The sequence below is a fragment of the Streptomyces cacaoi genome (genome assembly GCF_006539165.1).
GTDB lineage: Bacteria > Actinomycetota > Actinomycetes > Streptomycetales > Streptomycetaceae > Streptomyces > Streptomyces cacaoi.
On sequence record NZ_BJMM01000009.1, the window covers coordinates 171,254 to 228,924 of the forward strand.

Consider the following 57,671-nt stretch of genomic DNA (forward strand, 5'->3'; position numbering starts at 1 on the left):
TGACGAAGGCCGGGCCGATCCGCCCGCAGCCGCTCCCGAACCGAAGGAGGCCCGATGCCTCGCAGCGCCCCCGCCCCCCTCGTCGTCGTCGGCGACACGCTCCTGGACACCGACGTCGAGGGCCGGGCGAGCCGGCTCGCGCCCGACGCCCCCGCGCCCGTCCTCGACGTGACGGACGAACACCACCGGCCGGGCGGGGCCGGACTGGCCGCCGTCCTGGCCGCCCGCGCCCGGCCGGACGGCGCCACGCACCGGGAGATCGTGCTCGTCACGGCGCTCGGCGAGGACCCGGCCGACGCCCGCGTCCGGGAACTCCTCGCCCCCCACCTGACCCTGGTGGAGCTGCCGTTGCACGGCACCGTCCCCGTCAAGACCCGGATGTGCGCCGAAGGACGGCCGCTGCTGCGCGTCGACCGGGGCGGCGGTGTCGTGGGCGAACCGACCGAAGCGGTCCACGAGGCGCTGGCGGGAGCGCACGCCGTCCTCGTCGCCGACTACGGCCGCGGCGTCGCCGAACGGCTGCGCGGCCACCTCGCCGACCTGGCCGGGCACACCCCGCTGGTCTGGGACCCGCATCCGCACGGCGCGCCCCCGGTGCCGGGTGCCCGGCTGGTCACCCCGAGCGCCGCCGAGGCCGCCGCGCTGAGCCCGCCGGACCCCGCCGACCCGTCCGCCCACCGGGACGGCGAGACCGGCAGCCTGCACGGGCACGGCCGCCGGGGCGCCGCCCTCGCCACGGCATGGCGCAGCGCGGCCGTGGCCGTGACGCTCGGCAGGCGCGGCGCGGTCCTGGCCCGCCCCGGCGACGCGGCACCGCTCTACTTCCCCGCCGAACAGGAGGCCGAGGGCGACCCCTGCGGCGCCGGCGACTGCTTCGCCTCCGCCGCCGCCCTCGCCCTGGCGGACGGCGCCCTCCCCGAGGAGGCCACCCACGAGGCCGTGCGCCGCGCCGGTGTGTTCGTCGCCACGGGCGGCGTACGCAACCCCGATCTGTGGCAGGGCACACCGGGCACGCCCGGTCGGCCGCCGCAGCCGGACCGGGGGCTGCGGGACGCCCGGGCGCTGGCCGCCGCCGTCCGCGGCCGGGGCGGCACGGTCGTCGCCACCGGCGGCTGCTTCGACCTGCTGCACGCCGGGCACGTCGGCATGCTCCAGAACGCCCGCAGAACCGGCGACTGCCTCATCGTCTGCCTCAACTCCGATGTGTCCGTACGCCGGTTGAAGGGCGACGGCCGTCCCATCACCCCGCAGGCCGACCGCATCTCGGTGCTCGCCGGGCTGGACTGCGTCGACGCCGTGGCCGTCTTCGACGAGAACACCCCCGAGCGGCTGCTGCGCGAACTGCGGCCCGACGTCTGGGTCAAGGGCGGCGACTACGGCACCTCCCGGCTGCCGGAGGCCGCGGCCCTGGAGGAGTGGGGCGGCCGCACCCTCCTGCTGCCCTACCTCGACGGCCGCTCCACGACGGCACTGGCCCGCCGCGCCGCCGTCACCCGCCGCAGCGACCCGCACGGCGCGGAGCAGTCCCCGTGACCCCCCGCAACCACCGCCTGCCCCACCCTGCCCGGGCCGCCGCGGAAGAGCCGTCGGCGGGGGAGCCGCCGTCGGCGGGGGATGTGCCGTCGGTGTACGGGGTGTCCCGGGCGGGGGACGTGCCGTCTGGGGAGGAAGGGCCGTCGGCGTGCGAGGCGCTTTCCGGGAGGGGGCAACAAGGGGCGGGGAGGGGGTTCTTGGCGGGGGAAGCGCCCTCGGCGCAGGAGCCGCACCCGGCGGGGGATGCGTCGTCGGCGGAGGTGGGGCCTTCGGGGAGGAGCGTGCCGTCGGGGCAGACGGCGGCTGCGGGGCGGCAGGGGCCCCCGGCGCACGAGGCGTCCCGGGGGCGGGCGGTGGCCGCGAGGAACGAGAAGGCGGAAGCGCGGGCGCAGGCGGAGGCGCCGCGGGTGCTGGTGCTGCGGGCGCTCGGGCTGGGCGATCTGCTCACCGCCGTCCCCGCGCTGCGCGCCCTGCGCCGTGCGCACCCCGGGCACGAACTCGTCCTCGCCGCCCCGGCCTGGCTCGCCGACGCCGTGCGCGCGACGGGCTGCGCGGACCGCCATCTGCACCTCGGCGGCCCGGGCCGCGACGTGCCCGCGCACATCCCGTGGCCGTGGCCCGCGCCCCGGCTGGCCGTCGACCTGCACGGCGACGGTCCGCTCAGCCGCGCCCCGCTCGCTGCCCTCGCGCCGGCCCGGCTGATCGCCTGTGCGCCCGGCCCCGACGCACCGCCCGGCACCGGCGCACCGGACCCGGAACACGCCCGCACCCACGAACGGGTGCGCTGGTGCCGCCTGTTGGCCCGGCACGGCATCCCCGCGGACCCCGGCGACCTGCGTATCCGAGCGCCCGTACGCCCCTCGCCCGCGCCCGGAGCCGTCGTCGTGCACCCCGGCGCCGACGCCGCCGCCCGCCGCTGGCCCGCCGACCGGTTCGCCGAGGTCGCCCGCGCGCTCACGGCCCGGCACGAGCGCGTCGTGCTCACCCACGGGCCGGGCGAGCGGGCGCTCGCCGCCCGCGTCGCCGCACGGGCGGGGCTGCCCGACGACGCGCTCCCCGCCGACCCCGCGGGGCTGCCGTTCGACGACCTGGCGGCGCTCGTGGCCGGGGCCCGCGCCGTGCTCGTGGGCGACACCGGGATCGCCCACCTCGCCTCGGCCCTCGGAACGCCGTCCGTCGTCCTGTTCGGGCCGGTCGCGCCCGCCCTGTGGGGGCCGCCGCCGCACGCCCGGCACCGCGCGCTGTGGCGGCCCGGGCCCGGCGACGGCCTCCGCCCCGGCGACCCGCACGGAACCCGGCCCGACGCGCGTCTGCTCCGCCTCACCGTCGCCGACGTGCTGGACGCCTGCGCCGCGCTGCCGCCGCCCACGCACCGGCCCGGGCCGGGCGGCGCCGCCCCCGCCCCGGCACCCGTGCCGACGCCCGTCCCCGAGCCACCCGGGCCCGGCTGACCCGGTCCCGCCCCGCCGGACGCGGCGAGGCCCTCCGCGCGCCCCATCCGGCCGGCCCCGAGCCGAGACGACGGGAGAGTCGATGCCCCCACGCTCCGGCCCCGAGCGCGCCCCCGCCCGACGGGCGCTGCTGACCGGCTGGTTCAGCTTCCGGGACGGCGAGGCGACCGCGGGCGACGTGCTGGCGCTGCGCCGCGTTGAGGATCTGCTGCGGGAGCTGGGGCTGCCGTACGACATCGCCTGGAGCCCCGGATTCCGGCCCGCCGGGCCCTCGTTGGAGACGGTACGGCCCGAGCGGTACGACCTCCTGCTGTTCATCTGCGGACCGCTGCACGGTCCGCAGCCGGCCGCGCTGCACGACCGGTTCGCGGGCTGCCGCCGTATCGCCGTCGGCGTGTCCGTCGTCGACCCGGAGGACCCGGCCGTACGCGGATTCGACCGGGTCGTTCCGCGCGACGGGTCCGGCTCCCCGCCCCGGGCCGACCTGTCGCTGGCCGCACGGCAGCGCGAACTGCCGCCCGTCGTGGCCACGATCCTCACCGCCGGCCAGCACGAGTACACGGGCCGCCGCCGGCACGAGGAGACCATCCGCCGGGTGACGGACTGGCTCGCGTCCCGCGACTGCGCCCGGCTCCCGCTGGAGACCCGGCTCGACACCCGCGACTGGCGGCTGTGCGCCACCCCGGAACAGCTGGACGCCGTGCTCGCCCGCGTCGATCTGGTGGTGACCAACCGGCTGCACGGGCTGGTGCTCGCGCTGCGCTGCGGCGTCCCGGTGCTCGCGGTCGACCCGGTGGCCGGCGGAGCGAAGGTCGGCGCCCAGGCCCGGGCGCTGGACTGGCCCGCCGTCATCCCCGCCGAACGGCTGGACGAGGACACGCTGCGAAGCTGGTGGGACTGGGCACTGGGGGAGGGCCGCAGCCGGGCAGCGGCCTTCCGGACCCGAACCCGAACCGGAACCGGAACCCGGACCGCAGCTCGGACCCCGCCCGGAGCCCCGGCACGGCCCCCGCAGCAGGACGACGGACTGGCCGAGGAACTGCGGACGGTCCTGCACACCGTCCTGCACGAGGCCCCGGACGGGAGCGACGGCGGCCCCGGCCGAGCGGTGTCCTGAACCTGCGGGCGTGCGGGGGCGTGCGGGCGTGCGGGCGTGCGGTGCCGGAGGAGACCGGTGGGGCGTGCGGGGTTTCAGGGCGCCGCAGCGAGGGACTGCGGGAGGGAGAACCAGCAGTCTCGCCCGGATGGAGTGACCATGCCCGCCGGATCGAACGCCAAGCGTGAGCGTCAGTACGAGCACATCAAGAAGGGCCAGGAGGACCGCGGCGCGCCCGAGGGCCGGGCCAAGGAGATCGCGGCGCGCACCGTCAACAAGGAGCGGGCGCAGTCCGGCGAGTCCCGCCGCGCCAGCCGCACCTCCGTCAAGGACAAGCCGGCGCCGAAGCGCGGTGGCCAGCGCTCGGGCAGGCGTGCGGGGCCGGGCGGCCCGACCCGCGACCAGCTGTACAACGAGGCGCGGCAGAAGGGCGTCGACGGCCGCTCGAAGATGACCAAGGACCAGCTGGCCCGCGCCGTGGGCAGGTAGCGGCCGGCCGGTCCGGACTCCGGACCGGACAGGGAACCGGGGCGGCCGGCCCGGACGGCGGGCCGGAGGCGCCCGGCACCGCCGTTCTCCCGGTAGCGCGCCGCGGACCTCTTCGCTTTCGTGGAGAGGAGCCGCTCACCCCAGCTCCGGGCCCGAGGAGACCTCATGATCATGCATCCCGACACCCTGCGCGGGCTCGTCGCCCAGTACGAGACGCTCCGGCACTACGCCGGGGACGGCGACGAGCAGCGCCGCCGGGACCTCGCCGACGTGACCTACACGCTGTGCGTGTCCACCGGCACCCGGGATGTGAACGACGCCCTGGCCGCCGCGCGCGCCCACATCCGCGCACACCGCGCGCCCGCCTGAGCCGCCGACCGCTGCTCCGTCCTCGACCACGGCCGCGCCCCGGCCACGGCGGGCCCGCGGCCACGGCGCGGTCCGGGCCGGTCAGTCCCAGACCATGGTGAGCTGCCGCTCGAAGACGCGGTACCCGGCCCGGGCGAAGGCGGCGGCCATCGGTGTGTTGCCGACGTCCGTCGACGCGCGGACGCGCGGCACGCCCTCGGCGGCGAGCACCCGCGTGCCCTCGGCCAACAGGGCGTCGACGAGGCCCCGGCCCCGGTGGGCGGGCAGCACGCCGATGTAGGCGATGATCGCGTTGTAGGCGTTCCGCGCGGGGAGCACGAACCCGGCCGGCTCGCCGTCGGGCAGCGTCGCGATCCGCCACCAGCCGCGCGGGCTCGTGTACCGCGCGAGTTCGTCCCGGTAGTGCCGCGCGGCGACCTCGTGCGCCGGCATCCGGGACAGGCCGGCCCGGTCGTGCGCGTCCAGCGTGCCCTCCAGCACCCGGGTCATCAGCGGCACCAGCTCCGCGCCACCGTCGCGCACCGGCCGGAACACCAGCCGGCCCTCGGGCGCGGGCACCGGAGCCGGTGGCCGCCACTCCAGCCGCAGCCGCTCGACGAGCGGGCGCGCACCGGTCCGCTCCAGCGCCGCCGTGCGGTCCTCGACGCCGCGCCGCACATCCGGCCGCTCGCGCCAGTCGCGCGGCAGGAAGCAGCTGAACTCCGGCCGCCCGCCGTCGGGGAAGAGCGCCGACGAGGCGGCGGTCAGCAGCCGGTGGCCGGTCTCCACCCGCGCGGGACGGGCCGCGGCACCGGGCCCCTCGTCGAGGTCGAACACGTCCAGCACCCGCGGCAGTTCGTCCCCCGGCAGGCCCCACCACGCAGCCCGTGCCACCGGGCGCGCACCGCGCAGGGCGAGCCACATCCACGCCAGCCGCCGTCTCCCGGCGGCGAGATCGTCCGCCAACTCGTGATCGAGCGGGCCCGGCAGTCGCCGGAAGAGGGGCAGTTCCTCTGGGCCGCGGAGCGGACGCACACACAGGCGGTCCGGGCCCGCGTCCGCCCCGCGGCCGTCGCGGTCGTAGTGGTCTCCGTCGTCGTGGTCGTCGTCGTGGCCGTCGTGGTCGTGGTCGGACAGGGACATCGCAGGCTCCTTCCGCGGCGCCCGGTTCCGTGTCGCGGACGCGTCCGCACCGGGGCCGGGACGCGGGGATCGTGCCGGGCAAGGGCGACGTCCGTCCTTTCCGGGCCGCCCCGTCGGCGGGCGGACGCGCGCGGCGGCCGAGTACAGCCGGTACGGCACGGAGCGGCAACTCCTTTTCCCCGGCGGGCGCTTCGGGCCCGCGCCGCGCCGTACCCATGGCCCCCGGGACGGTGCCACTACGGGACGGCTCAGGGACATCCCCGCCCCGTTTTTCCTCCGCCGCGACGACGGCCCGGCCCCGCCCGCGGCGGGACGCTGGAACGGTCGTCCGGCGGGCAGCGACGGCGGCAGGGCCCGCGCCCCGGGCGCCCGCACCGTGAAGGAGACCCATGACGGCTCACAGACCGCGCCCCGCTCCCGTACCCGAGGAGGTGCTCGGCCGGCCCCGCAACCGTGCCGCACTCCACCGCACCGCGCTGCTCACCGGCGGCTATCTGCTGCTCAGCGCCCTCACCCTGGCCGCGGTCGTCGTGCTGCGCGACGACTCCGCCCTCGTCGACGACGCCGTGTGGGTCCGCTCGTGTGCCGTGCTGCTCAGCGCCCTCGTGACGTTCGTCTGCGCCCGCCGTGCCGCCCGTGGCTCCCGCCCGGCCTTCCGCCGGCTGCGGATCCTCTCCACGGCGATGACCGTCGCCATCGTGGTGATCCTCGCCGTGCCCGGCTCGTTCCCGCTGTGGATGAAGCTCGACCAGGCCGCCTGCGGGCTCCTGCTGGCCGGCGTGGTCCTCGCCGTCAACGGCAGACATCTGCGCACGGTCTTCGCCACGGACAGGCCGTAGCCGGCCGCACCTTCCGGCGGCCGGCCCGGGCCCGTCCGTGGCCCGTCACACGGTCAGCAGCACGTTGACGGCCACGCCGACGGCCAGCACCGTCAGGACCACCCACAGCCACGCCGGGCGCTCCGGCGCGGGCTCCCCCTTCGACTCCGGCACGACCGACCTCCTTCCTCGCCCTTTCCCGGGCTTCTCGTCGAGGCGTTCGGGACGTGACCATCGTCGCCACCGGGACGGCGCCTGCCATCGGCACGGGCTGCCGGACCCCCGGTGCAGTTCTCTGCACCATCGACGGCAGCGCAGTTCTCTGCACCGTCAACCGCAGTGCAGTTCTCCGCACCGTCATCGGCCGCCGGAGAGCCGGGAGTTCAGGACCGCAGATAGGTCAGCACCGCGAGCACCCGCCGGTGGCCGCTGTCCGGTGCGGGGATGCCGAGCTTGCTGAAGATGTTGCCGATGTGCTTGTTGACCGAGCTCTCCACGAGGAACAGCAGCCGGGCGATGGTCGCGTTGTTGTGCCCCTCCGCCATGAGGGAGAGCACCTCGCGTTCGCGCGGCGTCAGCGCGGCCAGCGGATCGTCGTCCGGCTTGCGCACCATCAGCTGGGAGATCACCTCGGGGTCCATGGCCGTCCCGCCGGCGGCGACCCGCTCCAGGGCGTCGAGGAACTCATCGGTGCGCGCGACACGGTCCTTGAGCAGATAGCCGACGCCGAAGGCGCTGTGCGCGAGGAGTTCGGCGGCGTACGCGCGTTCCACGTACTGCGAGAGCACCAGCACCGGCAGCCGCGGCACCTGCCGGCGGGCCTCGACCACGGCGCGCAGCCCCTCGTCCCGGTAGCCGGGCGGCAGCCGCACATCGACGACGGCCACGTCGGGACGGTGGTCGAGGAGCGCGGGTAGCAGGCCGTCGCCGTCCTCGACGGTGGCGCACACCTCGTGGCCCTCGCCGGCCAGCAGCAGCGCCAGCCCGTCGCGCAGGAGCGCGTTGTCCTCCGCGAGCAGGACCCGCATGACACCCCCTCCGTCCGCCCGCGCCGGGGCGGTCCGTCCGGACCGGTCCGGCACCCCGCCGGGCAGGGGCGTTCCGTGCGCCGGAAGCCCGATGCGCGGTCACGGTAGCACCGGTCACCGCGGCCGGACGCGGCAGCGGACTGCACCCCGCGGTCTCCAGCGGACACCGTGTCCCTGGCCCGCGCACCCGCCCTACCGTCCCGGCACAGCGCACGAGGCGCACACCGGTGCGCCGCCGAACGGGAAGGCGGGGGCGCGAGTTGAGGCGAGGCGGCAGGCGGGAACGGCACAACGAACCGGACGGGCGGAGGGCGTCGGTGGGCGGCGCGGCAGCGGACCGCGCCGGTGCGGGCGCCGGGGGAGCGGTGTTCTCCCTGGCGCTGTGGACGCTGCGGCGGCGCAAGGCCGGGTCCGCCGGTGCCTTCGTCGCGCTGTGCGGCGCCTCGGTGCTGCTCACCGCCTTCGGGATCGTCCTCCGGTCCGGCATCGGCGGCGGGGTACCGGCACAGCGGTACGCGGCGGCGGACGTGCTCGTCGCGGGCCCACGGTCGTTCTCCGTCACCGAGGGCGACAGCACCAAGACGGAACAGCTGACGGGCCCGGCTCCGGTGCCCGCCGGTCTGGTGCGGCGGGTCGACGGCGTCGAGGGAGTCCGGCGGGCCGTCGGCGCCGTACGGTTCCCGGCCGAGCTGGTGGACGGAGACGGCCACCGGGTGCGCGGCGCCGGGGACCGCCGGTCCGAGGGCGCCAACTGGGCGTCCGCCGCGCTCGGTTCCTACGAGCGCTCCGGGCGGGCCCCCGCGGCGCCGGACGAGGTCGTCGTCGAGGAGTCGCTCGCGCGGGCGGCGGGCGTACGCGTCGGCGACACCGTCCGGATCGCGGCCACGGACGACGTGGCGCGGCGCACGGTCGTGGGCACGGTACGCCGCACCGGATCCGACGGAACGCTGCGCAGCCCCCCGGTGTTCTTCGCGGACGCCACGGCCCGGGCGCTGTCCGGCCGGGAAGGCCGGTTCGACGCCGTCGGCGTGCTCGCGGCGCGTGGCGTGCCGCCCGGCGAGCTGGCCGCGCGGATCGCGGACCGGCTCGACGGCGAGCGGGCCGAGGTGCACACCGGAGGTGGGCGCGGCACGGTCGAGCACCGGGACGTGACCGCTGCCCGCCACCAACTGCGGGAGCTGGCCGGTTCGTTGGGCGGCACCGTCGTGCTGATCACCATGCTGGTGGTGGGCGGCACCCTCGCGCTCGGTGTCCAGCAGCGCCGCCGGGAGCTGGCGCTGCTGCGGGCCGTCGGCGCCACGCCCCGGCAGATCCACCGGCTGATCGCGGGTGAGGCGCTGATCCTCGCGGTGACGGCCTCCGCGCTCGGCTGGCTACCGGGTATCGCCGCGGCACAGGTGCTGCGCCGCGCCCTCGCGGCGACCGGGACGCTGCCCTCCGACTTCGCCTTCTCCGCCGGGCCGTTGCCGATGGTCGCCGCGCTCCTCGTCGGAGTGCTGACGGCGCAGGTGCCCGCGTTCGCCGTCGCCCGGCGCGCGGCCGCGGTGCCGCCGGTGGAGGCGCTGGGCACCGCGGAGAGCCCCGAGCCGGGCACCGGGCGGGCCCGGACGTGCTGGGGGCTGCTGCTGTTCGTGCTCGGCGCGGCGGCCTCGCTGCTGCCGCTCTTCTCCGGCAGCGTCTTCGCGGTCGCGGGCGCCGGGAGCGGCGGCCTGGTCATGGTCGTCTCCGTGCTCGTCCTGGCGCCGTCCCTCGTCGGCGGGGTGATCCGGGTGGCGGGCCTTCCGCTGCGCCGGCTGCTGGGGACGCCGGGCCTGCTGGCGCTGGCCAACAGCCGCTACCACGCACGCCGTACGGCGGCCGGTGCGGGACCGCTCGTCCTCGCCCTCGGGTTCGCCGCGCTCCAGCTGTTCATCCCGGCGACCGTCTCGGCGGCGGCCGCCGCACAGGCACGGGCGGGCGGCCTCGCCGACTGGACGGTGACCGTTCCCGGCGCGGGTGTGCCGCGCGATGTGCTCCGCCGGGCCGAACGGCTGCCGGGCGTCACGGCCGTGGCCGGCACGGTACGGGCCGAGGTGTTCGGCTCCCGCGAACTCCTGGATTCCGCCGAGGTGTTCCCGTACCAGGCGCAGGGCGTCACCCGCGGTGCCCTCGGCCGGCTCCTCGACCCGGGCACCGTGCACGGCGCCCCGGAGCGGCTGCGGCCGGGCACCGTCGTGTTGAGCGGTCAGGCCGCCGCCACCCTGGGCGTGCACACCGGCGACCGCGCCCGGCTGCACCTGCCGGACGGCACCCGCGCCCGGCCGCGGGTCGTCGCCGTCCACCGGCGCGGCGCGGGCTTCGGCGACGTGCTGCTGCCGGCCGCCACCCTCCTGCGGCACGGGGCAGGACCGCTGTACGACTCGGTCCTGGTACGCGGCACATCCCACGGCGGTACATCCCACGGCGGCACGGCGCACACCCGCGCGGAGCTGGAGCGGCTCGCGGCCCGGTATCCGGGGGCCGAGGTCCGGGAGGGCGGCGCCGCGCCGGCCGGACAGGAACACACGGCCCTCGCCTCGCTCCTGGACAGCGCCCTGCCGCTCGTACCCGTCCTCGGCTACATCGCCGTGTCCGTCGGCAACACCCTGGTGATGTCCACCCTGGCGCGCGGCCGCGAGTTCGCCCTGCTGCGGCTGCTCGGCGCGACCCGGCGCCAGGTGCGGCGCATGCTGCTCACCGAGGTCGCGCTGCTCGCCCTGGCCGCGGTGGTGCTCGGCACGCTCGTACCGCTGCTGCCCCTGTCGACGGTCGCGCTCGGACTGACCGGCACCCCCGTGCCGTACATCCCGCCCCTGCTCCACCTGGGACTCGCCGCCCTCGCCTCGGCGCCGGCCGCCGCAGCGGTCCTCCTCCCGGCCGGCCACACCCTCCGCGGCCCGCTCCGGCCCGGCTCGGCCCTCCGCTGACACCGACGGCCACCCGGGACCGGCACAGCGGACGCGGCACCAACGCCCGTAACGACACGGGGTGTTGAGCCGTTCCGGTCGTCGGCGCGGGCATGAACGCACACTCCGGCACGCACACCCGCAACGGAACGCGCGGGGCCGCGGGCAGTTCGCCGACGGCCCGCTCAGCCGACCCCGCTCAGCCGACCCCGCTCAGCCGGTCCCGCTCAGCCGGTCCCGCTCAGCCGACCCCGCTCAGCCGACCCGGGCCGTCCCGCGTACCAGCAGGTTCTCGACCGCCAGGGCCGCGTCCGAGCGGAAGGCGGCCCGGCCCGCGGCGATCTGGCGGGTGCGGGCCGGGCCCGGTGCGGCGAGGGCGCGTGCCGTGCGGGTGGGCTCGCCGGGGCCCGCGACGTGCCGGCAGCAGCCGGACCTGGCCATCTCGTGCACGCCCTGAGCGCCGTGCCCGGTCAGCGGGCGGTGGGCGACGACGGGCAGACCGGCGGCCAGCGCCTGGACCGCGGTCTGCCCGGCCGCGTTGTCGAGCAGCACGTCGGACGCCGCCATCAGCCCCGGCAGGTCCTCGACCCAGCCCAGCGGCAGCAGGCCGGGGAGGCGGGCGGCGGTGCGCCGGAGCTGTTCGTCGTGGCCGCACAGCATCACCGGCAGCAGCCCGCCGTCCGCCAACTGCCGTGCAGTCTCCAGCAGTCCGCTGCCCACGCCCCACGCCCCGGTGGACACCAGGACCACGGGACGGCGGCCGGGGCCGTCCGTGTGCCGCGCCAGCAGCCGGGCCCATCGGCCGTCCACGTCCACGGGTGCGCGGAACCGCTCGGGCACCACAGGACCGGTGACCGCGGCGGGCCGTCCCGTGGCAGCCTGCACGGCCCGCGCCCCGGCGGCGGAGACACACAGATGGGCGTCGTTGCCCGCGTGGAGCCAGCCGCGGTGGGCCGCGAAGTCGACCAGGACGACGGCGCTCGGCACCCGCAGCGCGCCCCGGGCCCGCAGCCGCCCGGTCAGCTGGGCGGCGAGATGGAAGGTGGAGACGACCGCGTCGGGACGCCACTGCCCGACGGTGCGCAGCAGCGCGCCCTCCGCCAGCCGGGCGAGCGGGGCGCTGCCCGGCCGGGGCCCGGAACCGGGGGCGAGGAAGCCGGCGTACACCGCCCCGTACAGGCCGGGCGCGTGCCGGACGGTGGCGCGGTAGGAGGCGCGCAGCGCCGGCCCGATACGGGCGGGCAGCATCGTCAGCACGTCGCGGACGGTGACGATGTGCCCGCGGGCCCGCAGCCGCAGCGCGAGTTCGTGGGCGACCGCGTCGTGGCCCTCGCCCATACCGGCGCTGAGCAGCAGGAACCGGTGCGGCATGCGGGCTCCTCCGGTGGACGGCGAACGGCTCGTGGAGATCCAGTCTGGAACGCGGTCACCCGGCACGGCGCGACGAGGGCCCGCCACCCGGAGCAACCGCACCGGCCCGGTCCGGCGGCACCGTGCGGCCCGCGCGGGCACCGCCGCGACGGCTCCCGGGGCGGGGCCGGACGGGTGATCCGGGGCGCGGGGGCGGCCGGTGCAGCGCGGGCGCGGCGGCCCGGATGCCCGCATGCTGGAGATCCGGGGCCGCCGTGCCCCGTCCCGTCCGTCTCGACCGGGATGCCGGGGCCCTCGTGCCCGGCCGGCCGGCCACAGCGCCGGCCGCACCCGGCCCGCACCCACCGGAGGGCGTCCGTGTTCGACAGGTTCGGCAGGCCACACCCCGGGCAGGCGCACCGCACCCGCCCGGTGGCGCTCATCACGGGCGCGTCCTCCGGCATCGGCACGGCCGTGGCCGAGCGGCTCGCCGCGAGCGGCAACTGGCAACTGCTGCTGAACGGCCGCGACGAGCGGCGGCTCACCCAGGTCGCCGCCCGGACCGGCGGGATGCCGCTGCCCGCCGATGTGACCGACCCCGAGGCGCGCTCGGCCCTCGTCAAGGAGGCGCAGGAAGGCGCCGGGCGGGTGGACGCCGTGGTGGCCGGCGCCGGCATCGGCTGGGCCGGGCAGTTCCGGCAGATGCGGGCGCAGGACATCGACGACGTCCTGGCGGTGAACCTCTCGGCCGTCCTGCACCTGGTGCGGCTCGTGGTGCCCGGCATGGTGGACCGCGGGCGCGGCCGGGTGGTGCTGATCGGTTCGATGGCGGGCAGCGTGGGCGTGCGCGACGAGGCCGTGTACTCCGCGACCAAGGGCGGTCTGATGGCCTTCGCCGACAGCCTCCGCTACGAGCTGGGCCCGAGCGGTGTGCGGGTGTCGATGGTGATGCCGGGCGCGGTCGACACCCCGTTCTTCGGCCGGCGCGGTGCGCCCTACCACCGCACCCGGCCCCGCCCGGTGCCCGCGGACCGGGTGGCCGACGCCGTGTGCCAGGCGCTGCGCACGGGCCGTGCCGAGGCGTACGTCCCGTCCTGGCTGGGGCTGCCGGCGCGGATGCACGGGGCGACCCCCGGCCTCTTCCGCAGCCTCGCCCAGCGGTTCGGGTAGGCCCGGCACGTGCTGTGGACGGTGGTGTCGGTCGTGCTGGCGCTGCTCGCGGCGCTGGGGAACGCCGCTGCCTCGGTGCTCCAGCGCAGGGCCGCCGCCGTGGAGGGCCCCGGCCCGTCGGGGCGCCGGCTGTCCTGGCTGCCGGGGCTGCTGCGCCGGCCGGTGTGGCTGTGGGGCGCGGCGACGCTGGTGGCGTCGGGCGTGTGCCAGGCGGGCGCCCTGGCGACCGGTCCACTGGCGGTGGTGCAGCCGGTGATGACGACGGAGCTGCTGTTCACGCTGATGCTGGGCAGCCTCGCCTTCCGCCGGAACCCGGGCACCGGGGCCTGGGGGGCGTTCGCCGCGATGGCGCTCGGTCTCGCGGTGCTGCTGGGGCTGCTGAACCCGACGCACGGCACCGCCTCCGTCCCGGACGAGCGGTGGCTGTACGCGTGCCCGGCCGTGGCCGCGCTGGTGACCGTCCTCACCGTCGTCTCCTTCCGGCTGCCGTCCGCGGCCCGCGCGGCGCTGCTCGGTTCGGCGACGGCGGTGCTGTTCGGGCTGACGGCCGCGCTGATGAAGGACGCCGTCGGGCATCTGACGGACGGTTTCGTGGCGCTGCTGACGGCCTGGCAGACGTACGGGGTCGTCGTGGCGGGCGCGGTCGGCTTCCTGCTGCTGCAACTGACCCTGCACGCGGGCACACTGGTGGCCTCCCAGCCGGCGCTCACCCTCGGCGACGCCTTCCTCAGCGTCGTCCTGGGCGCCCTGCTGTTCGACGAGCGGCTGACGCTGGGCTGGTGGGTCCTTCCGGAAGCGGCCGCGCTCGGCCTGATCTGCGCGGGCAGCATGAAGCTCGCCAGGACGCCCGCCGTGGCCGGGCACGACGGGGAGGAGATGTGGTGAGAAGACCTCCGTTGTCCTCGGCGGCCCTCGCGGCCGGCGCCGCCGTCGCGGCCTGGCACGTGGGGCCCGCCGCCACCTGGCTGCCCGGTGTGCGTGCCGTGCTCAGCCCCGCGCTGGACGGCCGGGGCGCCCCCGGGCATGTGGCGCTGACCTTCGACGACGGGCCCGACGCGCGCAGCACCCCGCTCTTCCTGCGGGAGCTGGAGCGGCTGCGGGTCCGTGCCACGTTCTTCGTCCTCGGGGCGTTCGTCGAGGCGCACTCCGGCCTGGTGGGGCGCATGGCCGCGGAGGGGCACGAGATCGCCGTGCACGGCTGGGGCCACGAACGCCCCTGGCTGCCGCGCCCGTTCGCCGACCGGGCGGGGCTGGAGCGCGCGGTCGCGGCGGTGCGTGCCGCGGGCGGCGGCAGCCCGCGCTGGTACCGGCCGCCGTACGGGATACTCACCGCCACGCGGCGGCGCGCCGCCCGGCAGCTGGGGCTGCGCCCGGTGCTGTGGACCACCTGGGGCCGGGACTGGACCGCGCCCGCCGACCCCGGCAGCGTCCTCGGTGAGCTGGCGCACCGGCTCACCGGCGGCGCCACGGTCCTGCTGCACGACAGCGACCGGACCAGCGCACCGGGCGCCTGGCGGGTCACCCTGGCCGCCCTTCCCGAACTGGTCTCCCGCTGCCGCGCGCAGGGCTGGACGGTGGGCACGCTCGCCGAGCACGGGCTGGCCGGCGAGTCGGCGCCGGAGCCGCGCGCCGGGTGAGACGGGGCGCGGGGGCGGGTGCGGGCGCTGCGGGGCGTGGGCCGGGCGCGGGCGGCCGGTGGGCCGCCGGGTGTCAGCTCGCGCGCCGCCAGGGCTCGGTGGCCACGACGGCGTCGACGGGCAGCGGTCCGTAGATGTGCGGGTACCGCTCGGCGGCGCCCGGCTCCGGGGCCTCGTACCGTATCGGCGCGGGAACCCGTGCGCTGTCGATGACGAGCACGACCAGGGCGCCCGGGTCCGGGTGGTCGCCGTACAGCAGCTCGGCCACGGACGGCAGTTGACGGCGCAGCGAGCCGTGGATGAAGCCGACCTCGGCCAGTGTGCGGCCCCGGGTGGACATCTCGTAGCTGCCGGAGGCCAACGCGGCGTCCCAGTGGGCACGTTCGGTGAGGTGCAGGATCTCGGTCATGTGTACGACGCTAGCCGGTGGCCGAGCCTGGACCGGTCGATGGCCGGAAACGGCCGGTGGGCGCGGTGCGCGAGGGGCGGGAGACACCGGCGGACGCACGGCCATTCCCTCTTGGTGAAACACGTTCTACCGTGTGCGCCGCCGTCGGCGGACAGCCAAGCGGCCGGCGGTCGCCGAGAGCCGTGGAGGGGACGTGTACCTCGCATACACCACCGGACAGCAGCGGTTGCGCAACGAACTGCGGGAGTACTTCGCGGAGTTCGCCGCGCCGCCCGCCGAGGCCGGCCCGGCCGGCGCGCGTGAACACAAGCGGTTCTACCGCGAGACGATCCGCCGCCTCGGCGGCGACGGCTGGCTGGGCGTCGGCTGGCCGAAGGAGTACGGCGGGCGGGGGATGTCCGCCGTCGAGCAGTTCATCTTCTTCGACGAGGCGGCGCAGGCGGGCATACCCCTGCCGCTGATGGCGCTCAACACCGTCGGCCCCACCCTGATGCGGTACGGGACGGACGAACAGAAGGCGTACTTCCTGCCCCGCATCCTCTCCGGCGAACTGGACTTCGCCATCGGCTACAGCGAGCCGGAGGCCGGCACCGACCTGGCCTCGCTCACCACGCGCGCGGTGCGCGAGGGCGACGGCGAGGACGGCCACTACCTCGTCAACGGCCAGAAGATCTGGACGACCAACGGCGACACCGCCGACTGGGTCTGGCTCGCCGTGCGCACCGACCCCGACGCACCGCCGCACAAGGGCATCTCCCTGCTGCTGGTCCCCACGGACGCGCCGGGCTACTCGTGCACGGTCATCACCACGCTCGCCGGGCACGACACCACCGCCAGCTACTACGAGAACGTCCGCGTCCCCGTCTCGCGGCGCGTCGGCGCGGAGAACGGCGGCTGGCGCATGATCACCACCCAGCTCAACCACGAACGGGTGACGCTCGCCGCACACGGGACGATGGCCGTCCGCGCCTTCGAGGACGTGCGCGACTGGGCCGGCCGCACCCGGCTGAGCGACGGCCGCAGGGTCGCCGACCTGGGCTGGGTCCGCACCCGGCTGGCCCGCGCGCACACCCGGCTGGAGGCGATGAAGCTGCTCAACTGGCAGATGGTGGACGCCCTGGACAAGGAGACCCTCACCCCGCACGACGCGTCCGCCGTCAAGGTCTACGGCAGCGAGGCGCGGCGGGACGTCTACGCCTGGCTGATGGAGATCGTCTCGGCCGCCGGGCCGCTCAAGGAGGGCTCGGCCGGCGCGGTGCTGCGCGGCGAGCTGGAGCGCGGCTACCGCAGCGCGGTCATCTTCACCTTCGGCGGCGGCAACAACGAGATCCAGCGCGAGATCATCTCCTGGATCGGCCTGGGCATGCCGCGCGTACGACGCTGACCGGTCAAACGCGTATACGCCGCCCTCGACCGGCATACACACGCAGGAACGAGGCAGCCATACTGGGCAGACAGGGGAGGGAATTCGGCAACAACGGGGGCGGGCGCGCGCTATGGCGGAGAGCACGCTGATCCAGGGCCGGTACCGACTGCTCGACCGGATCGGGCGCGGGGGGATGGGGGAGGTGTGGCGGGCACGCGACGAGTCGCTGGGCCGGCGGGTCGCGGTAAAATGTCTCAAACCACTGGCCACGCGGGGAGACCGGACGTTCGTGCGCGCCCTGCGTGAGCGGTTCCGGCGCGAGGCGCGGGTCGCGGCCTCGCTCCAGCACCGCGGGGTGACGGTGGTGCACGATTTCGGCGAGCACGACGGACTGCTGTTCCTCGTCATGGAGTTGCTGGAGGGGCGCAACCTCAGCCAGCTGCTGGAGGACAACAAACAGCATCCGCTGCCGGTGCCGGAAGTCGTCGACATCGCCGAGCAGGTCACCGCGGCTCTGGCCCACACCCACGACCAGGGCATCGTCCACCGCGATCTGAAACCGGCGAACGTGATGCGCACCGAGGACGGTGCCGTGAAGATCTGCGACTTCGGCATCGCACGGCTCGCGCACGACATCGACTTCACCGCCAAGCTCACCGGCACCGGCGTCGCCATGGGCACACCGCACTACATGTCGCCGGAGCAGATCGCCGGCGCGGCCGTGGACCACCGCAGCGATCTGTACTCCTTCGGCTGCGTGCTCTACGAGATCGCCACCGGCGCCCCGCCGTTCGAGGGCGACGACGCCTGGACGGTGCTGGTCGGACACCGTGACACGGCGCCGGCCCCGCCCCGCGAGCACCGGGCCGAGCTGCCCGGCCCGCTCCAGGACGCGATCCTCGCGCTGCTGGCCAAGGACCCGGACGAACGCCCGGACAGCGCCGCCGAGTTGGCGGCCCGGCTGGCCGAGGCCCGGCTGCGGGCCGCCGGGGCCGGGCCGCTCACCGGGCTCGGGCCCGTGGTGCCGGCGCAGCGCGGCAGCGGTGACGGGGCCGCGCCGGGGGCCGGGCCGCTGTGGTCCCCGTCGTGGACCCGCGGTATGGGAGGCGGGATGCGGGCGAGCGGCTCGTGGCCGGTGCCGGCCGGCGGGGCGCGGGGCGCCGGTGCCGCACACAGCGTGCTGACCGGGCCGTGGACCGGGCACCACGGCCCCCTCACGGGGCAGTCCCGGCCGGCGCCGAACACCCCGGCGCCGCACAGCGCTTGGGCCGCACCGCCGTCCCCGCCGTCCCCGTCGGATCCTTCGCACCCGTCCCACCCCGCGATCCCCGCGGATCCGGCGCCCTCTCCGGCGCCCGCGCTCCCGTCGCCCGCCGCCGGGGCCCCGGCGGCGGGCGGGGAGGGCGCACGGGGCGCGGTGCCGCGTCGTGAGGTGCTCGCCGTGCTGGGCAGCCGTCACAACGCGGGGGTCGGTCTGGGCCGGCTCGGGCGCTGGGAGGAGGCCGTCGAGGTGCACCGCGCCGTCGCGGCCGAACGGGAGCGTGCGCTCGGCGCGAGCCACCCCGAGACGCTGACCAGCCGCTACGAGACCGGCTTCGGGCTCTCCCGGCTCGGCCGGCACGAGGAGGCCCTGGAGGAGTACCAGCAGGTCGCCGCCCGCCGGGAGGAGCGCCTGGGGCCCGACCACCCCGACACGCTCGCCGCCCGCCAGGAAACCGCCTATGTGCTGGGCCGGTTGGGACGGTACGAGGAGGCGCACGGCCTCTACACCGCCGTCCTCGCGGCACGTGAGCGCACCATGGGCGCCGAGCACCCCGACACCCTGCGCTGCCGGCACAACCTCGCCTTCAACCTCAGCAGGCTCGGCCGGCTCGACGACTCCTGCGCGCTCACCCGGCAGGTGGCCGCCGCCCGCGCCCGGGTGCTGGGCCCCGAGCATCCCGACACGCTCGTCACCCGGTACGAGGTGGGGTACGCGCTCGGCCGGCTGGGCCGCTGGGCGGAGGCGCTGGAGACCTACCGCGCGGTCGAGGCCGCCCGGGCGCGGGTGCTGGGGCCCGGCCACCCCGACACGCTCGCCGCGCGCTACGAGTCCGGGGTCTGCCTGGGCCGGCTGGGGCGTGCGGCCGAGGCCCTGGAGCTGTACCGGGGGCTGGCGCTGGACCGGGCCCGGGCGCAGGGCCCCTCCGACCCGGAGACGCTGCGCGCCCTGCACGGGCTCGGCGTCAACCTGGGCCGGCTGGGCCGCTGGACGGAGGCGCTCGCCCAGGCCCGCGAGGTGTGCGCGGTGCGGGAGCGGGTGCTCGGCCCGGACCATCCCGACACGCTCGTCAGCCGCCGGGAGACGGCGGTGGCACTGGGCTGGCTGGGCCGCTGGGCCGAGGCGCTGGAGGTGTACCGGCACGTGGCCGCCGTCCGCGAACGCGTGCTCGGGCCGGCGGATCCGGACACCCTCGCCAGCCGGTACGACCAGGCGCACTGCCTGGAGCAGCTCGGCCGCTCCGGCGAGGCCGCCGAGGTCTACCGGGAGATGGCGGCCCCGCGCCGGCCGGGGACCGGCTGAGGCCCCCCGCCGGACGGGCGCACGGGGGCAACTCGGCCCGCAGACCGTGTTTCTGACGCGGCGTCAGACAATGTCTTCCCTCCGTGTCCCCGCTGCGGCATCCTGCGCCCATGCAGACGGAGCTGAGCAGGAAGCTCGGGATACAGCACGCGATCTTCGGCTTCACGCCCTTCCCCGCCGTCGCCGCGGCGCTGACCCGGGCCGGCGGCTTCGGGGTGCTCGGCGCGGTGCGCTACGGGTCGCGCGACGAACTCGCCCGCGATCTGGACTGGCTCGACGAGCACACCGACTCGCTGCCCTACGGGCTCGATGTGGTGATGCCCGCCAAGAAGGTCGACGGCGTCACCGAGGCCGATGTCGAGGCGATGATCCCGGAGGGCCACCGCGCCTATGTGCGCGAGACCCTGGAGAAACACGGCGTCCCCGAACTGCCCGAGGGGGAGAGCGGCGGCTGGCGCATCACCGGCTGGATGGAGGAGGTGGCGCGCGGCCAGCTCGACGTCGCCTTCGAACACCCCGTCAAGCTGCTGGCCAACGCGCTGGGCCCGCCACCGCCCGACGTCGTCGAACGGGCCCACCGGCACGGCATCCCCGTCGCCGCGCTGGCCGGCAGCGCACGGCACGCGCAGCGGCACCAGGAGGCGGGCATCGACATCGTCGTCGCCCAGGGATACGAGGCCGGCGGGCACACCGGGGAGATCGCGACCATGGTGCTCACCCCCGAGGTGGTCCGGGCCGTCGATCCGCTGCCCGTCCTCGCCGCCGGCGGCATCGGCAGCGGTGAACAGATCGCCGCCGCCCTCGCGTTGGGCGCCCAGGGCGCCTGGCTCGGCTCCCTCTGGCTCACCACCACCGAGGCCCGGCTCCAGTCCCGGGCCCTCACCCGCAAACTGCTGGCCGCCGGATCCGGCGACACCGTCCGCTCGCGGGCGCTGACCGGGAAGCCGGCGCGGCAGCTGCGGACCGCGTGGACGGACGCGTGGGAGGCGGACGAGTCGCCCGGCACGCTGCCCATGCCGCTCCAGGGGCTGCTGGTGGCCGAGGCCAACGCGCGGATCCAGCGGTTCGAGGTGGAGCCGCTGCTGGGCACCCCGGTGGGGCAGATCGTCGGGGCCATGGACTCCGAACGGTCCGTGCAGGCCGTCGTCGACGACCTCACCCGCGGCTTCGAGTCCGCCCTGACCCGACTCAACCGAACAGCCGGCTGACCCCCGGGCGTGCAGGCCGGGAGGGAGGAGTGAGATGGCCGAGGAAGAGCCGAACGGCTTCTGGGCCCAGGCACAGAAGGACCCGGGACGTATCGCCCTGATCGCCCCGGACGGCACCGAGTGGACCATGACCCACCTGCACGAGGAGTGCAACCGCATCACCCACGCCCTGCGCGCCGCGGGCCTGGGCGAGGGCGACGCCTTCGCGGTGATACTCCCCAACGGACCCGAGTTCTTCGCCGCGTATCTGGCGGCCACCCAGGCGGGCCTGTACATGGTGCCGGTCAACCACCATCTGATGGCGCCCGAGATGGCCTGGATCCTGGCGGACAGCGGCGCCAAGGCCCTGCTCGCGCACGCCCGTTACGGCGAACGGGCCGGTGCCGCAGCGGACGAGGCGGGCGTTCCCGCGGCACACCGGTACGCCGTGGGGGAGATCCCCGGCTTCCGCCCGTACGCGCGGCTGGTGGAGGGGCAGCCGGGGACACCGCCTCGGGACCGGACGGTCGGCTGGGTGATGAACTACACCTCGGGGACGACGGGCCGCCCGCGCGGAGTGCGCCGTCCGCTGCCGGGGGTGCCGCCGGAGGAGAGCCATCTGGGCGGATTCCTGGGCATCTTCGGCATCCGCCCGTTCGACGGCAATGTGCATCTGGTGTGTTCGCCGCTCTACCACACCGCGGTGCTCCAGTTCGCCGGCGCTTCGCTGCACCTGGGCCACCGGCTCGTCATGATGGACAAGTGGGACCCGGAGGAGATGCTGCGCCTCATCGACCGGTACGGCTGTACGCACACGCACATGGTGCCGACGCAGTTCCACCGCCTGCTGGCGCTGCCCGAGGAGGTCCGCGCCTCCTACGACGTCTCCTCGATGCGGCACGCGATCCACGGGGCGGCGCCCTGCCCGGAGCATGTGAAGCGGGCGATGATCGACTGGTGGGGGCACTGCGTCGAGGAGTACTACGCGGCCAGCGAGGGCGGCGGTGCCTTCGCGACGGCGCAGGACTGGCTGCGCAAGCCGGGCACGGTCGGCAGGCCCTGGCCCATCAGCGAACTGGCCGTCCTGGACGACGAGGGCAACCGGCTGCCGCCGGGCGAGCCGGGGATCGTCTACATGAAGATGCGGACCGGTGGTTTCGTCTACCACAAGGACGAGACGAAGACCCGGGAGAGCCGCGTCGGCGACTTCTTCACCGTCGGCGATGTCGGCCATCTCGACGACGAGGGTTGGCTGTTCCTCCGGGACCGCAAGAGCGACATGATCATCTCGGGCGGGGTCAACATCTATCCGGCCGAGGTGGAGGCGGCGCTCCTGGAGCACCCCGCCGTCGCCGACGCGGCCGCCTTCGGGATCCCGCACGAGGACTGGGGCGAGGAGGTCAAGGCCGCCGTCGAACCCGCGCCGGGAGCGGAGCCCGGGCCGAAGCTGGCCGAGGACCTGCTGGAGCACTGCGCGGCCCGGCTGGCGGGCTACAAGCGGCCCAAATCCGTGGACTTCCACGCCACGCTGCCCCGCGACCCGAACGGCAAGCTGTACCGCCGCAGGCTGCGCGACCCGTACTGGGAGTCCGCACAGGACCCTTCGTGAGCCCGCCGTGAACCCGCCGCGCCCCCCGCGGTGAGCCCGCGGTACACCGCTCCGGGCCCGCCTCCGGGCGGCGGCGCGCCTGCCGCGCCGCTGCCGTGAGCCCGTTGTGTGCCCGCTCTGACCTGCGCGTACCGGTGGGCCCCGCGGTGCGGCCGATGCCGAATGGAGACCTCGGAACACTTTCCCCACCTTCTTGCCGGGGCCATGATGAGCGACCGGTGAGGTGTGCCCACACGCCTCACCTCTCTCAGCAACAACGGCAGGAATGAGGATCCATGGCCGGCCTGTGGAGCGCCGAGGGCGTGCTGCGCCGCAAACCCATCGAACAGATCGAGGAGACGGAGGGAGGGTCGGGAGAGCAGCTGCAACGCACGCTCGGGCTGCGCCATCTGACCGCGATCGGTGTCGGCGGCATCATCGGTGCCGGCGTCTTCAGCCTCGCCGGGACCGTGGCGAGCGGCAAGGCGGGCCCGGCGGTGCTCATCTCCTTCCTCATCGCCGGCCTCGCCAGCGCGTGCGCCGCGCTGTCGTACGCCGAGTTCGCCGGGCTGATCCCGAAGGCGGGCTCGGCCTACACCTACGGCTACGCCGTGCTGGGCGAGATCGGCGGCTGGTTCATCGGCTGGGACCTGCTGCTGGAGTACACGGCGATCGTCGCGGTGGTCGCCATCGGCATCTCCGGCTATTTCTCCTTCCTGATGGAGGAGATCGGCGTCGAGCTGCCGCACTGGATGCTCGGTGCGCCGGGCACGGGCGACGGGCACCGGGTGGACCTGTTCGCCGCGCTGCTGTGTCTGCTGATCGCCTACGCGCTGACCCGCGGCATCAAGAGCGCCGCCCGCTTCGAGCTGTTCGTCGTCGTCCTGAAGGTCGCCGTCGTGCTGCTCGTCATCGGGGTCGGCGTCTTCCACATCAAGACGGGCAACTACCAGCCGTTCTTCCCGTTCGGCGTCTCGGGCGCGTTCACCGGTGCGGCGACGGTCTTCTTCGCCGTCTTCGGCTACGACGCGATGAGCACGGCGGCCGAGGAGTCAAAGGACGCCCAGAAGCACATGCCGAAGGCGATCATCTACTCGCTCGTCATCTCGATGGTGCTGTACGTCCTGGTCTGCCTGGTGCTGACCGGTATGCAGAACTACAAGGACATCGACCCCGACAGCGGCTTCTCCACGGCGTTCAAGGCCGTGGGCCTCAGCGGGGTCGCGGACATCATCGCGGTCGGCGCCATCATCGGCATCCTCACCGTGATGTTCACCTTCATGCTCGGCGTGACCCGGGTGTGGTTCGCCATGAGCCGGGACGGGCTGCTGCCCAAGTGGTTCGCCAAGACCCACCCGGTGCGGCACGTGCCCACCCGGGTGACCTGGATCGTCGGCATCGGCTCCGCGGTGATCGCGGGCTTCCTGCCGATCGAGGAGGCGGCCGAGATGACCAACATCGGCATCCTGCTCGCCTTCGTCGTCGTGTGCATAGCGGTCATCGTGCTGCGCTACCGGCGCCCGGACCTGCCGCGCAAGTTCCGCGCGCCCGGCATGCCCGTGGTGCCGGCGCTGGGTGTCATCTTCTCGCTGTGGCTGACGACGTACCTGGCCTGGCAGACCTGGCTGCGCTTCGCCGTCTGGTTCGCCATCGGCCTGGTGGTCTACTTCGCCTACTCCTACCGGCGTTCGGCGTTGGCCAAGCAGCCGGCGGCCGCGGCGCCGCTCGGCGGCGAGTCGGAGGACACCTCCGACAAGAGCTCCGGGGACGGCGGCGCGGACAGCCGGTGACACATCCGGCTGAGCGGGTACCGTCCCGCCCATGAGCGGAAACGGAACACGGACCGTCAGCACCGGCGGGGTGCGGCTCGCCTACCGCGCCTGGGGCGCCGAGGAGGGCCGCCCCGTCGTGCTGCTGCACTGCCTGGGCGAGGACGGTGAGGACTGGCGCGGGCCCCTGGTCTCCCAGCTCGGCGGCGCCCATCCCGTGTACGCGCTCGATCTGCGCGGGCACGGGGAGAGCGAGCAGCCGGGCTCCGGCACGCCGGAGGACTTCAGCGGTGATCTGCTGGGCTTCCTCGACGCGCTGGGGATCGAGCGCGCCGTCCTCATCGGCCACGCCTTCGGGGCCGTCGTCGCCTACCTGTTCGCGCAGGAGCATCCCGGCCGGGTCGACCTGCTCGTCCTGGAGGAGCCCGACGCGCTGCGGCCACCCGTCGAGCCGCCGCTGCCGGAGCCCGAACCGGCCGCGGCGGCACCGGCGTTCGACCCGCGGGCGCAGCCGGAGTGGACCGGCCGGCGCAGCGCCCCCGAGCCGCGCTGGTGGGACCGGCTCGCCGCGATCACGGCGCCCACGCTGGTGATCGGCGGCGGCGACGACAGCCATCTGCCGCAGCCGGAGCTGGCGGCCCTGGCCGAGCGCATCCCCGCCGGCCGGCACCTCACCGTCGAGGGCGCCGGCCATCTCGTCCACGAGTCGAGGCCGGGTGAATTCACCTCGGCCGTCCGCCAGTTCCTCGCCGAACACACGCCGGCCCCGGTGCACGAGGCCGGCTGACACGGCGCCCCTCCGGCCCGGGAGGCCGTCCGCTCTCACACCTGGACGCCCTCCCGGGCCGCCGTCTCCCGTGCCCACCGGTAGTCGGCCTTGCCGCTCGGCGAGCGCTGTATCCGGTCGGTGATCACGATCGTGCGCGGCACCTTGTACCCGGCCAGCCGGGTGCGGGTGTGGGCCTGCACGGCGTCCGGGGTGAGCGCCGGAGCGCCCGGCCGCGGCTGGACGACGGCGGCCACCCGGTGCCCCCACTTCTCGTCCGGGACGCCCGCGACGAGCGCGTCGTAGATGTCCGGATGCGCCTTCAGCGCCTCCTCGACCTCCTCCGGATACACCTTCTCGCCCCCGGTGTTGATGCACTGCGAGCCCCGGCCCAGCACGGTGACGGTGCCGGCGTCGTCCACGGTCGCCACATCGCCCAGCAGCACCCAGCGTGCGCCGTCCGCCTCGAAGAAGGTCTCCGCGGTCTTCGCCGGGTCGTTCCAGTAGCCCAGCGGCACATGTCCGCGCAGCGCCAGCCGGCCCACCTCACCCGGCCGCACCGGGGTGTGCCCGTCCGGGTCGACGACGGCCGTGCCCTCGTGGACGGTGATGCGCAGGCCCTCGCCGGCCCCGGAGTCGGAGGTCGCCGTGCCGTTGAAGCCGGACTCCGAGGAGCCGAAGTTGTTGATCAGCAGGGTGTGCGGGCAGAGCGCGGCGAACTGCTCGCGCACCGTGCGCGAGAGCACCGCACCCGAGCTGGAGACCGCGAGCAGCGAGGAGCAGTCGACGCCGCGCAGCGGCCCGTCGAGCGCGTCCACCAGCGGGCGCAGCATCGCGTCGCCGACCAGCGAGAGCGCCGTCACCCGCTCCCGCTCGACGGTGCGCAGCACCTCGTGCGGCGCGAACCGGCGGTGCAGCGTGACCTTCTGGCCGTAGTTCAGGCCGATGAACAGCGTCAGGGTGGAGGTGCCGTGCATCAGCGGGGGCGCGGGGAAGAAGACCAGCCCTTCGCCGCTCGCCGCGGCCCGCTCGGCCAGTTCCTCCGGCCGTGCGACGGGCTCGCCGGTCGGGGCGCCGCCGCCCAGCCCGGAGAAGAACAGGTCCTCGTTGCGCCACATGACGCCCTTGGGCATGCCCGTCGTCCCGCCGGTGTAGATCAGGAACAGATCGTCCCCGGAGCGCGGTGCGAAGTCCCGCTCGGGGGAGCCGTCCCGCTCGGCCTGTGCGAAGTCGACGGGTGCCGGGGACGGTTCGCGGGCCCCGGCGGGCGGCGGGCCGCAGCGCACCAGGTGGCGCAGGCGCGGCGCGCTCGGCTGTGCGGCGGCGACGCGGTCGGTGAACTCGCCGTCGAAGACGAGCGCGGTCAGCTCGGCGTCCCGGTACAGGTACGCCAACTCGTCGGCGACATAGCGGTAGTTGACGTTGACCGGGACGGCACGCAGCTTGAGGCAGGCCAGCAGGGTCTGCACGTACTCGACGCCGTTGTACAGATGCAGCCCCACATGGTCGCCGGGGCCGGTTCCGGCGGCGGCCAGATGGTGGGCCAGCCGGTTGGCGGCCTCGTCGAGCGCCGCGTAGCTGAGTCTGCGTTCCGTCCCGGAGCGCGGCTGGTCGATGTACACCAGCGCCTCGCGGTCCGGTACGGCGTCGACGACGGACTCGAACAGATCGGCAAGGTGGTACTCCACGGCGCGCTCCTCCCGGGCCCGCGCGTCCCCGAGCGGCTGCCGGCCGGGCGCGGGTCTTCGGCATCGGCGGTGTGCCGGTCATCAGAGCACCGGCGGGCGTGGACGGGAAGAGGCACGGCACAAGAAATCTGACTACCTGTCAGAAAGAGTCTTGAAGTCGACGCGCGCCTCCTGCACGCTGTGGCGGGCCCGCCGGATCCGCTCACGGAACGCCGGACCCGGCCTGGAGACGGGAGGACCGCATGGGCGGCACCGAACATCTGTCCCTGGAGCGTGTGGGCGCCACACTCGTCATCACCCTCGACCGGCCGGAGGCCAGGAACGCACTGTCCCTGCCGCTGCTCGTCGGCCTGTACGACGGCTGGTGCGAGGCCGACGAGGACGACGACATCCGCTCCGTCGTCCTGACCGGGGCGGGCGGTACCTTCTGCGCCGGCATGGACCTCAAGGCCCTCGCCGACGGCGGCGCACTGGCCGGCGAGGGCTACCGGCAGCGCCTGCGGGACGACCCCGATCTGCACTGGAAGGCGATGCTGCGGCACCACAGGCCGCGCAAGCCCGTGATCGCCGCCGTCGAGGGCCACTGCGTGGCCGGCGGCACCGAGATGCTCCAGGGCACCGACATCCGCGTCGCGGGGGAGAGCGCCGTCTTCGGGCTGTACGAGGTGCGCCGCGGACTGTTCCCGCTCGGCGGCTCCACCGTGCGCCTCCCACGGCAGATCCCGCGCACCCACGCCATGGAGATGCTGCTGACGGGCCGCTCCTGGACGGCGCACGAGGCCGAGCGGATCGGGCTGATCGGGCACGTCGTCCCGGACGGCACCGCGCTGGAGGCGGCGCTGGAGATCGCCGAACGCGTCAACGCCTGCGGCCCGCTCGCCGTCGAGGCCGTCAAGGCGTGCGTGTACGACACGGAGGCGCTCTCCGAAGCGGACGGCCTCGCCCTCGAACTGGAACGCGGCTGGCCCGTGTTCGCGACCGCGGACGCCAAGGAGGGCGCACGGGCCTTCGCCGAGAAGCGGCCGCCCCGCTACCGCCGCGCATGACCCCGCCCGACGGGCCCGGCCCGCCACGGACCGGACCACCGGCCCGGCGGAACCCGGCCCGCCGCGCACCGGACCACCGTCACCACGGACACCGGGAGCCCGCGCGGCATCCCGGGGAAAGAGGCCGGACATGACCACGGGCGCATCCGCGACCGGTGCGCTGAGCGCGCCGCTCGTCGTCGAGTTCCCCTTCACCCGCTCCCTCGGACCCGTGCAGAGCGCGTTCCTGACCGGCCTGCGCGAGCGCACCGTGCTGGGCGTCACCGCCGCCGACGGGCGGACGCTGGTACCGCCCGTCGAGTACGACCCGGTCACCGCGCAGGAGTTGCGCACCCTCGTCGAGGTCGAGCCCACCGGCACCGTCACCACCTGGACCTGGAACCCGGCCCCGCGCCGCGGCCAGCCGCTGGCCAGGCCCTTCGCCTGGGTCCTCGTCCGGCTCGACGGGGCCGACAGCGCCCTGCTGCACGCGCTCGACGCCCCCGGCGGGCCCGCATCGGTCCGCACGGGCATGCGGGTGCGCATCCGCTGGGCCGCCGAACGCCACGGCGCCATCACGGACATCGCCTGCTTCGAACCGCTGGACGCCGGACCCGCGGACGAGGACCCGCCCACCGCGCAACCCCGCCCGCACGACGGGGAGTTCGCCGACCCCGTCACCGGGATCACCGCACCCGCCCGGCTCGACTACACCTACACACCCGGCCGCGCCCAGAGCCGCTTCCTCGCCGCGCTCCGGGACCGGCGCACGCTCGGGGAACGCTGCCCCGCATGCCGCAAGGTCTACGTACCGCCGCGCGGCGCCTGCCCCACCTGCGGGGTGGCCACCGACGAGCAGGTCGAACTCGGCCCGGCCGGCACCGTCACCACCTTCTGCGTCGTCAACATCAAGGCCAAGGGCCTGGACATCGAAGTGCCCTACGTCTACGGCCACATCGCCCTCGACGGCGCCGGCCTCGCCCTGCACGGGCGTATCGCCGGCATCCCCTACGACGAGGTCCGCATGGGCCTGCGCGTCGAACCCGTCTGGACCGAGGACAGCCGCTACCCCGACCACTACCGGCCCACGGGGGAGCCGGACGCGGACTACGAGAGCTACAAGGAGCTGCTATGAGTGACGACCGGCCCAACGGGGCCGCGGGCGCGGGGGGTTCGCGCGAGGTGGCCGTCGTGGCGTTCGCGCAGAGCGACCATGTGCGGCGGGCCGACGGCCTCTCGGAGGCCGAGATGCTGCTGCCCGTCGTACGCGAGGTGCTGGACCGCACGGGCCTGGACACCGAGCGCCTCGGCTTCGTCTGCTCCGGCTCCTCGGACTACCTGGCCGGACGGCCCTTCTCCTTCACCATGGCGCTGGACGCCGTCGGGGCCTGGCCGCCGGTGTCCGAGTCGCACGTCGAGATGGACGGTGCCTGGGCGCTGTACGAGGCGTGGGTCAAGCTGCTGACCGGCGAGGCCGACACCGCGCTCGTCTACTCCTGGGGCAAGTCCTCGGGAGGCGACCTGCCCGAGGTCCTCACCCGCACCCTCGACCCGTACTACCTCGCCCCGCTGTGGCCGGACTCCGTGGCGGTCGCCGGGCTCCAGACCCGGGCCCTGCTGGACGCCGGGATCACCGACGAGCGCGAACTGGCCGGCGTCGCGGCCCGCAGCCGGAACGCCGCCGCCGCCAACCCCCGGGCCCAGCTGCGCTCTTCACCGCCGCCGGAGGAACTCCTGGCGGACGACTACCTCGCCGAGCCGCTGCGCCGGCACGACCTGCCGCCGGTGACCGACGGCGCCGCCGCCGTCGTGCTCGCCGCCGGTGACACCGCCCGCGAGCTGTGCGCCAGGCCGGCCTGGATCCGCGGCATGGACCACCGGATCGAGGCACACAGCCCGGGCGTCCGCGACCTCACCGACTCCCCGTCGACCCGGCTCGCCGCCGAGCGCGCCGGGCTGTTCGACGAGGGCGCACCGGCCCCGGACACCGCCGAGCTGCACGCGCCGTTCACCGCGCAGGAGGTGATCCTGCGCCGGGCGCTGCGCCTGGGCGAGGACACGGTCGTCAACCCGTCCGGCGGCGCCCTGGCCGCGAACCCGGTCATGGCCGCGGGGCTGATCCGCATCGGCGAGGCGGCGGACCGCGTGCTGCGCGGCACCTCGCGCAGGGCCGTGGCGCACGCGACGTCGGGGCCCTGGTTGCAGCACAACCTCGTGGCGGTGGTGGAGGCGGACGAGGCGGCCTCCGCACCGGGGACGGACGGCGGAGCGGACGCGGCGCAGGCGCGGGAGGAGAGCCGATGAGCAGCACGGGCAAGGAACCGGTGGCCGTCGTCGGTGTCGGACAGACCCGGCACGCGGCCGCCCGCCGGGACGTCTCCCTGGCCGGCCTGGTGCGCGAGGCCGCGCTGCGGGCACTGGAGGACGCCGGAGCGGACTGGGCGGACATCGACGCCGTCGTCATCGGCAAGGCCCCGGACTTCTTCGAGGGGGTCATGCGGCCCGAGCTGTATCTCGCCGACGCGCTCGGCGCCGTCGGCAAGCCGATGCTGCGGGTGCACACCGCCGGCTCCGTCGGCGGGTCCACCGCGCTGGTCGCCGCCAACCTCGTCGCCGCGCGGGTGCACCGCACCGTGCTGACCCTGGCCTTCGAGAAGCAGTCGGAGTCCAACGCCATGTGGGGCCTGTCGCTCCCGGTGCCCTTCCAGCAGCCGCTGCTGGCCGGCGCCGGCGGCTTCTTCGCACCGCATGTGCGCGCCTATATGCGGCGCACCGGCGCCCCCGACCACATCGGCGCCGTCGTCGCCTGCAAGGACCGCCGGAACGCGCTGAAGAACCCGTACGCGCATCTGCACGAGGAGGACATCACCCTGGAGAAGGTGCGCTCCTCGCCGATGCTGTGGGACCCGATCCGCTACGCCGAGACCTGCCCGTCCTCCGACGGCGCCTGCGCGATGGTGCTCACCGACCGCACCGGCGCCGGACGCGCCCCGGGCCCTGCGGCCTGGGTGCACGGCGGGGCGATGCGCAGCGAGCCGACGCTGTTCGCCGGGAAGGACGCCGTCTCACCGCGCGCCGGCAGCGACTGCGCGGCGGACGTGTACCGCCAGGCCGGGATCACCGACCCGCGCCGGGAGATCGACGCCGTCGAGATGTACGTGCCGTTCTCCTGGTACGAGCCGATGTGGCTGGAGAACCTCGGCTTCGCCGAGCCGGGCGAGGGCTGGCGGCTGACCGAGTCGGGCGCGACCGCGCTGGACGGCGATCTGCCGGTGAACCCGTCCGGCGGGGTCCTGTCCACCAACCCCATCGGCGCCTCGGGCATGCTCCGGTTCGCCGAGGCGGCGCTCCAGGTGCGCGGCCGCGCGGGCGAGCACCAGGTGAAGGACGCTCGCACCGCACTGGGCCACGCCTACGGTGGCGGCTCGCAGTTCTTCTCCATGTGGCTCGTCGGGGACCGCCCGCCCGCGGGGTAGCCGCCCGGCGGTCCCGGCAGGCGGCCGGCGGGCTCACCTCCTGCCGGGGCACCGGCCCAACCACCCGCTGCCCGTGCCGTGTTGCACACCGTCCCGCCGCCCCGGCAGCCCCGCGAGCCGCCCGGCTTTCCTCGTGACGCGGCCTGTCCGGGGCGCCCGGGGCGTGGTTAGGGTGGCGCCCGGACGACGACCGGGAGGAGAAGGCGTGGCCCACAGCACCACCGACCAGCCGGAACTCGATCTGAGCCGTGCCGAGTGGCACTCGGGCACCCGCGGCAGGGGCGATGTCGAGATCGCCTTCGTCGAGGGCTTCATCGCGATGCGGCACGGACGCCGCCCCGAGCGGCCCGCGTTGATCTTCGACCCGGGGGAGTGGCGCGCCTTCGTACGCGGTGCGCGCGAGGGCGACTTCGACCTGACCTGAGCCGGGCGCGCGGGGCTGCGGGCAGCGCGGTCCGGCCGTGCGGGACGGGCCGGGGCCGGACGGAAGACCCGTGCGCCGACGGGGAGACTGGCGGTGAGGGCGCCGGGCCGGGCACGTACTATTGCGGCATGTCGTTCCTCCGCCGCCGCAGTGCCTCCGTGCCAGCAGGCCCGGACTTCGATGTCCTGGCCATGGATCCGTCCGACTGGCCGGGAAATCTCGGCGCCGGACTGCTTCCTGCTCCGGACGGCACCTGCCAGGGCGTCTTTCTGCGCTACGACCTGTTCGGCGGCCGCGGTCCCGCGATGGTCATCGGCAATCTGCCGGAGGGCTCCCCGGCGCGTGAGGTCGGCGAGGACCAGGTGCCCTTCGAGGTGACACAGCTGCTGGCCGCGCTGGAGAACGACGAGCCGGTCGAGGTGGTGAGCACCGAGGACGACCCGGTGATGCACGAGGACAACCTGCTGATCGTCCGGCGCATCAAGCTCTCCGAGGACCGGATCTCCTGCGTCCAGTTCGACCGGAGCGACGGCGTGCTGGTGACCATCGCCAGCTGGGACCGCCCCATCACGAACGACCTGTACGCGCTGCTCAAGCCGCTGCCCGCCGAGCTGTTCCAGCAGCGCTGAACCCGGCCCGCCCGCCGCTGTTCCGGACCGTGCGTGTCCGGCCCCTTGTCATGGGTTTCATCGGATCTCTAGCCTGACGGCTGCTCGACACCGGTTGTCGCTCGCGCTGCCAGCAGGAGGCCGTCGATGTATCCGCACGTGTCCCGAAGAGCCGCAGTCAAGGGCGCCCTGATCGGAGGAGCCGTGCTGGCCACGGCCGGTTCCACCGCCGTGCCGGCCGGTGCACAGGGCAGGGGAGGGGGGAATCCCTCCGATGTATCCCGCTCCGCTCGCTCGGGCTCCCCGGCCCGGGCCGCGGACACGCTCCGGTACGAAGCGCCCGCGCGGGACTGGGAGCGGGAGGCGCTCCCGGTGGGCAACGGCGCGCTCGGCGCCATGGTCTTCGGCGGCGTCGCGGACGAGCGGCTCCAGTTCAACGAGAAGACGCTGTGGACCGGCGGCCCGGGAGCCGACGGCTACGACTTCGGCAACTGGCCCGAGCCGCGCACCGAGAAGCTGGACGAGGTGCAGCGCACCATCGACACCGACGGCAGGGCCGACCCCGCGAAGGTCGCCGCGGCCCTCGGCCGGCCCAGGACCGGCTACGGCGCCTACCAGCCGTTCGGCGAGCTGCTGCTGACCTTCCCCGACGCACCCGAGCGGCCGGCGGGCTACCGCCGCGAGCTGAACATCGCCGACGCGCTCGCCACCGTCCGCTACGAGACCGGCGACGCCACCCACCGCCGGGAGTTCTTCGCCTCCCACCCGGCCGGCGCCCTCGTCGGCCGGATCACCGCACGACCCGCCGGCGCGGCAGCCACGGCGGACACCCCCGGTGCCCCCGGCCGGATCTCGTTCACCGTGCGGTTGGCCGTCCCGCACGACGGCGCCCGCGTCACCGCCCGGCACGGGCGGATCACCGCGTCCGGCCGGCTCCCGGACAACGGCATGCGGTACGAGGCACAGCTCCAGCTGCACACCGAGGGCGGCACCCGCACCGACGCGGCGGACGGCAGCGTGACCGTCACGGGCGCCGACAGCGCCTGGTTCGTCCTCGCCGCCGGCACCGACTACGCCGACCGCTACCCGCGCTACCGCGGCGAGGACCCGCACGGGCGCGTCACCGCCGCCGTCGACGCCGCCGGACAGCAGGGCTACGAGCAGCTGCGCACCGACCACCTCGCCGACCACCGGGCGCTGTTCGGCCGCGTCCGGCTCGACCTCGGCGGCGAGCTCCCCGACGTGCCCACCGACCGGCTGCTGAGCGGATACGGGCAGGGCGACCCGGAGGCGGACCGGGCGCTGGAGGCCCTGCACTTCGCCTACGGCCGCTATCTGCTGATCGCCTCCTCCCGGCCCGGCTCGCTGCCGCCCAACCTCCAGGGCGTGTGGAACCACAGCACCGAACCGCCCTGGTCGGCGGACTACCACGGCAACATCAACCTCCAGATGAACCACTGGCCTGCGCACACCGCCAACCTCGCGGAGACCGCCGAGCCCCTGCACCGCTTCCTCACGGCCCTGCGCGCCCCCGGCGAGGTCTCGGCCGAGCGGATGTTCGCAGCCGGCGGCTGGGTCGTGCACAACGAGACCAACCCCTTCGGCTTCACCGGCGTGCACGACTACCCGACCGCCTTCTGGTTCCCGGAGGCCGCTGCCTGGCTGTGCCGCCACCTGTGGGAGCACTGGCGCTTCGGCCGCGACACCCGCTTCCTGCGCGAAACCGCCTACCCCGCGATGAAGGGCGCGGCCCGGTTCTGGCTCGACACCCTGCACACCGACCCGCGGGACGGAAAGCTCGTCGCGGGCATCAGCTACTCGCCCGAGCACGGCGACTTCACCGCGGGCGCCGCCATGTCCCAGCAGATCGTCCACGAACTGCTGACCACCACCCTGGCGGCGGCCCGCGAACTGGACGCCGACCCCGCCCTGCGCACCGAGCTGCGCTCCGCGCTCGACCGGCTCGACCCCGGCCTGCGCATCGGCTCCTGGGGCCAGCTCCAGGAGTGGAAGAACGACCTCGACGACCGGACGGACACCCACCGGCACATCTCCCACCTCTACGCCCTGCACCCGGCCGGGGCCATCGAGCCGGGCAGCGCGCACGCCGAGGCCGCGAAGGTCACGCTGACCGCACGCGGCGACGGCGGAACGGGCTGGAGCAAGGCATGGAAGATCAACTTCTGGGCGCGGCTGCACGACGGCGACCACGCCCACACGATGTTCCACCAGCTCCTGAAGGACTCCACCCTGCCGAACCTGTGGGACACCCACCCGCCGTTCCAGATCGACGGCAACTTCGGCGCCACGGCGGGCGTCGTCGAGATGCTCCTCCAGTCCCACCGCGACAGCCTCGACCTGCTGCCCGCCCTCCCCGCCGCCTGGCCCGACGGCAGCGTGCGCGGGCTGCGTGCCGCCGGAGACGTCACCGTCGGCCTCGACTGGTCCGGCGGGCGGCTGCACCGTGCGACGCTGCGCACCGGACGCGACGGCGACCTGCGCCTCACCGGCGTCGGCCGGGACGTCACCGTCCGCGACCGCACGGCCCGGCGGACCCTCGCCGTACGCCGCGAGGGCGGCGGCACGCTCGTGCTCACCGCCCTCGCGGGCCACACCTACACGCTCATCGCACGCCGGATCAGCGCACGTTGACCAGCCGCACGTCCTCGGCCTTCACGAACGCCACCCGGTGCCCGAGCTGGATCTGGTAGTAGCGCTGCTTGCCGCGCACCACCCGGAACCCGGAGGCGTCCGGATCGAACCCGGAAGCGTACAGATACGCACCGTGCGTCGTCCCTCCCACCACGTACCGCTGCCCGGCCCGGACGGTGTACGGCAGCGGGGTCAGCTCCTGCGCCGGTACGCCCTTCGGGTAGGCGGACTTCTCCGGATAGGCACGGCCGTAGACCGGGATCTCCTGCGCGCCGGGCCGCGGCTCGGCCACGGTGCCGCGCGCGGGCACGGCGGCCGGTACGGAGCGCGGGTTGCGGAACCACGCCTTCTGCCCGAGGTACCAGACGGCCGTCCAGTCGCCCTTGCGCCCGGCCACCGCGTACTGCTGCCCGGTGGAGGCCCGGGCGCCGACGTCGTTGACGTCCGTGGTGGACGGCGAGCCGTCCGGCCGCAGCCCGATGTCCTTCACCAGCGGGGACGACGCGTCGGGCGCCGAGTGCAGCCGGACGGCGCCGGAGCCGTGCGGCCTGCACGGTTCGCCCTTGGTCTCGCACCCGGTGTACGGGGGACGGTTCGTCGCGTAGTCCGGCCGGATCGTCACCAGCTTCGAGCGGGGGCCGCCGTGCGGCACGAACGGCTTGCCCAGCAGCCGGAAGTAGTGGTCCCAGTCCCAGTACGGGCCCGGGTCGGTGTGCATGCCCTTGACGGCCGACGGGGTCGTCCCCGGCACGTTGTCGTGGCCGAGGACGTGCTGGCGGTCCAGCGGGATGTCGTAGCGGTCGGCCAGGTACCGCACGAGCCGCGCCGAACTGCGGTACATCGCCTCCGTGTACCAGGCGTCCGGGTCGGCGAGGAAGCCCTCGTGCTCCAGCCCGACCGAGGTGGAGTTGATGTACCAGTTGCCCGCGTGCCAGGCGGTGTCCTTCGCCCGCACGTGCTGGGCGATGTGCCCGTCCGAGGCGCGCAGCGTGTAGTTCCACGACACGTACTCGGGGTCCTGCACGAGGCGGAGCGACTTCTCCCAGGTCTCCTCGGTGTCGTGGATGACGATGTGGTCGATGCGCTGCGAGCCGGGCCGCCGGGTGCGGTCGTGGTTGCCGTAGTCCTCCTCGCCCTGCTCGTTCTTGTACTTCTCGTAGGGCGAGGGCAGCCACTCGCAGTCCACGGTGCGCGGGCACTCGGGCCCGCGTGCGGCGCGGCCGCGTGCGCCGGAGTCCGCCGCGGTCAGCCCGGGCCTGGCCGGCAGCGTGACCGTCTCCCCGGTGTCCGTGGTGCGCCGCGCGCCCTCGCGCAGCACGTCGAACACGTCGTCGGCGAACGCGGTGGCCTCGGCCTTGCGGCCGCCGCCGGGGTAGGCCGCCACGGCGTCGTACCAGTCGGCCGGGTCGGCGCTCGGCCGGTGGCCGAGGCGCCGCTGTGCATCCGCCAACAGGGCGGCGCCGCCGAGGATGTTGGCCTCGGCCGAGTCGCGCAGCCGCTCGCGCGGCAGCCCCGTCAGCCCGGCCGCACGCTCCAGCGTGCGCAGCCGCGCGGGCAGCGGCTCCGAGCCGCCGGCCCGCTTCCCGTCCGCCGGGCGCCCGGCGGAGGCCGTGCGCTGCGCGGGACGGCGGGTGTCGCCGCGGGCGTCGTCGTCGCCGTCGGGGTGGTGGTGCCCGGCGGAACGGTTCAGCGCGGTGCGGGCGTCCGTCAGATGCATCGGCCCGTAGCCGCCGGAGACGCTGGGCGCTCCCTCGTGGGTGTCCCAGCGCGACTGGAGATAGGCGACGCCCATCAGCACCTCGCGCGGCACGTCGTAGCGTTCGGCCGCCTCGGTGAACCGATTCTCCAGCGTGCCGCCACCGGGCTGGCCGGCCGTCGCCTGCGGCCCCGGAAGCAGGGGGAACACGAGTGCGGCCGAGGCGGCGCCCAGCAGCGTCAGCCGCGCGCCGCGCCGGGCCGAGCGGCGCCGGCTGCGTCCGGCGCGCCCGCTGCGTCTGGAAGGGTCGGCGGATTCGGCCGGACCGGCCGGGCCGGGCTGCCCCGTGTGGCCGGTGCCACCGCTGCCGCCGGCGGCCGGACGGTCGAGTGGGGAACTGCGGTCGTGGTGACCACCGTGGCTACGGTGCTGACGGGGCCCTGGCGTACCTGACAATGCGGCCTCCTCGGACAGTGCGCCGTGGGATCACCGGCGCGCGCAGACACACAGGTAGCCGCGGGCCGACGATCCGTCAATCATCCGTGGAGCACCGGGAGACCGCACTTCGGGCCGGGCCGGACGCGCCTCGTCGCCGGGCCCGGCGAAAGCCCTGCTCAGCGGGTGCCGACCGCCGCGCGTACCGCACGCCGCGCCATCGCGCAGTCGTCGTGCAGCCGCCGCAGCAGCAGCCGTTGCTCCTCTCCGGTGGCCATCGTGCCCGGCGGCACCGCGACCGCGGCGGACGTCACCGACGGGGCCTCCCGCATGGTGCGCTGCACCGCGTTCTCGTAGGTACGGATCTCCCGGGTGAGCACCAGCATGAGGTTCACCAGGAACGCGTCCCGTTCGAGCGGGCCGCCCGACTGGGCGAGCCGGCTGATCCGCCGCCGGGCCAGCGGCGCGTCCCCCAGCACGGCCCACAGCGTGGCCAGGTCGTAGCCCGGCAGGTACCAGCCGGCGTGCTCCCAGTCGACCAGCGCCGGCCCGGCCGGGCCGAGCAGCACATTCGTCAGCAGCGCGTCGCCGTGGCAGAACTGCCAGGCCGGGCCGCCGCGTCCGGGCCGCGCGATGCCGTGCAGCAGCTTTTGCAGATCGCCGGTGTCCCGGTCCGTCAGCAGACCCTGCTCGTGGTAGCGCGCGATCCGGGCCGGATAGTCGACCGGGCGGACGAACAGCTCCCGCGGCGGCTCCCACAGGTTGACGCGGTGATAGGCGCCGAGCACCACGCGCAGATCGGTGCGCGGCGGCGGTTCGAGGGGATGGCGCTGCGCCGCCGCCACCCTGCCGGGGACGCGCTCGATCACCAGGACACAGGCATCCGGATCGGCGGCGATCAGCCGCGGGACACGCACCGGGGGCCGCTGCCGGGCGAAGGCGCGGTAAGCGGCTATTTCGTGACCGAAGCGTTCCTTCCAGGCGGGCGTGGGCTCGATCAGGCACTTGGCGATCACCGTGTTGCGCCCCGCCGTGCCGGCCAGCAGCACCGTACGGCCCCGGCGCCGCAGCAGCTGGAGAGGGGTGAAGCCGGGACAGATCCGCTGGACGGTCGCGACGGCGGCACGCAGCTGTGCGCCCTGCGGCCCCGACAGATCCAGCCTCCCGCTCAGCTGGGCCGGGAGGGCCCCGCGCAGTCCCCGCGGCCGTCCGCCACCCGGCTGCGGAACACCCGGGTACGGGCCGGCCGCGCGCGAGGGCTCGGGCGCGGCCACGGCGGGTCCCCTGCCGCGCAGGGGCACCGGCCGCGGACCGCGTGGGCGCGACGGCGCGGACACGGGGGACGTTGCTGAATACATGGGCGAGCAGGATCCCTTCGTGTGCCGACGGTGTACGCGCCTCCCCGGCCCGCCGGGGGCCGGCCGCCGCCCGGGTACCGCCGGTCCGTACGGCCTGAGCACCCTGGGGAATGCGGGCCGTACGGTCTGCGCGGTTCTCGGACGGTTCCCGGCCGGCTGCCCGTCGTTCCCGGGGGACCCGGAGGGCTCCGGGCTCCCGGGCCGTTCCCGGACGCCTCGGCCGGTGGCCGGGGTGGCGCGTTCCTACACGACACCCGGCGACGGGTGGCACACCATCTGGCGCACCCTGGCGAACCCTGGCGAATGCTCGCCGGACCGGGTGTACCGGCCCGCTGCGGGATACGGTCAACTCAGCCGAGAACCTGGGGGCTTGACGTGACCAAGGGACCCAACGCACGCCTTGCGGACCTGTTCGCCCTCGCCGGCTGGTCCAAGGGCGAACTCGCCCGGCTCGTGAACCGGCAGGCGGCAGCGATGGGATACGCACAACTGGCGACCGACACCTCGCGGGTGCGTCGTTGGATCGAGACGGGGGAGATCCCGCGAGATCCGGTACCGAAGGTGCTGGCGTCCCTGTTCACCGAGCGACTCGGCCGTGTCGTGACCACCGAGGACCTCGGGTTCAGCAAGCCGGGGCAGGCGGGGAATGGCAGGTCCCTGGAGGGGCTGCCGCTGCCCTCCGGTCAGGTTGCCGCGGTCCTCACCGAATTCACGGGAATGGACCTCATGCTCAACCGACGCGGCTTGGTGGGCGCGGGCACCGCGCTCGCCGCAGGATCGGCACTCAGCAGTGCCATGCACGACTGGCTCGGCGCCGAGCGCGCCCAGGCGTCCGGTGCGCACACCGGCACGGCCTCGGCGGCACCGGCGTCCTTCGACCGGTACGAGGCGGCCCCGGTGGGGGCGCAGGAGGTCGCCGCGCTGGAGCGCTCCGTCGAGGTGTTCCGCGCCTGGGACGCGGCACGCGGCGGCGGACTCCAGCGCAAGGCGGTGGTGGGCCAGCTCAACGAGGTGGGCGGCATGCTCGCCTACCGGCACCCCGAGCATCTCCAGCAGCGGCTGTGGGGCGTGGCCGCCAACCTGGCGGTGCTGGCCGGCTGGATGTCGCACGACGTGGGCCTGGAGCCCACCGCGCAGAAGTACTTCATCATCGCCGCGCACGCCGCGCGCGAGGGCGGCGACCGGCCCCGCGCGGGCGAGGCGCTCTCCCGCGCCGCACGCCAGATGGTGCACCTCGGCCGCCCCGACGACGCGCTGGACCTCGTGGAGCTGGCGCACACCGGCTCGGGTCCGGAGACCCTGCCGCGCACCCGCGCCATGCTGCACACCATCGAGGCGTGGGCCCAGGCGTCCATGGGGCGCGGCCAGGCGATGCGGCGCACCCTCGGCAAGGCGGAGGAACTCTTCGGCTCCGACCAGGCCGACGTGCCCTCGCCCAGCTGGATGCAGATGTTCGACGAGGCCGATCTGCACGGCATGCAGGCGCTCGCGTTCCGTACGCTCGCCGACCACGAACCGGCCGCGGCCCGTATCGCCGAACGCCATGCCGACCGCGCACTCGCGCTGCGCCGGCAGGGGTGCGACCGCTCCAAGATCTTCGACTATCTGTCCATGGCGTCCGCCTGCTTCCTCTCGGACGAGCCCGAGCAGGCCGACCGTTACGCCCGGCTCGCCCTGCTGTCCATCAGCGAGAACTCCTCGCACCGCACCTGGGACAGACTCCGTGAGATGTACCGCCTCACCGGCCGGTACGCCGGCTACCAGCGGGTCGACGAGCTGCGCGACGAGATCGCCGACGCGCTGCCCCAGGCACCCAGGCCCGCCGCGGGCCCCCGGGGGCTCAAGAGCCCGCAGGAGGTGAAGAGTTCTCAGGGGATGCGGGGGTTCGGGAAGGTGCGCGCCGTGTGAGCCCCGCGCTCCCCGTCCCGGCGCCCACCGGGGAGGAGGGAGCGCGACGCGCCCACCGGACGGCCGGACGTTTCCGCCGGAGGGTCAGGAGCCCACCCGGGCGACCAACACGCAGGCGTCGTCCTCGCGTTCGCGGTCGCCGAACTCCTCGGCGACGGCGCGTACGCACTCCTGTGCCGTACGGGCGTCACCGAACCGTGCCGCCAGGCCCAGCAGCCGTTCGGTCCCGGTGCGCGGCTCGGTTCCGGCCGCCTCGTCCCCGTCCGCCGTCCCGGCCTGGTCCGCCGGGGCGCCCAACTGGGTGCTGCGCGGCGCGAGTCCGTCGGTGTGCAGCACCAGCAGGTCGCCGGGGGACAGCTGTTCGGTGCGTTCCTCGTACGCGGCGCCGGTGGCGACGCCGAGGAGCACGCCCTCGGGGCGGTCGAGCGCCCGCCCCTCGCCGCCGCGGAAGAGCAGCGGCGGGGGGTGGCCGGCCTGCGCCCAGGTGAGGGTGCGCTCCTCGGGCGCGTAGCGGCAGCACACGGCGCTGCCGAGGGCGGGCTGTGCGGCCGAGTCCAGCAGCTGGTTGAGGTGTTCCATGAGGGCGCCCGGGCTGATCCCGGCGACGGCCATGCCCCGGATGGCACCCAGCAGCATGGCCATGCCGGAGGTGGCGGCGACGCCGTGTCCGGTCAGGTCCCCGGCCGTCAACAGCGTGGAGCCGTCGGGCAGTTCCATCGCGTCGTACCAGTCGCCGCCGATCAGCGCGCCCGTCGCCGACGGCAGGTAGTGCGCGGCCAGATCCAGCGCGCCGCCGGCCGGTGCGTCCCCGTGGTGGAACCGGGGCGCGCCGCGCCAGGGCGGCAGGACCGACTCCTGGAGCTCGACGGCGAGCCGGCGTTCGGCCTGGGCGAGGTGGCGCTCGCGGCGCAGGGTGTCGCCGGTCTCCTGGACGGCGCGTTCGCTGCGGCGCAGCTCGCTGACGTCCCGGACGACGGCCCACATGGAGGCCGTGCCGCCGTCGTCGTCGAGCACGGGTTCGCCCACCATGTGCACGGTGCGTACGGCCCCGTCGGGGCGGACGAGGCGGAACTCCCGGTCGATCGGACGGCCGTCGACCAGGCAGTCGGTGAACGCGGCCGCCAGGCCCGGCTGGTCCTCGGGGACGAGCCAGGAGGGCAGTTCGTCGAGCGGGAGCGGGCCGTCCGTGTGGGTGCGCCCGAAGATCGCGTACAGCTCGTCGGACCAGGAGACCTCGTCCGTGAGCAGGTTCCACTCCGCGCTGCCGACCCGGCTCACCAGCGGTGCGGTGGAGGTGAGCGGTGCGGAGGCGCGCGGGGTCGGCACCGCGCCGTAGGCGGCGCCCAGGGTGCCGTAGGTGTCCGTCGTCTCCCCGCCGGGAGGGGAGGGCGGCTCGTCCCAGGCCAGGGGGCTGCCCGGCACCCCGGCCTCGCCGGGGGCGGCGGGGAGGCCGTCGCGCAGCTGGTCGAGATGGCCGCCGAGATCGTCGAGCTGGTGCACGGCCAGCTCGCAGAGCGCGCGCTGCCAGCGCAGGCGCAGCCCCGCGTCCTCCTCGCTCTCGCCGCCGGTGCCGCGCCGTACCGCGTCGACACCGCCGCGTAGCCGGCGCGTCTGTGTGATGAGGGCGTCCAGCGCGCCCCGCTCCGGGGGCTGTACGGCGGAGTGATCCGCATCGAGATGGGACGGCATGGAATGTCTCCGATACGGGGCAGGGACGGTTACGACTGTGACACAGCCCACGACCGTCCGTAAGGGATTCGGCAATACCCGATGCGGTGGTGCTACGGGCATATGTCCCCCGGTGCAGGTGGAGGCACGGGCGGAGGGCGGAGATGCACGGCCCGGGGTCGGTGGAACGGGCACTTCCGGGTAGGCTCCGGCTCTTGACCGGACACCTGCTCACAGGGGTAGAACCCATGAGTAGAAAAACGGTCACCGGCAAGAATGGCGGGCAACGGAAATCCCGTTGCCAGTCGAACCCCCGCACCGGATGCTGACTCTTATGTTCGTCGATTCCGTCGATTCAGACATAGCGCCCAGCGGCACGCTGCTCGGCCTCCTCCAGAGGGGCCGTGGCGACGGGACGCTGCACGCTCTCGCGGCGCCGCGCTCCGAAGCGCTCGCGGCACTGCGGCACTGCCTCCTGCACGACCCCAGGAGGGACTGGCAGGTCGAGCACCGCTCGCTCTACTACGCCCGGTTGCACAGGGATCTGGACGCGCCGCTCGACGATCTGGAGCGCCACCTCTTCGCCCCCGAGGACGCGCTGTGCGGCCCCGAGGAGGCCGAGGCCCGCACCGGGCTCGCGCTCTCCGTGCTCGGCCACCTCGCCTCGTACGCGGCCGGCCCGGGGGAGCACCCGGCAGGCGCAGAGCCGTCCGCCGCCGCCGACAACGCGCCGCTGCGCCTGCTGCGCAGATACGCCACCGTCGGCGCCAACTGGCAGTGGGCGCTGGACGAACTCGCCGTGCGGGACGACGACGCCGGGCTCCGGCTGCTCGGCCCCGCCGTCCTCTCCCGCTTCCCGCAGACCCCCGAGGGCGACGCCGAACTGGCCGCCGCCGCCCGGGACGCGTTCGAGCCCCGGCCCTGGCGGCTGTGGGCCGAGGACCCGGCCCACCCCGAACAGGCCGAACGCCTGCTCCGCGTCCAGGAACGCGGCTCCTTCGACCGCTGGCAACGCCAACTGCGCACACCGGGGCCACGGCCCGGCTGGAGCGTCCAGGAGATCCTCGACTGGGCACAGGACGGCTACGAACAGCACCCCCGGCTGCACCGGGAGGCACCGGCCGCCCGCTGTCTGTCCGCCGTCGCCGGGCCGGAGGACCGCCCGCTGCTGCTGGCCGCCGCGCGCGGCCCCCGGGAAGCCGCCCGCTGTGCCGCGCTGCGGCACCTCGCCGATCGCGACGACCCCGACGTGCTGGACCTCATCGAGCACGCCGCCGCCGACCCCTCGCCGGACGTCTCCCGGCCCGCCCTGACCGCCTTCGCCCGGATGCGCTCGGCTGCCGCCCTCGCCCGCGCCCGGCAGTGGGCGGCAGCCCCCGAGAACTCGCTGCCCGAGGGCCTCGCGTCGGCCGCCGCCGAGATGCTCGCCTGCCGCGGCGGCGCCTCCGACGCCGACGCCGTCCTCGCCGCGCTGCGCCGCACCGTCCGCCTGGAGGGCCCCGACAGCCCCGCGCTGTGGCCGCTCGTCGACGGCGCCGGACGCCTGTCCATCCACTGCGCCGCGCCCATCCTGCGGCACATCTACCGCGAGACCGCCTCGTCCCAGTTGCGCGGCCGTACTGCCGGCGCGCTCTCCGCCACCGATCCGTCCTTCGCCGCCGGGTTCGCCATCGAGTGCCTGTGGGACTGCGAGGAGTCCACCCGGGAGGTGGCCGCCCAGCACGCCGCCACGGGGGACGACCGCGTCGTCGAACGACTGCGCAGGCTCGCCGCCGATCCGGCTGAGGAGGCCGGAGTGCAGAGCGCGGTACGCGGCCGGCTCGCACGCTGACGCCTTCCACCGGCCGGCCCCGCGCCCGACACGCCCCCGCCGAGGCGCCGTTGAGCGGGCGCGGGCAGCCGGCCGCCTGGCGCCGGGGCCCGACGGTGTGCGCACGGCGGCCCGGCACGCAGCCACGGGCCGCCCGCCAGCCCGAACGCCCGTGGAGTGCAACGCGTGACGGGCCCCGTGTGCCGTGCACCCCGTGACGCGGACGGAGCCTCGCGTGGCGGGCCGTGCGGTGTCGTCACCGTGCGCACAGCCGGTCCAGCGCCGCCTGGGTCTCGTCGTCCGCCGCGCGGCAGAGCATCAGCCGCTGGTCCGGGGCCTGGAGCGGCACGAGCACCTCGAAGTGCAGTGCGAGCACCCCGGCTTCGGGATGGTGTACGGCCTGCTGCCCCGGCCGCCGGCCACCGGCCACCGGCCACAACGTTTCGCTCGTCCCACAGGCGCGCGAACTCCTCGTCGTGGGCGAGACATGCGGCGAGGAGTCCGGACGGCGCCGGGTCCTGCGGATGTGCGGCGTGGACCGCGACGGCCGGAGGCTGGTGACCGACGACGGACCACAGCACAGGAGGGCACGATGTCCGCGCCCTCCCGGCCGATTCCGGAGCACGACGTATTCCCGGCGCCCCAGGCATCCCCGGAGCCCCAGGCGTCCCGGACGGCTCAGGCGCCCCGCACCCTCGACACCTACCGGCTGCCGGGCCGCTCCGGGCTGCGGGGCTCACCGCCGGCACTGGGCGCCGCGACCTTCGGTACCGAGTGGGGCCGGGGAGCCGAGCGGGACGAGGCACGCCGGTTGTTCGACCGCTATCGGGAGCGCGGCGGCGACTTCGTCGACACCGCCCCCCTGCACCGACGGCAGCTCCGAGCGGATGCTGGGCGAATTCACCCGCGACAACCGCGAAAGCCTGGTGCCGGCGACGAAATACACGACACTGCGCCGGCCCGGCGACCCGAATTCCGGGGGACCGCACCGCAAGAACCCGTTCGCCGCGGTGGAAGCCGGTCTGCGCCGGCTGAATACGGATTACCTCGATCTGCTCCATCCGCACGTCGGGGATTTCACGACGCCCGTCGAGGAGATCCCGCGCGGCAGGGACGATCTGGTCCGGCAGGGGAAGGTCCTCTGTGTGGCGATCTCCAACGCGCCCGCCCGGCAGGTGTCGCGCATGCAGGCGATCGCCGATCTGCGCGGCTGGTCGCCGCTGGTCGCGCTCCGGACCGAGTACAACCTGGCCGAGCGCACCGGCGAACGTGATCTGATCCCCATGGCACGCGAGACGGGGCGCGGAGTGGTCCCGTACTCACCGCTGGCCGGCGGGCTGCTCACCGGCTAGTACGGCCGCGACGATCTGACGGCACGGTCCACCGCGACCGGCGGCGGCTCCCGCAGGAGCTTTCAACCACGCCCTGTGCACGCTCACCGAGCGCAACCTCGGCATCGCCGACGTCCTACGGGAGGTCGCGGCCGAACCGGGCCGCACACCCGCCCAGGTGGGGCCGGCCTGGACCCTGCGGAACCCGGGCGTCACGGCGCCGCTCATCGGCGCGCGCCCCTCCGCGCAACTGGAGGACAACCTGGGCGCGCTGGAGGTCGACTTCACCGCCTCCCAGCCGGCCCGCCTCGACCGGGTCGGCGCCGTCGACCTCGGGTACCCGCACGCGGCGCTCGCCGGTGAACACATGCGCAACACCACCGCGGGCGGCCTGACCATCGAGACCCGCCGCTGAGCCGCGACCGCCCGCCCGGGGGTGACGGGCGGGATCAGGGCCGGAGCCGGGCGAAGGCGGCCAGCCGCTGCCGGTGGTGGTCGAGGTCCTCCTCGTCGTGCGGGACGCCGTCGGCGGCGGCCGTGGCGAACAGGACGCTCTCGCAGCGCAACCGGTGCCGCATCAGCTGCGCCAGCGTCTCGTCGTCGAGGCGCCGCGCGGTGCCGCCGGCCTCCCGGTAGGCGTCGGCGAAGCGGCGGGCCACGGCCATGTCCCGGCAGAAGCCGTCCGTGAACTCCAGGGCGGCGCTCGCCACCTCCACCTCGGGCGGGGCCACCCATGCCTCGTCCCAGTCGAGGACGGCGACGAGGCGGGTGGGGGAGTCGCGCGCGGCGAGCAGATTGCCCCGGTAGAAGTCGCCGTGCAGCGGGTGCCGCCGCCCGGCGCGCGCGGTGAAACCGGCCAGCCAGCGGTCCAGTTGCGGATCGCGCAGCCGGGGATCGGCGTGGTCGGCGCGGCCGTCCGGCCCGGCCTCCAGGAAGCAGGGCCGCGGCCGGGGCGGCAGCCGGGCGCCGGCCAGCGCCCGGTGCAGCCGGGCGAGCAACCGGGCCGCCGAACTCCCGCTCTCCTTCGACGCCCACACCCCGTCGACATGGGGCCACAGCGACACCGCCCGCCCCTCGACCCGGGCCACCGTCGCCCCGTCGGACCGGCCGGGCAACGGCAGTGGTGCGACCGCCTCGGCGCAGCCGCCGGCCCGTGCCGCCCGCGCGACTTCGTGGCACCACACGGTCTCGGCGAGGTCCTTGTCGTGGGCGCTGACGCGCACCACCGCCTCGCCGACGCGCCAGGCGGCGGACTCCTCACCCCCGTGGAGCCGTGCGGCCGGACCGCGGACCCCGCACACCCTGCGCGCCGCCGCCGTCAACGGAACCTCCGCGAACACCATGCCTCTCTCCCTCGCCTCCCCTCGGTTCCCCACCACTCGACTCCCTACAACTCCCCACGATTCCTTTCGAGTCCACTCGACCCCCCCGCGATCCCCTCGACGGACGGTGCCCACCCCGCGAACGCGCCCATCGCGGCCCGACATCCCGCCCGGGGCCACCCCCTGCGCCCCACCGCCGAACCGACCCGCGGCAGTCGAGCGGGCCGGACACCCGCGCTGCCACGGCTCACGCCCCGGCGAGGAACCGGCGGGCGCCGCGCAAGGTGGTGCTCAGTTTCCGCTGTGTGGCGCGGCTGTCGAGGCGCACGTCCAGCGCCCCGGGAAGCGTGCTGTCCGCCCGCAGCCCCGCGGACAGCCGGGAGGCGTCGAGCCCGTCACGCCGGGCGATGAGGCCGCCGAGTTCATACCGGTTCACGGCGTCGGCCCCTGCCACATGGTGAACGCCCCGCGCCGTGCCGCAGCCAGGTCGGCGACGTGCACCGGGCAGCGGACGTCGTCGGTGAACAGCACGCCGCTGCGGGTTCCGGCGACGAGGTCGTGCACGGCGGCTTCGTGCGCGGACCGCCCGTCAGTCCGAGACGCGCGAGGGCCCGCAACTCCCGTGGCGGCGGGTCCGGTTCAGGAGACGGTGCGGAAGCAGATCGCGAAGGTCTTCTCGCCCGCGCGGGTGCCGAACTGGCTCAACGCGCCGGTCGAGCCCGGGACATCGGAGCACGCGAGGGAGGTGACGCCGTCCTCCACGACCTTGATCACCTTGTACTCGGCGTTCTTGTCGGAGCAGTCGAGCCGCTCCGTCTCCGGCTCGTCCTCCGTGCCGTTGTTGCGGAAGCAGTCCCCGGCCTTCAACGCCTCGGTGTCGTCCTTCATCAGGGCCTTGATCCCGATTCCGGCGACCACGACGACGGCGAGCGAGGCGACGTACACGAGGAGCCTGCGCCGGGCTTTCAGCAGGCGGTGTGCCCCGGACTCCGGGCCGGGCAGGGGTGGCAGCGTGGACACAGGGTGGTGGGCCTCTCACACAGGGGATGTGACGTGAGCGTATCAAGTGGCGGGTGCGGCGCGAGGTGGAAATCGGCAGCTCGCGGCTTCCCGCTCCCGGCTCCGGATGCCGGCTCCCTGTGGGCCCTCGCGCCGTCGGCAGGGGCTTCGCCGCCCGTGCCGGGTCACTCGTCCGGGCGGTGCCCCCGCGGGCCGGGCCCGCGGGGCCGGGGCTGCCGGGGCCGACGAACGGCGGAGAACGGCCCGCTGGGGCACCATGAGCAGATGGGCGGCCGCTGGGAATTCTGGATCGACAGGGGTGGGACGTTCACCGACATCGTCGGCAAGCGGCCCGACGGCACCCTCGTCACGGACAAGCTGCTCTCGCACGACCCGGGGCGGCCGGGCCGGGACGTGGCGGTGCGCGGCATCCGGCGGCTGCTGGAGCTGCCCGAGGACGCCCCGGTGCCCGCGGAACGCATCGAGACGGTGAAGATGGGCACGACGGTGGCCACCAACGCGCTGCTGGAGCGCACCGGCGAGCCCACCGTCCTGCTGACCACACGCGGTTTCCGCGACGCCCTGCGCATCGCCTACCAGGACCGCCCGCGCCTCTTCGACCGGCGCATCGTGCTGCCCGAAGCGCTCCACGACCGCGTCGTCGAGGTCACCGAGCGCCGGGGCGCGGACGGCTCGACGGTGCTGCCGCTCGACCGGGAGGAGACGCTCCGGGCGCTGCGTGCCGCCCACGACGAGGGGTTCCGCAGCGCCGCGATCGTCCTGCTGCACTCCTACCGGTACCCGGAGCACGAGCGGGAGGTCGCGCGGCTGGCGCGGGAGTGCGGCTTCACCCAGGTCAGCTGCTCGCACGAGGTCAGCCCGCTGATCAAGCTGGTGCCGCGCGGCGACACGACGGTCGTGGACGCCTATCTCTCGCCGGTGCTGCGCCGCTACGTCGACGAGGTGGCCCGCGAACTGCGCGGTGTGCGGCTGATGTTCCTCCAGTCCAACGGCGGGCTGCGGGAGGCGGGGCACTTCCGGGGCAAGGACGCGGTGCTGTCCGGCCCCGCCGGCGGTGTCGTCGGGATGGTCCGCAGCTGCGCCGAGGTCGGGCACGAGCGCGTCATCGGCTTCGACATGGGCGGTACGTCGACCGATGTCTCGCACTACGCGGGGGAGTTGGAGCGGGTGTTCGGCACCCAGGTCGCGGGGGTGCGGATGCGGGCGCCGATGATGGACATCCACACCGTGGCGGCGGGGGGCGGCTCCGTCCTGCACTTCGACGGTGCGCGCTACCGGGTGGGCCCCGACTCGGCGGGCGCCGTGCCCGGCCCGGCCTGCTACCGCAGGGGCGGGCCGCTCACCGTCACCGACGCCAACGTGATGCTCGGCCGGATCCAGGCCGGCCACTTCCCGGCCGTCTTCGGGCCGGCGGGCGATCAGCCGCTGGGCGTCGCCGAGGTCCGGGACGGCTTCGCCGAGCTGGCCGCGCGGATCGCGGACGGGCGCAGCCCCGAGCAGGTGGCCGCCGGGTTCCTGGAGATCGCCGTGCTGAACATGGCGAACGCGGTCAAGAAGATCACCGTGCAGCGCGGCCGGGACGTCACCCGCTACGCGCTGGCGAGCTTCGGCGGCGCCGGCGGGCAGCACGCCTGCGCGGTGGCGGACGCGCTGGGCGTACGCACCGTCGTCGTACCGCCGTTGGCCGGGGTGCTGTCGGCGTACGGGATCGGCGTCGCGGACGCGACGGCGCTGCGCGAGCAGTCCGTGGAGGAGGAGCTGACCGAGGAGCGCCTCGCCGAGGTGCGCGCGCTCTGCGCCGAACTGGAGCGCCGCACCCGCGAGGAGCTGCGCTCGGACGGCATCCCCGAGGCCGCGATCCGGACGCGGGCGCGGCTCCAGCTGCGGTACGCGGGCACCGACTCGGCGCTCACGGTGTCGCCGGCCGGTGCGGAGGAGCTGGCGGCGGCCTTCGCCCGGGCGCACCGGGAGCGGTACGGCTTCACGCTGGACAAGCCGCTGGTGATCGCCACCGCCGTCGCGGAGGCGACCGGCACCGCGGGCCCGGTGGGCGCCCGCACCCGGCTGCCCGCGGCCGGGCCCGGCAGCCGGCCCCGGCCCGCCGAGCACGTACGGATGTTCACCGGCGGCCGGTGGCGGGACACACCGCTGTACCGGCGCGAGGCGCTGCGCCCCGGGCAGCGGGTGGCCGGCCCCGCCGTCGTCGTCGAGGCGGACGCGACCACGGTGGTGGACCCCGGCTGGGAGGCGGACACCGATCCGGCCGGCCATCTGCTGCTGGCCCGGGTGCGCGAGCCCGAGGAGCGGCCGGCGGCGGGGACCGCTGTGGACCCGGTGCGGCTGGAGGTGTTCAACAACCTCTTCATGGCGATCGCCGAACAGATGGGCGTCCGGCTGGAGAACACCGCGCACTCGGTCAACATCAAGGAGCGGCTGGACTTCTCCTGCGCTCTGTTCGACGCCGAGGGCAACCTCGTCGCGAACGCGCCGCACATGCCGGTGCACCTGGGCTCCATGAGCGAGACGATGAAGGAGGTGCTGCGCCGGCGCGGTGCCGAGGACCCGCCGCGGCCGGGCGACGTCTACGCCGTCAACGACCCGTACCACGGCGGCACGCATCTGCCCGACATCACCGTCATCACGCCGGTGTTCGACGACGCGGGGGAGCGGCTGCTGTTCCTCGTCGCCTCGCGGGGCCACCACGCCGAGATCGGCGGGCTGACGCCCGGGTCCATGCCGGCGTTCAGCCGCACCATCGACGAGGAGGGCGTCCGGTTCGACAACTGGCTGCTGGTGCGGGACGGAAGGCTGCGCGAGGCGGAGACCCGCCGGCTGCTCACCTCGGCCCCCCACCCCTCCCGCGACCCCGACAGCAATCTGGCCGACCTGCGGGCCCAGATCGCCGCCAACGAGAAGGGCATCGCCGAACTGCGCACGCTCACCGAGGAGTTCGGCCTCGACGTCGTCCAGGCGTACATGCGGCACGTGCGGGACAACGCCGAGGAGTCGGTGCGCCGCACCCTGGCCGGCCTGCGGGACGGCGCCTGCACCTACGAGACGGACAGCGGCGCCGTCATCCGGCTGTCGGTCACCGTGCGGCCCGAGGAGCGCAGCGCACGGCTGGACTTCACCGGCACGTCGCCCCAGCGGGAGGACAACCTCAACGCGCCCGGCTCCGTCGTCATGGCGGCCGTGCTGTACGTCTTCCGCACGCTCATCGCGGACGACATCCCGCTCAACAGCGGCTGCCTCGTCCCGCTGGACGTCCGTATCCCGGAGGGCTCGATGCTCTCCCCGGCCCATCCGGCGGCCACCGTCGCCGGGAACGTCGAGACCTCGCAGGCCGTCACCGGTGCGCTGTACGCGGCGATGGGCGTCCAGGCCGAGGGCTCCGGGACGATGAACAATCTGACGTTCGGCAACGAGCGGGTGCAGTACTACGAGACCGTCGCCAGCGGCTCGGGCGCCGGTGCGGGCTTCGCGGGCGCCGACGCCGTCCAGACGCACATGACCAACTCGCGGCTGACCGACCCGGAGGTGCTGGAGTTCCGCTACCCGGTGCGTGTCGAGGAGTTCCGGGTGCGCACCGGCAGCGGCGGGGACGGCCGGTGGCGGGGCGGCGACGGTGTCGTGCGCCGGCTGCGCTTCCTGGAGCCGGTCACCGTCGCGCTGCTGACCGGCCACCGCCGGGTGCCGCCCTACGGCATGGCCGGCGGCCGTCCCGGCGCGCTGGGCGAGAACCGGGTGGAGCGCGTCGACGGCGGCGTCGAGCAGCTCGCCGGGCGCGACGTGGCACGGCTGGCCGCGGGCGACGTCCTGGTGCTGCTGACCCCGGGCGGCGGCGGGTACGGCGAACCGGCGCAGTGAGACGCCCGCGCGGGGGTCAGGCGGCGGGCCGGGGCGCGGGCGGCGGACCGGTCGTCAGCGGATGGCCGGGCGCGTCGGTGAGCGTGAACGGCGGCCGGGCCGTGCGCAGGGCCGCCTGGAGCGTCAGCGGGCTGGGCCAGAAGACCGGGACGTCGCCGGGCTGCGGGCGTACCGGGGTGCCGGAGTCGGGCCGGGAGAGCGTGGCGATGCCCAGCATGCCCGGGTCCCCGGCGTGCACCGGCCCGCCGCCGTGCCCGGCCGTGCCTCTCCCGGCGGCGCGGGCGAGGGGGAGCAGCGGTGCGGGCACCGGGCGCATGGTGACGACGAGGGGGCCGTTGAGCCGGCCGGCGGGCCGGCTGGAGCGGTTGGTGACGAACAGGGCCGGGCCGCGGCCCTGTTCGCGGTGGCGCAGCGGCACACCGGCCGCGGCCAGCTCGGTGTCGGTGCAGGTGCGCGGCCCGATGAGGAAGGCGACGAGCCGCTCGTCCCACAGCGCGGCCACGTCCTCGGGCTCGGCGACGGGTTCGCCGTCCCGCCAGACCCGGTAGCGGGCCAGGCCGGTCCGCAGGTCGGTGCCGGGGGCCAGCGGGGTGTGCCAGGCGCCCACGTCGCAGATGTCCAGCACGGGGCACGCGTGGCTGTTGCGGGCGCAGAACAGCGAGACGTCCTGCGCCCAGCTGTCCGGCACGGCCACCAGGTGGGCGCGCGGTTGCGACATCCCGGACCTCCTGTCCTGTGTGCGGGGTGGTGCGGGGTGGGGTTCAGACCAGTTCGCGTCCGCGGGTCTCGGGCAGGCCCAGCAGGGCCAGTGCCCCGATCGCGTAGGCCAGAGCACCGAACGCCAGGGCGCCGCCCACGCCCCAGCTGTCGGCCAGGGCTCCGACGAGCGCGGGGAAGCAGGCGCCCAGGCCGCGCCCGGCGTTGTAGGTGAAGCCCTGGCCGGTGGCGCGGACGGCGGTCGGGTACAGCTCGGCCAGGAAGGAGCCGAATCCGCTGAAGATGGCCGACATGCAGAAGCCGAGCGGGAATCCGAGGACGAGGAGCAGCCCGTCGGCGCCGTCGGGCACCCGGGTGTAGCCGAGGATGCAGCCGGCGGAGAGCGCGGCGAACACGGCGATGGTCTTCTTCCGGCCGAGCAGATCGGTCAGCCGGCCGCCGGTGAGGTAGCCGGTGAACGCCCCGGCGATCTGTGCGGCGATGAAGCCGCCGGTGGTGACGACGGCGAAGCCGCGGTCGTCGGCGAGGTAGGACGGCACCCAGGTGGCGAGCGTGTAGTAGCCGCCCTGCACGCCGGTGGCCATCAGCGAGGCGAAGACGGTGGTGCGCAGCATGCCGCGGCGGAAGATGTCGGCCAGGGGCCGCCGTCGGGCCGCGCGCTCCCGTGCGGCGGCGGGCGCGTCCCGTACGTGCTTGCGGATCCACAGGACGAGCAGGGCGGGCAGGGCGCCGGTGAAGAACATCACGCGCCAGGCCAGTTCCTGCTCCAGCAGCCCGAAGACGGCGGTGTACACCAGCACGGCGAGCCCCCAGCCGACGGCCCAGGCGCTCTGCACGGCCGCCAGGGTCCGTCCCCGGTGCCGGGCCGAGGTGTACTCGGCGACGAGGACGGCGCCGACGGCCCACTCGCCGCCGAAGCCGATGCCCTGGAGGGCGCGGAAGACGAGCAGTGTGCCGTAGTCGGTGGCCAGCCCGCAGGCGACGGTGAACACCGCGTAGGTGAGCACCGTGGCGAGGAGGGCGCGCATCCGGCCGATCCGGTCGGCGAGCGCACCGGCGAGGGCGCCGCCCACGCCGGAGGCCACCATGGTCGCCGTGACCAGCAGGCCGGTCTGTCCGCCGGTCAGGCCGAAGTACGCCGCGATGGCGACGGTGCTGAGCGGCAGGGCGTAGAAGTCGTACGCGTCGAGGCCGTAGCCGCCGAACGCGCCGGTGAAGGCGCGCCGTCCCTCGGGGCCGAGGGCGCGGAGCCAGGCGAAGGGCCTTCGGTGTGTCTCGTCGCTGATGGTCCGGGGTGTGCTCATGGGCACCTCGCAGACAGCGGGCCGGGTCGCGGCCGGTGCGGTGTGTCGGAGTGCGCGGCGGTCGTGCCGGGCGCTTCGGGTGCGCCAACGGGCGTGCCGCGCGGACGAGTTGGACGGGCTCCGGACAGGGAGCAGTGCTTGTGAACATGTAACGTAGAGGATTGTTGAACGATCCGGCAATCCCCCTGTTGCCTCGTTCTGCCGCCTGCGGTTCACTTCAGCCATGAACGACGAGGTGCTGGCCGAACTGACCGACGACCGGGCCCTGTTGGGGCGGACCAGCACGGCCGAGCGCGTGGCCGATCTGCTGCGCGGCCGGATCATCGAGGGCGCGCTGCGCTCCGGCACCCAGCTGGTGGAGGAGGAGATCTCCGGCGCCCTGGAGGTGTCCCGCAACACCCTGCGCGAGTCCTTCCGGCTGCTCACCCACGAGCGGCTGCTCGTCCACCGGCTCGGCCGCGGCGTCTTCGTGCGCACACTGACCGTCGAGGACCTGGAGGACGTCTACCGGGCGCGCAGCCTCATCGAGTGCGCCGCGCTGCGCGGCCTCGGCCCCGTGCCCTACCCGTTGCACGCGCTGGAGGCCGCCGTGGAGGCCGGGTTCCGCGCCGCCGGCGAAGCCCGCTGGCGCGATCTGGGCACCGCGAACATGCACTTCCACCAGGCCGTGGCCGAACTCGCCGGAAGCCCCCGGATCGACGAGGCGATGCGCGGCATCCTGGCCGAACTCCGGCTGGTCTTCCACACGATGGACGACCCGCGCCGCTTCCACGAGCCCTACCTCGGCCGCAACGGGACCATCCTCGCCGCGCTGCGCGAGGGCGACGCCGCGCGGGCCGAACGGCTCCTGGCCGACTACCTGGACGACTCCCGCCGGCAGCTGTCCGAGGCGTACGCGCGGGCGCTTCGCTGAGCGGGCACCGTACGGCGTAGGATTTCCCGGGGCCACCCACCGCGTTCACCGGCGTACCGGGGCGGAGCGCGCATTCCGGGAACTCCTCGCGAACCCACCCGAAGCCCGGCATCCATGCCGTTTCGGACCTTGTCGGGGGTACGGCTTAATGTGTGCGTCGTGACCGACCACGCCATGCAGCCGAGTTCAGCGGAGGGGACGGGTGTACCCGACGGGCCGCCGGCCCCGGCGCCCGTCCGGCCGTCCCCCGCGGCCTCGCCGGCCCCCGGGCCCGCGGCCGACGAGGGCCTGGCCCGCCGGCTCCGCGCGCTCGCCTGCACCGCGCCGCTGCACGACCTGGACGCCCGCAAGGCCAACCTGGCCGGCGAGTACGGCGTCTACGAGATGGCCGAGCTGGCCCTGGCCGCCATCGACCAGGTCACGCTCCAGATGGACTTCGACACCGGCGCCGACCACGAACAGACCGTCGCCAGACTGCTGCCCCGCGTCGCCGCGCAGGCACCCGGCCGCGATCCCGCCGAGCACGAGCGGGTCGCCCGCTGGGTGCTGGAGAACCTGATCAACGTCGGCAGCGTCGACCGCGGGTTCCGCGCCGTCTACGGCACCTTCGGCACCGACGGCGTCTATGTGCGCAGGGACTACGACTTCAAGCTCGTCGAGGAGGTGCCCGGCCCCGGCGGCGGCGTCTATCTGCGCACCACCGACGAGGCCGTCAACGTCCTGGTGGGCGCGCTCGACACCGATGTCACCAGCGCCCAGATCGCCGCCGAGGTGAAGCTGGACGTGCTCATCAGCCGCGGGCGCCTGGCCGACGCGCAGCTCGCCGCCGAACAGGCCCGGTACCGCACGGTCCAGTACGCCGAGACGCTGCGCCGCACCCTGGAGGCCACCCGGCGGGACGTGCGCGCCGTCGACTGGCTCAACGCCGTGCCCGACATGATCACCGAGGCGCTCGACCACGTCGCCGACCGCTACCGGCACGAGAACGCCATCCTCACCAACATCCGCAAGGTGCGCGACGAGGCCGCCTCCGAGCGCGACCGCGACCACAAGCGGCGCGCGGCGGAACTCGTCGACATCGTCAAGGACTGCATCCGCCGCCACACCCAGCTCCAGTCCCGGCTGCTGGAGGCCGGCCCGCTCTTCCGCGCCGAGCAGGACCGCCAGTCCTTCGCGCCGCCCGCGGCCCGCGCCGGGCTGGACGTCTACGGCCAGCTGCTCGCCCCCGTGCTGCCGCTGCCGCTGGAGCAGGCGGCCCGCGTCACCCACGCCTTCTTCGCCCGCGGCGCCGGGCTGCGCACCCCGGGCACCGTCCGCCTCGGCGATCTGGTCGACCTGCTGCTGACCCCGCCCGCACCGCGCGAGCACCTCGGCGCCGAGATGCCCGAGCCGGATCTCGTGGCCACCCCGGACGACAGCCGCTTCAGCGAGGAACAGCTGGACGCCGCCCAGCAGCTCCTCGAACTGCCCGCCGACGCGCCGCGCCGGCTGTCCGGGCTGCTGGCCGAGGCCCGTCGCCGGGATCCCGAACTCCCGTACCTCGTCGCCCTGTTGGCGGTGCACGCCGCCTCGCCGCCGGTCGGCACCGCCTACCGGCAGGGCGAGGAGCGGCTGCTGTTCGCCGTCGACGACGGCACCCCCCTGGAGGACGAGGAGTTCGGCGGCGCCGACCTCATCGTCGGCACCGCACTGCTGGACGCCGCCGGTATGGCGGCCGGACGCACGGAGGCCACATGAGACGGCCGGTACCGGCCGCACACCCCGCACGGCGACGACACACCCTGGCAGGAGAAGACCACCCGTGACCGACCACGCCGCAGCGCACGGAACGGACGTGCCCGAGGCCCCGCCCGCGAACCGGGCCACGCCGGCCGACACCGCCGACGCCGCGCGGCTCGTCTCCTTCGGGCTGCACCCCAAGCTGGCGCCGTCCCGCGACGCCGAGTACGCCGAACTGCTGCGCCGCTACCGCGACGAGCCCGTCTTCGCCCGGCTCGCCGACGCCGTGGCGACCGGGCTCGGCCTCGTCGTCCTGGAGGTCTCCACCCGGGCCGGCATGGCACTGGCCGCCGCCGAGGACTCGGTCTTCGCCGTCCGCATGGGCGACTACGCCCGCCGCGCCGGCTCCGACTCCGCCGACCGCTTCCTGCACGGCCTGGCCCATCTGGCCGTCGCCGCCATGGCGTTCCCCCGCCCCGAGGACCTCGCCGACGACGGCTACATCGGCCGGATCACCGTCAACGGCGTCGACTCCTTCGTCCGCCAGGCGTGCCGCAAGCTGGAGGAACGCGCCGCGGCGGAAGGGGAGAACACCGACCCGGCCACCGACGCGCCCGGCCTGGAGGCCGCCTGGCGGGTCTACGCCCGGCGCAGCTCCACCGGCGCCACCAAGGACGCCCGCCGGCTGGCCGGTTCCACCACCGGCATCATCGCCAAGGCCGTCGGATTCCTCGCCGACTCCGGCTTCCTCCAGCGCACCGGCGACGACGCCGGCGGCACCTACCGCACCACCGCCCGCTACCAGCTCCAGGTCCGCGACATGGCCGGCAACGCGGCCATGGCCGAACTCCTGGAACTGGGCGTCGTCCCCGTCTCCGACGGCACGGCCAGCCTGCTGCCCCCGCAGGACCCGGACAGCCTGGAGGCGCCCGACGCCGGACTGCCCTTCCACTCCTGACCCCGGGCCGCCGCACCCGGCCCCCTCCTCCCGCCCGTCCGCCGCACCACCCCTCACGAGAGCCCCCCGCCATGTACGAGCTGTCCCGGATCCGCCTCTACTCCATCGGGCCCGCCGGTGCGCGCTACGCCGACACCGTGCTGGACCTGCGCGGAGTCGGAGAGCCCGTGCCCAGCCCGGCGCCCGCGCAGGCGGACTTCTTCGAGGAGGAACCGCAGGGCCCGCCCCGCCGCCCGGCCCCCGCCGGGGTGCTCTTCCTGGAGAACGGCGGCGGCAAGTCGGTGCTGCTCAAGCTGATCTTCTCGGTGATGCTGCCCGGCCACCGCAACACCCTGGGCGGGGCCAGCTCCGGAGTGCTGCGCAAGTTCCTCCTCGCCGACGACTGCGGGCACGTCGCCCTGGAGTGGCAGCACACCCGCACCGGCGAGACCGTCGTCGTCGGCAAGGTGAGCGAGTGGCGCGGCCGGCAGGTCTCCGGCGACCCGCGGAAGTTCGCCGAGGCGTGGTACTCCTTCCGCCCCGGGCCCGGTATGTCGCTGGACTCCCTGCCGGTGGCCGAGTCGGCGGCGCTGCGCCCCGTCGCCGAGGGCATGTCCTCGGCGCGCGGTCGGCGGCGCACCATGAAGGGCTTCCGCGACGTCCTGGTGGAGACCGGCAAGGCGTACCCCAATCTGGACGTCGTCTGGGAAGAGGTGCACGAGCGCTGGAACGAACACCTCACCGGGCTCGGGCTCGACCCCGAACTCTTCCGCTACCAGCGGGAGATGAACGCCGACGAGGGCGAGGCCGCCGGCCTGTTCGCCGTCAAGAACGACGCGGACTTCACCGATCTGCTGCTGCGCGCCGTCACCGACACCCGGGACACCGACGGGCTGGCCGACCTCGTGCACGGCTTCGCGCACAAGCTCGGCCGCCGGGCCGAACTCACCGCCGAACGGGACTTCACCGCGGGCTCACTCGACCATCTGCACCGCATCACCGAGACGGCCGAGGCCCGTGCCACAGCGCGCGACATCCACGCGGGCGCCGAGCGGCGCACCCGCGCGCTCGCCCACCGGCTGTCGGCCCGCGGCACCCGGGAGCGGGGCCGCGCCGCCGAACTGGCCGAACAGCGGGACGGGGCGCGCGAGGAGACCG

Annotated in this window: 46 protein-coding genes and 1 pseudogene (2 of these 47 running past the window's edge); 33 read left to right on the top strand and 14 right to left on the bottom strand. The window is 75.1% G+C overall.

The window, feature by feature from the left end:
- The 6 genes from SCA03_RS11840 to SCA03_RS11865 all read left to right on the top strand — a co-directional run.
- Nucleotides 1-3: the 3' portion of a D-sedoheptulose-7-phosphate isomerase gene (locus tag SCA03_RS11840; protein ID WP_230988600.1), read on the top strand. It extends 837 nt beyond the left edge of the window; the window shows 3 of its 840 coding nt (coding positions 838-840); the start codon falls outside the window, past its left edge; the stop codon is at nucleotides 1-3.
- Between the two features lie 51 nt (nucleotides 4-54).
- Nucleotides 55-1,533, top strand: coding sequence for a D-glycero-beta-D-manno-heptose 1-phosphate adenylyltransferase (rfaE2, locus tag SCA03_RS11845; RefSeq protein ID WP_141275360.1), 1,479 nt, complete (start codon nucleotides 55-57; stop codon nucleotides 1,531-1,533).
- Between the two features lie 353 nt (nucleotides 1,534-1,886).
- A complete protein-coding gene (locus SCA03_RS11850; RefSeq protein ID WP_230988601.1) occupies nucleotides 1,887-2,984 on the top strand; it encodes a glycosyltransferase family 9 protein in 1,098 nt (365 codons plus the stop codon).
- Nucleotides 2,985-3,066: 82 nt separating this feature from the next.
- On the top strand, nucleotides 3,067-4,101 hold the full coding sequence (locus SCA03_RS11855; RefSeq protein WP_086817849.1) for a polysaccharide pyruvyl transferase family protein: 1,035 nt from the start codon (nucleotides 3,067-3,069) through the stop codon (nucleotides 4,099-4,101).
- A gap of 138 nt (nucleotides 4,102-4,239) precedes the next feature.
- On the top strand, nucleotides 4,240-4,569 hold the full coding sequence (locus tag SCA03_RS11860) for a hypothetical protein (RefSeq protein ID WP_030884706.1): 330 nt from the start codon (nucleotides 4,240-4,242) through the stop codon (nucleotides 4,567-4,569).
- Between the two features lie 165 nt (nucleotides 4,570-4,734).
- A complete protein-coding gene (locus SCA03_RS11865; RefSeq protein ID WP_078874806.1) occupies nucleotides 4,735-4,938 on the top strand; it encodes a DUF5133 domain-containing protein in 204 nt (67 codons plus the stop codon).
- Between the two features lie 81 nt (nucleotides 4,939-5,019).
- Here SCA03_RS11865 and SCA03_RS11870 read toward each other — a convergent pair whose 3' ends face one another.
- Nucleotides 5,020-6,060 (bottom strand): GNAT family N-acetyltransferase, encoded by a 1,041-nt coding sequence (locus SCA03_RS11870; RefSeq protein ID WP_086817848.1) that lies wholly within the window; start codon nucleotides 6,058-6,060, stop codon nucleotides 5,020-5,022.
- Nucleotides 6,061-6,449: 389 nt separating this feature from the next.
- Between SCA03_RS11870 and SCA03_RS11875 the strand changes: the two genes are divergently transcribed.
- Complete coding sequence (locus SCA03_RS11875) at nucleotides 6,450-6,899, top strand: hypothetical protein (RefSeq protein ID WP_030884715.1); 450 nt, start codon at nucleotides 6,450-6,452, stop codon at nucleotides 6,897-6,899.
- A 362-nt stretch (nucleotides 6,900-7,261) separates the two neighbouring features.
- Here the strand turns inward: SCA03_RS11875 and SCA03_RS11880 are convergent, their stop codons facing one another.
- Entirely contained in the window at nucleotides 7,262-7,906 is a 645-nt protein-coding gene (locus SCA03_RS11880) for a LuxR C-terminal-related transcriptional regulator (RefSeq protein WP_086817847.1), read from the bottom strand.
- Between the two features lie 317 nt (nucleotides 7,907-8,223).
- Here SCA03_RS11880 and SCA03_RS11885 point away from each other — a divergent pair, with 317 nt between their 5' ends.
- Entirely contained in the window at nucleotides 8,224-10,851 is a 2,628-nt protein-coding gene (locus tag SCA03_RS11885) for an ABC transporter permease (RefSeq protein ID WP_230988602.1), read from the top strand.
- Nucleotides 10,852-11,085: 234 nt separating this feature from the next.
- On the opposite strand, the gene SCA03_RS11890 is transcribed toward SCA03_RS11885, so the two are convergent.
- Nucleotides 11,086-12,201: an MGDG synthase family glycosyltransferase gene (locus SCA03_RS11890; protein WP_086817846.1), complete on the bottom strand. Its 1,116-nt coding sequence runs from the start codon at nucleotides 12,199-12,201 to the stop codon at nucleotides 11,086-11,088.
- Between the two features lie 357 nt (nucleotides 12,202-12,558).
- On the opposite strand from SCA03_RS11890, the gene SCA03_RS11895 reads away from it, so the two are divergent.
- The 3 genes from SCA03_RS11895 to SCA03_RS11905 are packed head-to-tail and all read left to right on the top strand — an operon-like array spanning nucleotide 12,559 to nucleotide 14,987.
- Nucleotides 12,559-13,350, top strand: a complete 792-nt coding sequence (locus tag SCA03_RS11895; protein ID WP_230988603.1) for an SDR family NAD(P)-dependent oxidoreductase — start codon at nucleotides 12,559-12,561, stop codon at nucleotides 13,348-13,350.
- 9 nt (nucleotides 13,351-13,359) lie between these two features.
- Complete coding sequence (locus SCA03_RS11900) at nucleotides 13,360-14,235, top strand: DMT family transporter (RefSeq protein WP_030884733.1); 876 nt, start codon at nucleotides 13,360-13,362, stop codon at nucleotides 14,233-14,235.
- A complete protein-coding gene (locus SCA03_RS11905) occupies nucleotides 14,229-14,987 on the top strand; it encodes a polysaccharide deacetylase family protein (RefSeq protein ID WP_371863917.1) in 759 nt (252 codons plus the stop codon). Before SCA03_RS11900 ends, SCA03_RS11905 begins: the two co-directional genes overlap by 7 nt.
- A gap of 73 nt (nucleotides 14,988-15,060) precedes the next feature.
- Here the strand turns inward: SCA03_RS11905 and SCA03_RS11910 are convergent, their stop codons facing one another.
- The gene (locus SCA03_RS11910) at nucleotides 15,061-15,396 is read right to left on the bottom strand and encodes a DUF952 domain-containing protein (protein ID WP_141275362.1); all 336 of its coding nucleotides are present in this window, start codon (nucleotides 15,394-15,396) and stop codon (nucleotides 15,061-15,063) included.
- Nucleotides 15,397-15,589: 193 nt separating this feature from the next.
- Between SCA03_RS11910 and SCA03_RS11915 the strand changes: the two genes are divergently transcribed.
- From SCA03_RS11915 to SCA03_RS11940, 6 genes are all read left to right on the top strand, one after another.
- The gene (locus tag SCA03_RS11915) at nucleotides 15,590-16,780 is read left to right on the top strand and encodes an acyl-CoA dehydrogenase family protein (RefSeq protein WP_086814624.1); all 1,191 of its coding nucleotides are present in this window, start codon (nucleotides 15,590-15,592) and stop codon (nucleotides 16,778-16,780) included.
- A gap of 112 nt (nucleotides 16,781-16,892) precedes the next feature.
- Nucleotides 16,893-19,325, top strand: coding sequence for a serine/threonine-protein kinase (locus tag SCA03_RS11920; RefSeq protein WP_141275363.1), 2,433 nt, complete (start codon nucleotides 16,893-16,895; stop codon nucleotides 19,323-19,325).
- A 110-nt stretch (nucleotides 19,326-19,435) separates the two neighbouring features.
- Nucleotides 19,436-20,533 carry an NAD(P)H-dependent flavin oxidoreductase gene (locus SCA03_RS11925; protein WP_086815313.1) on the top strand — a complete coding sequence of 366 codons (1,098 nt, stop codon included), beginning with the start codon at nucleotides 19,436-19,438 and terminating at the stop codon, nucleotides 20,531-20,533.
- A gap of 34 nt (nucleotides 20,534-20,567) precedes the next feature.
- A complete protein-coding gene (locus tag SCA03_RS11930; protein WP_086815314.1) occupies nucleotides 20,568-22,121 on the top strand; it encodes an acyl-CoA synthetase in 1,554 nt (517 codons plus the stop codon).
- A gap of 275 nt (nucleotides 22,122-22,396) precedes the next feature.
- Entirely contained in the window at nucleotides 22,397-23,890 is a 1,494-nt protein-coding gene (locus tag SCA03_RS11935) for an amino acid permease (RefSeq protein WP_030884743.1), read from the top strand.
- Nucleotides 23,891-23,921: 31 nt separating this feature from the next.
- On the top strand, nucleotides 23,922-24,656 hold the full coding sequence (locus SCA03_RS11940) for an alpha/beta fold hydrolase (protein ID WP_086815315.1): 735 nt from the start codon (nucleotides 23,922-23,924) through the stop codon (nucleotides 24,654-24,656).
- A gap of 35 nt (nucleotides 24,657-24,691) precedes the next feature.
- Here SCA03_RS11940 and SCA03_RS11945 read toward each other — a convergent pair whose 3' ends face one another.
- Nucleotides 24,692-26,323 carry an acyl-CoA synthetase gene (locus SCA03_RS11945; RefSeq protein ID WP_030887680.1) on the bottom strand — a complete coding sequence of 544 codons (1,632 nt, stop codon included), beginning with the start codon at nucleotides 26,321-26,323 and terminating at the stop codon, nucleotides 24,692-24,694.
- 242 nt (nucleotides 26,324-26,565) lie between these two features.
- Here SCA03_RS11945 and SCA03_RS11950 point away from each other — a divergent pair, with 242 nt between their 5' ends.
- The 7 genes from SCA03_RS11950 to SCA03_RS11980 all read left to right on the top strand — a co-directional run bounded on the left by SCA03_RS11950 (nucleotide 26,566) and on the right by SCA03_RS11980 (nucleotide 34,508).
- Nucleotides 26,566-27,369, top strand: a complete 804-nt coding sequence (locus SCA03_RS11950) for a crotonase/enoyl-CoA hydratase family protein (protein WP_030884752.1) — start codon at nucleotides 26,566-26,568, stop codon at nucleotides 27,367-27,369.
- Between the two features lie 130 nt (nucleotides 27,370-27,499).
- A complete protein-coding gene (locus SCA03_RS11955) occupies nucleotides 27,500-28,483 on the top strand; it encodes a Zn-ribbon domain-containing OB-fold protein (protein WP_030887677.1) in 984 nt (327 codons plus the stop codon).
- The gene (locus SCA03_RS11960; protein WP_051846135.1) at nucleotides 28,480-29,652 is read left to right on the top strand and encodes a thiolase family protein; all 1,173 of its coding nucleotides are present in this window, start codon (nucleotides 28,480-28,482) and stop codon (nucleotides 29,650-29,652) included. The genes SCA03_RS11955 and SCA03_RS11960 overlap by 4 nt, the downstream gene beginning before the upstream one ends.
- Nucleotides 29,649-30,824: a thiolase family protein gene (locus tag SCA03_RS11965; RefSeq protein ID WP_030884762.1), complete on the top strand. Its 1,176-nt coding sequence runs from the start codon at nucleotides 29,649-29,651 to the stop codon at nucleotides 30,822-30,824. Before SCA03_RS11960 ends, SCA03_RS11965 begins: the two co-directional genes overlap by 4 nt.
- A gap of 205 nt (nucleotides 30,825-31,029) precedes the next feature.
- The gene (locus SCA03_RS11970) at nucleotides 31,030-31,248 is read left to right on the top strand and encodes a DUF397 domain-containing protein (protein ID WP_030884763.1); all 219 of its coding nucleotides are present in this window, start codon (nucleotides 31,030-31,032) and stop codon (nucleotides 31,246-31,248) included.
- A gap of 128 nt (nucleotides 31,249-31,376) precedes the next feature.
- A complete protein-coding gene (locus tag SCA03_RS11975; protein ID WP_030884765.1) occupies nucleotides 31,377-31,877 on the top strand; it encodes a glycosyltransferase family protein in 501 nt (166 codons plus the stop codon).
- A gap of 126 nt (nucleotides 31,878-32,003) precedes the next feature.
- The gene (locus SCA03_RS11980) at nucleotides 32,004-34,508 is read left to right on the top strand and encodes a glycoside hydrolase family 95 protein (protein WP_086815316.1); all 2,505 of its coding nucleotides are present in this window, start codon (nucleotides 32,004-32,006) and stop codon (nucleotides 34,506-34,508) included.
- Here the strand turns inward: SCA03_RS11980 and SCA03_RS11985 are convergent.
- Both SCA03_RS11985 and SCA03_RS11990 read right to left on the bottom strand, forming a co-directional pair.
- Nucleotides 34,495-36,441, bottom strand: coding sequence for an N-acetylmuramoyl-L-alanine amidase (locus SCA03_RS11985; protein WP_086815320.1), 1,947 nt, complete (start codon nucleotides 36,439-36,441; stop codon nucleotides 34,495-34,497). The genes SCA03_RS11980 and SCA03_RS11985 overlap by 14 nt on opposite strands.
- A gap of 377 nt (nucleotides 36,442-36,818) precedes the next feature.
- Nucleotides 36,819-37,997: a phosphotransferase family protein gene (locus SCA03_RS11990; RefSeq protein WP_030884771.1), complete on the bottom strand. Its 1,179-nt coding sequence runs from the start codon at nucleotides 37,995-37,997 to the stop codon at nucleotides 36,819-36,821.
- A 375-nt stretch (nucleotides 37,998-38,372) separates the two neighbouring features.
- Here SCA03_RS11990 and SCA03_RS11995 point away from each other — a divergent pair, with 375 nt between their 5' ends.
- Nucleotides 38,373-39,905: a DNA-binding protein NsdB gene (locus SCA03_RS11995; protein WP_086815317.1), complete on the top strand. Its 1,533-nt coding sequence runs from the start codon at nucleotides 38,373-38,375 to the stop codon at nucleotides 39,903-39,905.
- 84 nt (nucleotides 39,906-39,989) lie between these two features.
- Here SCA03_RS11995 and SCA03_RS12000 read toward each other — a convergent pair whose 3' ends face one another.
- The gene (locus tag SCA03_RS12000) at nucleotides 39,990-41,594 is read right to left on the bottom strand and encodes a PP2C family protein-serine/threonine phosphatase (RefSeq protein WP_086815318.1); all 1,605 of its coding nucleotides are present in this window, start codon (nucleotides 41,592-41,594) and stop codon (nucleotides 39,990-39,992) included.
- A 313-nt stretch (nucleotides 41,595-41,907) separates the two neighbouring features.
- Between SCA03_RS12000 and SCA03_RS12005 the strand changes: the two genes are divergently transcribed.
- On the top strand, nucleotides 41,908-43,404 hold the full coding sequence (locus SCA03_RS12005; RefSeq protein ID WP_141275371.1) for a HEAT repeat domain-containing protein: 1,497 nt from the start codon (nucleotides 41,908-41,910) through the stop codon (nucleotides 43,402-43,404).
- Between the two features lie 235 nt (nucleotides 43,405-43,639).
- On the opposite strand, the gene SCA03_RS35065 is transcribed toward SCA03_RS12005, so the two are convergent.
- Nucleotides 43,640-43,813: an MmyB family transcriptional regulator gene (locus SCA03_RS35065; protein WP_158102391.1), complete on the bottom strand. Its 174-nt coding sequence runs from the start codon at nucleotides 43,811-43,813 to the stop codon at nucleotides 43,640-43,642.
- A 457-nt stretch (nucleotides 43,814-44,270) separates the two neighbouring features.
- On the opposite strand from SCA03_RS35065, the gene SCA03_RS36775 reads away from it, so the two are divergent.
- Entirely contained in the window at nucleotides 44,271-44,735 is a 465-nt protein-coding gene (locus SCA03_RS36775) for an aldo/keto reductase (protein WP_269145200.1), read from the top strand.
- 103 nt (nucleotides 44,736-44,838) lie between these two features.
- Nucleotides 44,839-45,129: an aldo/keto reductase gene (locus SCA03_RS36780; RefSeq protein ID WP_269145201.1), complete on the top strand. Its 291-nt coding sequence runs from the start codon at nucleotides 44,839-44,841 to the stop codon at nucleotides 45,127-45,129.
- 34 nt (nucleotides 45,130-45,163) lie between these two features.
- Here the strand turns inward: SCA03_RS36780 and SCA03_RS12015 are convergent, their stop codons facing one another.
- The 3 genes and pseudogenes from SCA03_RS12015 to SCA03_RS12025 all read right to left on the bottom strand — a co-directional run bounded on the left by SCA03_RS12015 (nucleotide 45,164) and on the right by SCA03_RS12025 (nucleotide 47,056).
- Complete coding sequence (locus SCA03_RS12015; protein ID WP_141275364.1) at nucleotides 45,164-46,057, bottom strand: phosphotransferase; 894 nt, start codon at nucleotides 46,055-46,057, stop codon at nucleotides 45,164-45,166.
- Nucleotides 46,058-46,283: 226 nt separating this feature from the next.
- A pseudogene (locus SCA03_RS12020) lies at nucleotides 46,284-46,627 on the bottom strand (dTDP-4-dehydrorhamnose reductase); the annotation flags it as partial.
- Nucleotides 46,628-46,675: 48 nt separating this feature from the next.
- Nucleotides 46,676-47,056, bottom strand: a complete 381-nt coding sequence (locus SCA03_RS12025) for an LppU/SCO3897 family protein (RefSeq protein WP_086814067.1) — start codon at nucleotides 47,054-47,056, stop codon at nucleotides 46,676-46,678.
- 264 nt (nucleotides 47,057-47,320) lie between these two features.
- Here SCA03_RS12025 and SCA03_RS12030 point away from each other — a divergent pair, with 264 nt between their 5' ends.
- The gene (locus SCA03_RS12030; protein ID WP_141275365.1) at nucleotides 47,321-50,923 is read left to right on the top strand and encodes a hydantoinase B/oxoprolinase family protein; all 3,603 of its coding nucleotides are present in this window, start codon (nucleotides 47,321-47,323) and stop codon (nucleotides 50,921-50,923) included.
- A gap of 16 nt (nucleotides 50,924-50,939) precedes the next feature.
- Here the strand turns inward: SCA03_RS12030 and SCA03_RS12035 are convergent, their stop codons facing one another.
- Nucleotides 50,940-51,641, bottom strand: coding sequence for a D-glutamate cyclase family protein (locus tag SCA03_RS12035; RefSeq protein ID WP_141275366.1), 702 nt, complete (start codon nucleotides 51,639-51,641; stop codon nucleotides 50,940-50,942).
- A gap of 43 nt (nucleotides 51,642-51,684) precedes the next feature.
- Complete coding sequence (locus tag SCA03_RS12040; protein WP_030887648.1) at nucleotides 51,685-52,944, bottom strand: MFS transporter; 1,260 nt, start codon at nucleotides 52,942-52,944, stop codon at nucleotides 51,685-51,687.
- A gap of 223 nt (nucleotides 52,945-53,167) precedes the next feature.
- Between SCA03_RS12040 and SCA03_RS12045 the strand changes: the two genes are divergently transcribed.
- From SCA03_RS12045 to SCA03_RS12060, 4 genes are all read left to right on the top strand, one after another.
- Nucleotides 53,168-53,857 (top strand): GntR family transcriptional regulator, encoded by a 690-nt coding sequence (locus tag SCA03_RS12045; RefSeq protein ID WP_141275367.1) that lies wholly within the window; start codon nucleotides 53,168-53,170, stop codon nucleotides 53,855-53,857.
- A gap of 174 nt (nucleotides 53,858-54,031) precedes the next feature.
- Nucleotides 54,032-55,594 (top strand): hypothetical protein, encoded by a 1,563-nt coding sequence (locus SCA03_RS12050; RefSeq protein ID WP_107061482.1) that lies wholly within the window; start codon nucleotides 54,032-54,034, stop codon nucleotides 55,592-55,594.
- Nucleotides 55,595-55,658: 64 nt separating this feature from the next.
- Nucleotides 55,659-56,534 carry a hypothetical protein gene (locus SCA03_RS12055; RefSeq protein WP_030884802.1) on the top strand — a complete coding sequence of 292 codons (876 nt, stop codon included), beginning with the start codon at nucleotides 55,659-55,661 and terminating at the stop codon, nucleotides 56,532-56,534.
- 71 nt (nucleotides 56,535-56,605) lie between these two features.
- Nucleotides 56,606-57,671 carry the 5' end (the start) of a coiled-coil domain-containing protein gene (locus SCA03_RS12060; RefSeq protein ID WP_230988604.1) on the top strand. Its footprint extends 3,809 nt past the window's final position, so only the first 1,066 of its 4,875 coding nucleotides appear in the window; the start codon lies at nucleotides 56,606-56,608; its stop codon lies off the right edge, out of view.

Coding starts and splice junctions, on each gene's coding strand:
- rfaE2 (WP_141275360.1), top strand. CDS start 55: ATGCCTCGCAGCGCCCCCGCCCCCCTCGTCGTCGTCGGCGACACGCTC.
- SCA03_RS11855 (WP_086817849.1), top strand. CDS start 3,067: ATGCCCCCACGCTCCGGCCCCGAGCGCGCCCCCGCCCGACGGGCGCTG.
- SCA03_RS11860 (WP_030884706.1), top strand. CDS start 4,240: ATGCCCGCCGGATCGAACGCCAAGCGTGAGCGTCAGTACGAGCACATC.
- SCA03_RS11865 (WP_078874806.1), top strand. CDS start 4,735: ATGATCATGCATCCCGACACCCTGCGCGGGCTCGTCGCCCAGTACGAG.
- SCA03_RS11870 (WP_086817848.1), bottom strand. CDS start 6,060: ATGTCCCTGTCCGACCACGACCACGACGGCCACGACGACGACCACGAC.
- SCA03_RS11875 (WP_030884715.1), top strand. CDS start 6,450: ATGACGGCTCACAGACCGCGCCCCGCTCCCGTACCCGAGGAGGTGCTC.
- SCA03_RS11880 (WP_086817847.1), bottom strand. CDS start 7,906: ATGCGGGTCCTGCTCGCGGAGGACAACGCGCTCCTGCGCGACGGGCTG.
- SCA03_RS11890 (WP_086817846.1), bottom strand. CDS start 12,201: ATGCCGCACCGGTTCCTGCTGCTCAGCGCCGGTATGGGCGAGGGCCAC.
- SCA03_RS11910 (WP_141275362.1), bottom strand. CDS start 15,396: ATGACCGAGATCCTGCACCTCACCGAACGTGCCCACTGGGACGCCGCG.
- SCA03_RS11920 (WP_141275363.1), top strand. CDS start 16,893: ATGGCGGAGAGCACGCTGATCCAGGGCCGGTACCGACTGCTCGACCGG.
- SCA03_RS11925 (WP_086815313.1), top strand. CDS start 19,436: ATGCAGACGGAGCTGAGCAGGAAGCTCGGGATACAGCACGCGATCTTC.
- SCA03_RS11930 (WP_086815314.1), top strand. CDS start 20,568: ATGGCCGAGGAAGAGCCGAACGGCTTCTGGGCCCAGGCACAGAAGGAC.
- SCA03_RS11935 (WP_030884743.1), top strand. CDS start 22,397: ATGGCCGGCCTGTGGAGCGCCGAGGGCGTGCTGCGCCGCAAACCCATC.
- SCA03_RS11940 (WP_086815315.1), top strand. CDS start 23,922: ATGAGCGGAAACGGAACACGGACCGTCAGCACCGGCGGGGTGCGGCTC.
- SCA03_RS11950 (WP_030884752.1), top strand. CDS start 26,566: ATGGGCGGCACCGAACATCTGTCCCTGGAGCGTGTGGGCGCCACACTC.
- SCA03_RS11955 (WP_030887677.1), top strand. CDS start 27,500: ATGACCACGGGCGCATCCGCGACCGGTGCGCTGAGCGCGCCGCTCGTC.
- SCA03_RS11960 (WP_051846135.1), top strand. CDS start 28,480: ATGAGTGACGACCGGCCCAACGGGGCCGCGGGCGCGGGGGGTTCGCGC.
- SCA03_RS11965 (WP_030884762.1), top strand. CDS start 29,649: ATGAGCAGCACGGGCAAGGAACCGGTGGCCGTCGTCGGTGTCGGACAG.
- SCA03_RS11975 (WP_030884765.1), top strand. CDS start 31,377: ATGTCGTTCCTCCGCCGCCGCAGTGCCTCCGTGCCAGCAGGCCCGGAC.
- SCA03_RS11980 (WP_086815316.1), top strand. CDS start 32,004: ATGTATCCGCACGTGTCCCGAAGAGCCGCAGTCAAGGGCGCCCTGATC.
- SCA03_RS11990 (WP_030884771.1), bottom strand. CDS start 37,997: ATGTATTCAGCAACGTCCCCCGTGTCCGCGCCGTCGCGCCCACGCGGT.
- SCA03_RS12000 (WP_086815318.1), bottom strand. CDS start 41,594: ATGCCGTCCCATCTCGATGCGGATCACTCCGCCGTACAGCCCCCGGAG.
- SCA03_RS12005 (WP_141275371.1), top strand. CDS start 41,908: ATGTTCGTCGATTCCGTCGATTCAGACATAGCGCCCAGCGGCACGCTG.
- SCA03_RS36775 (WP_269145200.1), top strand. CDS start 44,271: ATGCTGGGCGAATTCACCCGCGACAACCGCGAAAGCCTGGTGCCGGCG.
- SCA03_RS12015 (WP_141275364.1), bottom strand. CDS start 46,057: ATGGTGTTCGCGGAGGTTCCGTTGACGGCGGCGGCGCGCAGGGTGTGC.
- SCA03_RS12030 (WP_141275365.1), top strand. CDS start 47,321: ATGGGCGGCCGCTGGGAATTCTGGATCGACAGGGGTGGGACGTTCACC.
- SCA03_RS12035 (WP_141275366.1), bottom strand. CDS start 51,641: ATGTCGCAACCGCGCGCCCACCTGGTGGCCGTGCCGGACAGCTGGGCG.
- SCA03_RS12040 (WP_030887648.1), bottom strand. CDS start 52,944: ATGAGCACACCCCGGACCATCAGCGACGAGACACACCGAAGGCCCTTC.
- SCA03_RS12045 (WP_141275367.1), top strand. CDS start 53,168: ATGAACGACGAGGTGCTGGCCGAACTGACCGACGACCGGGCCCTGTTG.
- SCA03_RS12050 (WP_107061482.1), top strand. CDS start 54,032: ATGCAGCCGAGTTCAGCGGAGGGGACGGGTGTACCCGACGGGCCGCCG.